50 protein-coding genes (2 of these 50 cut by a window edge) are annotated in these 56,266 nt (G+C 60.0%); 25 read left to right on the forward strand and 25 right to left on the reverse strand.

The window, feature by feature from the left end; translation table 11 throughout:
• Together pepT and AC6I7Z_RS10095 are read left to right on the forward strand one after the other, a co-directional pair.
• Window positions 1–464 carry the final stretch of a peptidase T gene (gene pepT / locus AC6I7Z_RS10090; RefSeq protein ID WP_497814104.1) on the forward strand. The gene continues 769 nt to the left of window position 1, outside the view, so 464 of the gene's 1,233 nt are visible here — the last part of the coding sequence; the start codon falls outside the window, past its left edge; it ends in the stop codon at window positions 462–464.
• Window positions 465–735: 271 nt separating this feature from the next.
• Window positions 736–1,368, forward strand: a complete 633-nt coding sequence (locus AC6I7Z_RS10095; RefSeq protein WP_497814105.1) for a hypothetical protein — start codon at window positions 736–738, stop codon at window positions 1,366–1,368.
• A 146-nt stretch (window positions 1,369–1,514) separates the two neighbouring features.
• Here AC6I7Z_RS10095 and AC6I7Z_RS10100 read toward each other — a convergent pair whose 3' ends face one another.
• A complete protein-coding gene (locus AC6I7Z_RS10100) occupies window positions 1,515–2,294 on the reverse strand; it encodes a transporter substrate-binding domain-containing protein (RefSeq protein ID WP_497814106.1) in 780 nt (259 codons plus the stop codon).
• 17 nt (window positions 2,295–2,311) lie between these two features.
• On the reverse strand, window positions 2,312–3,472 hold the full coding sequence (locus tag AC6I7Z_RS10105; protein WP_497814107.1) for a methionine aminotransferase: 1,161 nt from the start codon (window positions 3,470–3,472) through the stop codon (window positions 2,312–2,314).
• A gap of 129 nt (window positions 3,473–3,601) precedes the next feature.
• Here AC6I7Z_RS10105 and AC6I7Z_RS10110 point away from each other — a divergent pair, with 129 nt between their 5' ends.
• Window positions 3,602–4,441, forward strand: a complete 840-nt coding sequence (locus AC6I7Z_RS10110) for a LysR substrate-binding domain-containing protein (protein WP_497814108.1) — start codon at window positions 3,602–3,604, stop codon at window positions 4,439–4,441.
• On the opposite strand, the gene AC6I7Z_RS10115 is transcribed toward AC6I7Z_RS10110, so the two are convergent.
• The 4 genes from AC6I7Z_RS10115 to AC6I7Z_RS10130 all read right to left on the reverse strand — a co-directional run bounded on the left by AC6I7Z_RS10115 (window position 4,438) and on the right by AC6I7Z_RS10130 (window position 10,673).
• Window positions 4,438–6,099: a methyl-accepting chemotaxis protein gene (locus tag AC6I7Z_RS10115; protein WP_497814109.1), complete on the reverse strand. Its 1,662-nt coding sequence runs from the start codon at window positions 6,097–6,099 to the stop codon at window positions 4,438–4,440. The two genes, AC6I7Z_RS10110 and AC6I7Z_RS10115, sit on opposite strands and share 4 nt — an antisense overlap.
• Window positions 6,100–6,309: 210 nt before the next feature.
• Window positions 6,310–7,827, reverse strand: coding sequence for a carboxylesterase/lipase family protein (locus AC6I7Z_RS10120; protein ID WP_497814110.1), 1,518 nt, complete (start codon window positions 7,825–7,827; stop codon window positions 6,310–6,312).
• Between the two features lie 98 nt (window positions 7,828–7,925).
• The gene (hglS, locus tag AC6I7Z_RS10125) at window positions 7,926–9,269 is read right to left on the reverse strand and encodes a 2-oxoadipate dioxygenase/decarboxylase HglS (RefSeq protein ID WP_497814111.1); all 1,344 of its coding nucleotides are present in this window, start codon (window positions 9,267–9,269) and stop codon (window positions 7,926–7,928) included.
• A gap of 69 nt (window positions 9,270–9,338) precedes the next feature.
• Window positions 9,339–10,673, reverse strand: a complete 1,335-nt coding sequence (locus tag AC6I7Z_RS10130) for an MFS transporter (RefSeq protein WP_497814112.1) — start codon at window positions 10,671–10,673, stop codon at window positions 9,339–9,341.
• Between the two features lie 320 nt (window positions 10,674–10,993).
• On the opposite strand from AC6I7Z_RS10130, the gene AC6I7Z_RS10135 reads away from it, so the two are divergent.
• Entirely contained in the window at window positions 10,994–11,914 is a 921-nt protein-coding gene (locus AC6I7Z_RS10135) for a LysR substrate-binding domain-containing protein (protein ID WP_497814113.1), read from the forward strand.
• On the opposite strand, the gene smrA is transcribed toward AC6I7Z_RS10135, so the two are convergent.
• Window positions 11,911–12,477, reverse strand: a complete 567-nt coding sequence (smrA, locus tag AC6I7Z_RS10140) for a DNA endonuclease SmrA (protein WP_497815424.1) — start codon at window positions 12,475–12,477, stop codon at window positions 11,911–11,913. The two genes, AC6I7Z_RS10135 and smrA, sit on opposite strands and share 4 nt — an antisense overlap.
• 318 nt (window positions 12,478–12,795) lie before the next feature.
• Between smrA and fnr the strand changes: the two genes are divergently transcribed.
• Both fnr and uspE read left to right on the forward strand, forming a co-directional pair.
• Window positions 12,796–13,548: a fumarate/nitrate reduction transcriptional regulator Fnr gene (gene fnr, locus AC6I7Z_RS10145; protein ID WP_033747095.1), complete on the forward strand. Its 753-nt coding sequence runs from the start codon at window positions 12,796–12,798 to the stop codon at window positions 13,546–13,548.
• 174 nt (window positions 13,549–13,722) lie between these two features.
• A complete protein-coding gene (uspE, locus tag AC6I7Z_RS10150; protein ID WP_497814114.1) occupies window positions 13,723–14,685 on the forward strand; it encodes a universal stress protein UspE in 963 nt (320 codons plus the stop codon).
• Window positions 14,686–14,717: 32 nt separating this feature from the next.
• On the opposite strand, the gene pntB is transcribed toward uspE, so the two are convergent.
• Window positions 14,718–16,106, reverse strand: coding sequence for a Re/Si-specific NAD(P)(+) transhydrogenase subunit beta (gene pntB, locus AC6I7Z_RS10155; RefSeq protein ID WP_497814115.1), 1,389 nt, complete (start codon window positions 16,104–16,106; stop codon window positions 14,718–14,720).
• A gap of 3 nt (window positions 16,107–16,109) precedes the next feature.
• Window positions 16,110–17,642, reverse strand: coding sequence for a Re/Si-specific NAD(P)(+) transhydrogenase subunit alpha (pntA, locus tag AC6I7Z_RS10160; RefSeq protein WP_316555347.1), 1,533 nt, complete (start codon window positions 17,640–17,642; stop codon window positions 16,110–16,112).
• A 535-nt stretch (window positions 17,643–18,177) separates the two neighbouring features.
• On the opposite strand from pntA, the gene ydgH reads away from it, so the two are divergent.
• Both ydgH and AC6I7Z_RS10170 read left to right on the forward strand, forming a co-directional pair.
• A complete protein-coding gene (gene ydgH, locus AC6I7Z_RS10165; RefSeq protein WP_497814116.1) occupies window positions 18,178–19,131 on the forward strand; it encodes a DUF1471 family protein YdgH in 954 nt (317 codons plus the stop codon).
• Between the two features lie 203 nt (window positions 19,132–19,334).
• Window positions 19,335–20,726 (forward strand): basic amino acid/polyamine antiporter, encoded by a 1,392-nt coding sequence (locus AC6I7Z_RS10170; protein ID WP_497814117.1) that lies wholly within the window; start codon window positions 19,335–19,337, stop codon window positions 20,724–20,726.
• Here AC6I7Z_RS10170 and AC6I7Z_RS10175 read toward each other — a convergent pair.
• On the reverse strand, window positions 20,723–21,139 hold the full coding sequence (locus AC6I7Z_RS10175) for a hypothetical protein (protein WP_497814118.1): 417 nt from the start codon (window positions 21,137–21,139) through the stop codon (window positions 20,723–20,725). The two genes, AC6I7Z_RS10170 and AC6I7Z_RS10175, sit on opposite strands and share 4 nt — an antisense overlap.
• Window positions 21,140–21,314: 175 nt before the next feature.
• Between AC6I7Z_RS10175 and rstA the strand changes: the two genes are divergently transcribed.
• From rstA to AC6I7Z_RS10205, 6 genes are all read left to right on the forward strand, one after another.
• Window positions 21,315–22,043 (forward strand): two-component system response regulator RstA, encoded by a 729-nt coding sequence (rstA, locus tag AC6I7Z_RS10180; RefSeq protein ID WP_033747984.1) that lies wholly within the window; start codon window positions 21,315–21,317, stop codon window positions 22,041–22,043.
• Window positions 22,040–23,341, forward strand: coding sequence for a two-component system sensor histidine kinase RstB (gene rstB, locus AC6I7Z_RS10185; protein WP_497814119.1), 1,302 nt, complete (start codon window positions 22,040–22,042; stop codon window positions 23,339–23,341). The genes rstA and rstB overlap by 4 nt, the downstream gene beginning before the upstream one ends.
• 20 nt (window positions 23,342–23,361) lie before the next feature.
• The gene (locus AC6I7Z_RS10190) at window positions 23,362–24,849 is read left to right on the forward strand and encodes a carboxypeptidase M32 (RefSeq protein WP_497814120.1); all 1,488 of its coding nucleotides are present in this window, start codon (window positions 23,362–23,364) and stop codon (window positions 24,847–24,849) included.
• 155 nt (window positions 24,850–25,004) lie between these two features.
• Entirely contained in the window at window positions 25,005–25,460 is a 456-nt protein-coding gene (gene asr, locus AC6I7Z_RS10195) for an acid resistance repetitive basic protein Asr (protein ID WP_497815425.1), read from the forward strand.
• Window positions 25,461–25,547: 87 nt separating this feature from the next.
• Window positions 25,548–25,628 (forward strand): small membrane protein YdgU, encoded by an 81-nt coding sequence (gene ydgU / locus AC6I7Z_RS10200; RefSeq protein ID WP_455430548.1) that lies wholly within the window; start codon window positions 25,548–25,550, stop codon window positions 25,626–25,628.
• A gap of 117 nt (window positions 25,629–25,745) precedes the next feature.
• Complete coding sequence (locus AC6I7Z_RS10205) at window positions 25,746–26,555, forward strand: trypsin-like serine peptidase (protein WP_497814121.1); 810 nt, start codon at window positions 25,746–25,748, stop codon at window positions 26,553–26,555.
• Window positions 26,556–26,626: 71 nt separating this feature from the next.
• Here the strand turns inward: AC6I7Z_RS10205 and AC6I7Z_RS10210 are convergent, their stop codons facing one another.
• Window positions 26,627–27,202 carry an Ail/Lom family outer membrane beta-barrel protein gene (locus AC6I7Z_RS10210; protein ID WP_497814122.1) on the reverse strand — a complete coding sequence of 192 codons (576 nt, stop codon included), beginning with the start codon at window positions 27,200–27,202 and terminating at the stop codon, window positions 26,627–26,629.
• Window positions 27,203–27,422: 220 nt separating this feature from the next.
• On the reverse strand, window positions 27,423–31,325 hold the full coding sequence (gene hrpA, locus AC6I7Z_RS10215) for an ATP-dependent RNA helicase HrpA (protein ID WP_497814123.1): 3,903 nt from the start codon (window positions 31,323–31,325) through the stop codon (window positions 27,423–27,425).
• A 255-nt stretch (window positions 31,326–31,580) separates the two neighbouring features.
• Here hrpA and AC6I7Z_RS10220 point away from each other — a divergent pair, with 255 nt between their 5' ends.
• Window positions 31,581–32,180, forward strand: a complete 600-nt coding sequence (locus AC6I7Z_RS10220) for an FMN-dependent NADH-azoreductase (RefSeq protein ID WP_033747071.1) — start codon at window positions 31,581–31,583, stop codon at window positions 32,178–32,180.
• Window positions 32,181–32,237: 57 nt separating this feature from the next.
• On the opposite strand, the gene AC6I7Z_RS10225 is transcribed toward AC6I7Z_RS10220, so the two are convergent.
• Genes AC6I7Z_RS10225 through AC6I7Z_RS10235 form a run of 3 tightly spaced genes read right to left on the reverse strand, consistent with a single transcriptional unit; the run spans window position 32,238 to window position 35,364 of the window.
• On the reverse strand, window positions 32,238–32,567 hold the full coding sequence (locus tag AC6I7Z_RS10225) for a YdbL family probable chaperone protein (RefSeq protein WP_048781388.1): 330 nt from the start codon (window positions 32,565–32,567) through the stop codon (window positions 32,238–32,240).
• Window positions 32,567–32,755 (reverse strand): YnbE family lipoprotein, encoded by a 189-nt coding sequence (locus AC6I7Z_RS10230; RefSeq protein WP_033747068.1) that lies wholly within the window; start codon window positions 32,753–32,755, stop codon window positions 32,567–32,569. The genes AC6I7Z_RS10225 and AC6I7Z_RS10230 overlap by 1 nt, the downstream gene beginning before the upstream one ends.
• Window positions 32,752–35,364, reverse strand: coding sequence for a YdbH family protein (locus AC6I7Z_RS10235; RefSeq protein WP_497814124.1), 2,613 nt, complete (start codon window positions 35,362–35,364; stop codon window positions 32,752–32,754). Before AC6I7Z_RS10235 ends, AC6I7Z_RS10230 begins: the two co-directional genes overlap by 4 nt.
• Before the next feature lie 143 nt (window positions 35,365–35,507).
• On the opposite strand from AC6I7Z_RS10235, the gene AC6I7Z_RS10240 reads away from it, so the two are divergent.
• Window positions 35,508–36,500: a 2-hydroxyacid dehydrogenase gene (locus AC6I7Z_RS10240; RefSeq protein ID WP_497814125.1), complete on the forward strand. Its 993-nt coding sequence runs from the start codon at window positions 35,508–35,510 to the stop codon at window positions 36,498–36,500.
• 25 nt (window positions 36,501–36,525) lie between these two features.
• On the opposite strand, the gene AC6I7Z_RS10245 is transcribed toward AC6I7Z_RS10240, so the two are convergent.
• The 3 genes from AC6I7Z_RS10245 to AC6I7Z_RS10255 all read right to left on the reverse strand — a co-directional run bounded on the left by AC6I7Z_RS10245 (window position 36,526) and on the right by AC6I7Z_RS10255 (window position 39,661).
• Window positions 36,526–36,798 carry a putative hemolysin gene (locus AC6I7Z_RS10245; RefSeq protein ID WP_033790146.1) on the reverse strand — a complete coding sequence of 91 codons (273 nt, stop codon included), beginning with the start codon at window positions 36,796–36,798 and terminating at the stop codon, window positions 36,526–36,528.
• Between the two features lie 500 nt (window positions 36,799–37,298).
• Window positions 37,299–39,425: a Fe(2+) transporter permease subunit FeoB gene (gene feoB, locus AC6I7Z_RS10250; RefSeq protein ID WP_497814126.1), complete on the reverse strand. Its 2,127-nt coding sequence runs from the start codon at window positions 39,423–39,425 to the stop codon at window positions 37,299–37,301.
• Window positions 39,422–39,661, reverse strand: coding sequence for a FeoA domain-containing protein (locus AC6I7Z_RS10255; protein WP_497814127.1), 240 nt, complete (start codon window positions 39,659–39,661; stop codon window positions 39,422–39,424). The genes feoB and AC6I7Z_RS10255 overlap by 4 nt, the downstream gene beginning before the upstream one ends.
• 212 nt (window positions 39,662–39,873) lie before the next feature.
• On the opposite strand from AC6I7Z_RS10255, the gene AC6I7Z_RS10260 reads away from it, so the two are divergent.
• Window positions 39,874–40,056 (forward strand): hypothetical protein, encoded by a 183-nt coding sequence (locus AC6I7Z_RS10260; RefSeq protein WP_152904264.1) that lies wholly within the window; start codon window positions 39,874–39,876, stop codon window positions 40,054–40,056.
• A 12-nt stretch (window positions 40,057–40,068) separates the two neighbouring features.
• Here the strand turns inward: AC6I7Z_RS10260 and AC6I7Z_RS10265 are convergent, their stop codons facing one another.
• Window positions 40,069–41,850, reverse strand: coding sequence for an EAL domain-containing protein (locus AC6I7Z_RS10265; RefSeq protein WP_497814128.1), 1,782 nt, complete (start codon window positions 41,848–41,850; stop codon window positions 40,069–40,071).
• Between the two features lie 331 nt (window positions 41,851–42,181).
• Here AC6I7Z_RS10265 and AC6I7Z_RS10270 point away from each other — a divergent pair, with 331 nt between their 5' ends.
• Window positions 42,182–43,627, forward strand: a complete 1,446-nt coding sequence (locus AC6I7Z_RS10270) for a methyl-accepting chemotaxis protein (RefSeq protein ID WP_497814129.1) — start codon at window positions 42,182–42,184, stop codon at window positions 43,625–43,627.
• 9 nt (window positions 43,628–43,636) lie between these two features.
• On the opposite strand, the gene AC6I7Z_RS10275 is transcribed toward AC6I7Z_RS10270, so the two are convergent.
• Window positions 43,637–43,840 (reverse strand): DUF3606 domain-containing protein, encoded by a 204-nt coding sequence (locus tag AC6I7Z_RS10275; protein ID WP_497814130.1) that lies wholly within the window; start codon window positions 43,838–43,840, stop codon window positions 43,637–43,639.
• Window positions 43,841–44,238: 398 nt separating this feature from the next.
• Here AC6I7Z_RS10275 and AC6I7Z_RS10280 point away from each other — a divergent pair, with 398 nt between their 5' ends.
• Entirely contained in the window at window positions 44,239–44,469 is a 231-nt protein-coding gene (locus AC6I7Z_RS10280) for a transcriptional regulator (protein WP_497814131.1), read from the forward strand.
• Window positions 44,470–44,855: 386 nt separating this feature from the next.
• On the opposite strand, the gene AC6I7Z_RS10285 is transcribed toward AC6I7Z_RS10280, so the two are convergent.
• On the reverse strand, window positions 44,856–45,575 hold the full coding sequence (locus AC6I7Z_RS10285; RefSeq protein WP_497814132.1) for an SDR family NAD(P)-dependent oxidoreductase: 720 nt from the start codon (window positions 45,573–45,575) through the stop codon (window positions 44,856–44,858).
• A 111-nt stretch (window positions 45,576–45,686) separates the two neighbouring features.
• On the opposite strand from AC6I7Z_RS10285, the gene AC6I7Z_RS10290 reads away from it, so the two are divergent.
• Window positions 45,687–46,619: a LysR family transcriptional regulator gene (locus AC6I7Z_RS10290; RefSeq protein WP_497814133.1), complete on the forward strand. Its 933-nt coding sequence runs from the start codon at window positions 45,687–45,689 to the stop codon at window positions 46,617–46,619.
• Between the two features lie 108 nt (window positions 46,620–46,727).
• On the forward strand, window positions 46,728–47,264 hold the full coding sequence (locus tag AC6I7Z_RS10295) for a DUF2058 domain-containing protein (RefSeq protein ID WP_497814134.1): 537 nt from the start codon (window positions 46,728–46,730) through the stop codon (window positions 47,262–47,264).
• 48 nt (window positions 47,265–47,312) lie between these two features.
• Here the strand turns inward: AC6I7Z_RS10295 and AC6I7Z_RS10300 are convergent, their stop codons facing one another.
• On the reverse strand, window positions 47,313–48,011 hold the full coding sequence (locus AC6I7Z_RS10300) for an RluA family pseudouridine synthase (RefSeq protein ID WP_497814135.1): 699 nt from the start codon (window positions 48,009–48,011) through the stop codon (window positions 47,313–47,315).
• Between the two features lie 519 nt (window positions 48,012–48,530).
• Here AC6I7Z_RS10300 and gcvA point away from each other — a divergent pair.
• The 3 genes from gcvA (at window position 48,531) to AC6I7Z_RS10315 (ending at window position 51,249) form a co-directional block, all read left to right on the forward strand.
• Entirely contained in the window at window positions 48,531–49,436 is a 906-nt protein-coding gene (gene gcvA / locus AC6I7Z_RS10305; RefSeq protein WP_497814136.1) for a transcriptional regulator GcvA, read from the forward strand.
• A 74-nt stretch (window positions 49,437–49,510) separates the two neighbouring features.
• The gene (locus tag AC6I7Z_RS10310; protein WP_497814137.1) at window positions 49,511–50,338 is read left to right on the forward strand and encodes an EamA family transporter; all 828 of its coding nucleotides are present in this window, start codon (window positions 49,511–49,513) and stop codon (window positions 50,336–50,338) included.
• Between the two features lie 20 nt (window positions 50,339–50,358).
• Window positions 50,359–51,249 (forward strand): oxidoreductase, encoded by an 891-nt coding sequence (locus AC6I7Z_RS10315; RefSeq protein WP_497814138.1) that lies wholly within the window; start codon window positions 50,359–50,361, stop codon window positions 51,247–51,249.
• Between the two features lie 915 nt (window positions 51,250–52,164).
• On the opposite strand, the gene AC6I7Z_RS10320 is transcribed toward AC6I7Z_RS10315, so the two are convergent.
• The 3 genes from AC6I7Z_RS10320 to AC6I7Z_RS10330 form a co-directional block, all read right to left on the reverse strand.
• Window positions 52,165–53,145 carry a LacI family DNA-binding transcriptional regulator gene (locus AC6I7Z_RS10320; protein WP_497814139.1) on the reverse strand — a complete coding sequence of 327 codons (981 nt, stop codon included), beginning with the start codon at window positions 53,143–53,145 and terminating at the stop codon, window positions 52,165–52,167.
• A gap of 123 nt (window positions 53,146–53,268) precedes the next feature.
• Window positions 53,269–54,324 (reverse strand): sugar phosphate isomerase/epimerase family protein, encoded by a 1,056-nt coding sequence (locus tag AC6I7Z_RS10325; protein WP_497814140.1) that lies wholly within the window; start codon window positions 54,322–54,324, stop codon window positions 53,269–53,271.
• A gap of 22 nt (window positions 54,325–54,346) precedes the next feature.
• Window positions 54,347–55,576 (reverse strand): MFS transporter, encoded by a 1,230-nt coding sequence (locus tag AC6I7Z_RS10330; RefSeq protein ID WP_497814141.1) that lies wholly within the window; start codon window positions 55,574–55,576, stop codon window positions 54,347–54,349.
• Window positions 55,577–55,864: 288 nt separating this feature from the next.
• On the opposite strand from AC6I7Z_RS10330, the gene dgoR reads away from it, so the two are divergent.
• Window positions 55,865–56,266, forward strand: partial view of a D-galactonate utilization transcriptional regulator DgoR gene (gene dgoR, locus AC6I7Z_RS10335; RefSeq protein WP_497814142.1) — the 5' portion only. Its footprint extends 288 nt past the window's final position; the window shows 402 of its 690 coding nt (coding positions 1–402); the start codon lies at window positions 55,865–55,867; its stop codon lies off the right edge, out of view.

Raw genomic sequence — 56,266 nt, forward strand, 5'->3', positions numbered from 1 at the left:
CGGGTCGCGAAGGCTATATCTGGTTTAACGAGCTGCAGGCGGGCGCCAGCCAGGCGACGCTAAAGGCCTCGATCCGCGATTTCGATCTGGCGCAGTTTGCCGCACGCAAAGCGCAGCTGCAGCAGGCCGTGGCGGAGATTGCGCAGCGCTATCCAACCGGCAGCGTCGCCATCAGCATCAGCGACATCTACAGCAATATCAGCAACGCCGTGGGCGAGGATCGCCGCGCCATCGATCTGATCTTTGCCGCCCTGGCGGATCTCGATATTGAGCCAAAGGTCATCCCGATGCGCGGCGGCACCGACGGCGCGGCGCTGTCAGCGAAAGGGTTGCTGACGCCGAACTTCTTCACCGGCGCGCATAACTTTCACTCCCGCTTCGAGTTTCTGCCGATCTCATCCTTTGTGAAGTCTTATCAGGTGGCGGAAAGGCTTTGCTTGCTGGCGGCGCAGAGTGGCGGTTAAGAAGCTAAATGTGTATTAAAAGTAAAATTGCATCCTCTATCCTGGCACTCAGGTTAGAGGGTGCAAAATGCTTTCCATAAAAGCAAATGATTAGCTTGCAAAGAAGAGAAAGATTTTTTTGAACGAAAGCCAAAGCTATGAATATTTAATTCATCGGAAAGGATAAAGCTCTTTTAGGCACTATCCTTGCCCACGACCAAAAAAGCTTAATGATTAAGCAACTAATCAGCAACATAGTAAGTTGATTATACAAACTTAAGGACAATCTTATATGACTGAAACAATATTTAGCATTGCAAAATATGCATTGACGGTTGCTGGCATTGTAATCACCGGGCTTGGGCTATATCAGAAATGGACATTTAAAACAGATCGTTTATTTGAAAAATATTCTAAATTGAGTAACTTCTCGCATGAACTGGCGGAAAAAACAGGTGATGAAACCTTACACAAAATAGCAAAGGAATATGGCTATGCTGCTGTTACACGTGAAATAAAACTTTCGCATGAAGAAAGGCGCGTTTTACTTCAAATGGTTAACCCAATAGCTGGCATTGAGAGTTATCATAAATGCTCTCCTTATTTGAAAATCAACATAATAAATAAATGTTTCACATGGAAAAACAAAAGACATAATAGTAAAATTTATCGCGCATTGATTTACACCACCTTTCTCCCGGTATACTTTACCGGAGCGGCAATGCTTTTCAGCCCAACATTCTACCCACTTTTGCATCACGTTTTGGGGGGAGAATTTATTCAGTCGCTTCCTGCATTGAAAAAAATAGCATTTTTCTTATTTCTTATGATTTATGGTGCTTTTTTCTTTTTTGGAAGTTTAAATAAAATATCTAAAATAGCCATTTCCAGGAATCTAATCAAGGAATCAATATCAAAGAACTGAGTAATTATTCAGAAGCCATACATGAACCTATTTTTTAAATGGCTGGCCGATTGGTATAGCTCTTGTCAATCCACCTTGTAATTACTTGCTTTCACCTGATCACTTTATACTAATAAAAAAGGCGGCCATTCGGCCGCCTCCTTTTGCTATTTCGTCGCGCTGACGTCAATGCCGGGGAAATATTTCGCCGCCAGCTTTGTCACCGTGCCGTCATCCTGAATTTTGGTAATCGCCGCATCCAGCTCCTGCTTCAGCTTCGTATCGCCTTTACGCAGGCCAAAACCGATGCCGGAGCCGAGAATCGCGTCATCTTCAACCGCCTTGCCGGCAAAAGCAAAGCCTTTGCCCTGCGGTTTATCGAGGAAGCCCGACTGGCCGGCGGCGGACATCACCAGGGTGCCGTCCAGACGGCCTGCGACCATATCGTTATAAACCTGATTCTGATCCTGATAGGAGGTCACGGTCACGCCCTGCGGCTCCCAGTGCTTTTTGGCGTAGGTCTCCTGAATCGAGCCCTGCAGCACGCCGATATTCTTGCCTTTCAGCGCTTCAGCGGTCGGCTGCAGCTTCTCGCCCTCTTTCACGATCAGCATGCTTGGAATGCGGTAGATCGGCTTCGTGAAGTCGATGCTTTTTGCCCGCGCCTCGGTGATATTCATCGCCGAGTTAATGGCGTCGAACTTCTTCGCCTGCAGCGCCGGGATCAGGGCGTCGAAGCTGCTCTCTACCCATTGACAGTTAAAATTCCCGGTGGCGCAAATGGCGTTGCCCAGCTCGATATCGAACCCTTCCAGCTCGCCCTGCGCATTGCGGCTCTCAAACGGCGCATACTGCGATTCAAGGCCGTAACGCAGCGTTTCCGCCGCCAGCGCGTGCGCTGAACTCATCATGCCCAGCGCAAGAAACAGCGCATTGATTTTTTTCATTTTGTTTTCCCCTGAGATTAACCCTTCACCCGACAGAGCGCTTCTGCGCCGCGCTGCAGGGTGGCGTCGTCTTTTGCAAAAGAGAGACGAATCACGTTGTTATCGGTGCCGTCCATATAAAACGCCGAAAGCGGGATGGTTGCCACGCCCTGTTCGACGATAAGACGTTTTACCATCTCGCTGTCAGGTTCGTCACTGAAATGTCCGTAGCTGGCCAAAACAAAAAACGAACCGGCGCACGGCAGCAGTTTAAAGGGCGAATCCTGCAGCAGCGTCACCAGGCGATCGCGCTTCTGCTGATAGAACGCCGACAGCGACAGATAGTTCTCGGCGCGCTGCAGATAGTGCGCAAAGCCGATCTGCATCGGCGTATCGGCGGCGTACATCATAAACTGGTGCACCTTGACCAGCTCCTCCATCAGCCCGGCGGGCGCAAGGCAGTAGCCGACGCGCCAGCCGGTCACGTGAAAAGTTTTGCCGAAAGAGGAGACGATAACGCTGCGCTGCGCCAGCTCCGGATGGGTCGCCATGCCGCAGTGGGCGCGGCCGTCGAACAGGATATGCTCGTAGACTTCATCGGAGAGCACCACGATATCGGTGCCGCGCGTCAGCGCTGCCAGCTGCGCCAGATCGGCAGGCGTCAACACCTGCGCGCTCGGGTTGTGCGGCGTGTTGATAATGATCATGCGGGTGCGCGGCGTCAGCGCGGCGCGCAGCGCTTCCCAGTCGATGGCGTAGTCAGGGAATGGCAGCTTGAGGCCAACCGGCGTGCCGCCCTGCAAACGCACCACCGGCGCGTAGCTGTCGAAAGCGGGCTCGAAAAAAATCACCTCGTCGCCCGGGTTCACCAGCGCCGCGATCGCCATAAAGATGCCCTGACTGGCGCTGCCGTTAATCAGCACTTCGGTCGCAGGATCGTAGTGCTGGCCGTAGAGCGCCGCCACCTTGGCCGCCAGCGCCTCTTTCAGCGCGGGCCAGCCGGTCATCGGCGCGTACTGGTTATGCCCTTCGCGCATGGCGCGGCTGACCGCTTCCACCAGCGCCGGATCGCACGGAAAATTGGGCGCGCCCTGCGACAGGTTGATTGCCTGGTGCTGCGCGGAGAGCTGGCCGATGACGCTAAAGATGGTGGTGCCTACGTCGGGCAGTTTCGAGGTGACGTTAACGCTGCTTTTCATCGTGCGGGCTCCTGCGCGGCTGCATAAAAATGTCGATTTCGTTGATATCTATTCAACGACCCGGCGCTTGAGCCGACAAGCGAATTGTTGTCATAATAGCCATGACTAATTTGCATAGCTGGAGTGAGGATGCCGCGTTCTTTGCCGCTTAACGCCATACACGCTTTCCTGGTGACCGCGCGTCATCTCAACCTGACGCGCGCGGCGGGCGAACTCTGTATTACCCAGGGCGCGGTGAGCCGCAAAATCGCCACCCTTGAACACTATCTGGGGTTCGCGCTGTTCGAGCGCCACGCGCGCGGTCTGCGCCTGACCGCGCAGGGCGCGGCGCTGCTGCCGGAGCTGCGTCAGGGTTTCGAGCTGATAGCGGGCGCGACGGACAAGGCGATGCGCCAGCATGGGGTGATCCGGCTCAAGGCGCCGACCTGCGCCATGCGCTGGCTGGTGCCGCGGCTGGTGGCGCTGGAGCAGCAGCGGCCGGAGCTGCACGTCGCGCTGACCACCACGCTGGAACATCACGCGCAGCTGGAGGGGTTCGACGCCGCTATTCTCTACGGCACGCCGCCGCCTGGGGCGATTCATCTGTTTGACGAGGCGATCACGCCGGTGATGGCGGCCGACGCCGCGCCGCCCGCCTCGCCTGAAGCGCTGGCTTCCATGACCTTTCTGCATCCCACCGGCGATACTCGCGACTGGCAGCTGTGGCTCAGCGCCCAGAATACCCGGCTGACGATGACGCGTAATCAACACTTCAGCACCATGGATCTGGCAATCAGCGCGGCGATACAGGGGTTTGGCGTAACGGTGGCGGATATTAATCTGGTGGAGAGCGATCTGGCGAACGGGCGTTTGATTGCGCCGTTCGCCAGCCGGGTGAAAACCGGGGCGGCCTACAGTTTGCTGCAGCGCCCGGTCAGGGAAGCGCCGCCCTACCTCGCGGATCTGGCGGCGTGGCTGTCACGCGCTTAAAAGGTGACCCAGTCGGCGCTTGACGCCGCTTCAGGACGCGGCGTGCCGTCGGCGGCCGGGGTCGGACGGTGGTTGCGTGACGGCGCGCTGGCCAGCGGCTCCTGCGACGAGAGGCGGAAGCGGGAGACGGAGGCCTCCAGCGATTCGGTCTGACGCGCCAGCGCGGCAGCGGCGGCGGAGACCTCCTCCACCAGCGAGGCGTTCTGCTGCGTGACGCTGTCCATTTCGGTGACGGCGACGCCGACCTGCGAAATGCCTTTGCTCTGCTCTTCCGACGCGGCGGCGATCTGCTTCATGATGGCGTCCACGTCCTGCACCGACTTAAGAATGTGATGCATGGTGTTGCCGGTGTTGCCCACCAGCGCCGCGCCCTTATCAACGCGCTGCACCGAATCCTCAATCAGCGCGGCGATCTCTTTCGCCGCGGCGGCGCTACGCTGCGCCAGATTGCGCACCTCGCTGGCGACCACCGCGAAGCCGCGCCCCTGCTCGCCGGCGCGTGCCGCTTCCACCGCCGCGTTCAGCGCCAGGATATTGGTCTGGAAGGCGATACCGTTAATGACGCTGGTGATCTCGGCGATCTTTTTCGAGCTGCCGGAGATGCCGTTCATGGTAGAGACCACTTCGCTCACCAGCTGGCCGCCCTGCTGCGCCGTCGACGAAGCGGTTTCCGCCAGCCTGCTGGCCTGACGGGCGTTGTCGGCGTTGAATTTCACCGTCGCGGTCAGCTGCTCCATGCTGGCGGCGGTCTGCTCCAGCGCCGCCGCCTGCTCTTCGGTACGTGAAGAGAGATCGTTATTGCCTGCCGAAATCTCTGCCGCGCCGCGGGAAATATTTTCGGTGCCGCTGCGAATGGCGCTTACCGCTTCGCGCAGGCTATCCTGCATGGCGCTCAGCAGCGGCACCAGTTTGCCGACGCAGTTGCGGCCGAACGGCGTGACCGGCTGGCTGAGATCGCCGGTGGCGATCACGGCGAAATGCTCACGGATACGGTCCAGCGGCTTAACCAGCATGGTGACCAGATAGCGGTCGGTAAACAGCAGGATCAGCAGGCCGGTGAACACTGCCGCCACCAGCGTGATTTTAGTCAGCACGGTCAGGCGATCGACGTTAACGCGGGTCTGATCGAGCTTAATCGCCGCCGCCTGGTTAAAGGCTTCAGCGCTGGCGCCAAAGGCGCGGCTCAGCGCGGGCGTCACCGTACTGGCGTGCTGACGATAGACCTCGAGCGTCCCCTGGCGCGCCTTCTCCAGCTGTGGCGTCACGCCCTCATCCAGCAGCTTTTGCCAGCTGGCGATGGTCTGGTCAACGATCTGCGGCTCCATCGGGCCCGGCGCCATCTGCTTAAACTGCGCCAGCTGCTGGGTCATATTGTCCAGCGCCTGCTGCACCGGCTTCCAGTCGGCGTCGGCCGGCTCCGTGCCAGCGGCTTTCATCTCCATCACGCGCGACAGACGCGTAATGACGCGGAAATACTGGTCGTTGCCCTTGCTTAAGGTGGTCATCTGCGCGACCAGATGGCGGTCGACATCATTGCCGTTGCTTAGCTCGCCGAGCGAATGGACGCTGAACCAGCCCACTGCGCACCACAGCAGGCAAAACAGGCCGAGAATCCACAGCATAACGGCGCGAATCGTGAAATTTTTTAATATACCCATAGCCAAATCCTTGACGATGAAAACCGAGAGGGGCCCGATAATCTCGGGCATACAGGCGTTATCGGCAGGGATTAAGGAAGGTACAGCCTTTTAGTTAGCAATAAAGTTGCTCAATGCGCCAGCGCGACGCTGAGTTAACCTTATGATTTAACGGAATTTGCGCCAGCAGGCTCAGGGGATAAACCTTGCCGGCGGCTTATTAATTAGCCGTCAAAGCTTCACCATGCTTTTCATCATCAGGCGAAACAGCCTCAGTCGGGCGCGTAAGAAATTGCGCTTTAGCCGCAGCGCCTCTTTTCCGCCGTCGCCGAACGCCAGCGTGACATCCTCGCCGGGATGCCAGGCGGGCCAGCTTATCTCGCCCTCCAGCCGATGGCTGAATGCGCTTGCGTCGCGCGCAAAGGCGAACCAGTAATCCCCCATGCGCTGCGCAAAGGCGCGATCGGCGGCGGTATAGGGCCGTTCGCTGTCGGCGGGCTGCATCGCCGTGAGGGTATTGAGCGCATAGGGCACCTCATTGCCGTGCCAGGCGCCGTGCGGATAGAGATCGCGCGACTGCTCGGAGATATAGTCGAACCAGTAGCGCCAGCCCGGCATGCCGACGTTGTGCTGCGCGCGCATCAGGATCCACGGCATGACGCTGAAGGCCATATCGCGCGCCGCCGCGCGCCCCAGCAGGCGGTCGTCGTGAATATCGTAAAGCCACTTCAGCAGCCGGTAGCTGAACGGCCTGTTGACGCGCAGCTGGCGCATCGCCTCGGCGCTGTCGACATTGAAGTATTCCAGCACGCTCGCTTCGTCGCTGTTGCTGCCCGCCATAAGCGGAATGCGATGCTGGCGCGCCGCCATAAAGGTATTCAGCATCGGCTGGGGCAGCACGGCGTCGCCGGCAATCGGCACCGGCCCGTGCCATAAAGGCGACTCCAGCGGCCAGAAGGCGTCGGCAGGCAACGCACGCAGCTGCTGCGCAGTGGCGTTGGCCAGACCGAAATGCGCCGCGACCTGCTCGCCCTGCTGCAGCGCGGCTTTTCGTGGTTTGTCCGGCAGGCTATAGGCGCTCTGCACGATGGCTTTATGAAACAGCCCCTCCGCCAGCGGCGAACAACAGAGCGAAAGCACGCTGCGCGCGCCGGAGGATTCCCCAAATAATGTGACGTTGTCACGGTCGCCGCCAAAGGCGGGAATGTTGCGCTGCACCCACTGCAGCGCGGCGATCTGATCGAGCAAGGCGAAGTTGTTGACTATGCCGCCGTCGCGATATTCCGCGTCCAGCGCAGGATGGGCGAAAAATCCGAGGTGGCCGAGGCGGTAATTAATCGTCACCACCACGGCGCCGCGCGCCGCCAGCGGCTTGCCGTTATAGGGTGCCAGCCCGCCCGATCCCATCACAAAGCCGCCGCCGTGCAGCCACACCATTACCGGCAGCGGCCGCGCGGGTTCTACGTCGGGGGTCCAGACATTAAGATAGAGGCAGTCTTCGCTGAGCGGACCGGGATCGCCGCCGCCTGCGACGGCGCAGAGCGCGCGATTCTGCCAGCAGGCGGCGCCGAACTCGGTCGCATCGCGCACCTCGTGCCACGGCGTAACGGGCTGCGGTGCGCGCCAGCGCAGCGCGCCTACCGGCGCGGCGGCATATGGAATACCCTTAAAGACAAAGAGATCATCATCCATACTTCCTCTTAGCTCGCCTTCGGCTGTGCTGAGGCGCAGAGGTCGTCTGTTTTTCATTACCTGTTCCCTGATAAAGCGTTAAGGCATTATCTACAGGGCGTTAAGATGTTGTCTATGTCCTTAGTGCATTTGCAGATTATGCTGAATCGACGCCGTCAGGCCTGAGGGAAACCGCACCGGGCCAGCGATTGCTGCTGGCGCGCCTGATAAAGCCGCATTTCATCCTGCACCGGCGCGCCCAGCGCCGCTTCAAAATCGGCCCTGCTGGCGTGACCGGCGGAACGGCCCTGCGCCCGATCGCCCAGATTTGACTGAAAGATGCCCGCCGCGCTGACCGGCAGGAAATCTTCGTACACGATCGGATCGGCGATGATGCGCCCCTGTTCGATCAGCGCCGTCAGCGATTCGCCCGGCTGCGGCGGCTGCGCCTCGCCCTGTTCGCTCAACCGATAGTCAAACCAGGCAAGCTCCTGTTCGCGCAGGCTCTGCTCATCATCGGGAAAGGCGCGAAACACCTCGGCCAGCCGCTGCTGATGCTGCTGGTTGTCGACGCCGGTGCCGGCTGCCGCCAGCAGATGATCGTAGAGCGCGCGGCCTTTCGGCGTCAGCGCCGCGCCGCGCTGCTCGATTTCACCAAAGCGCGCGGTATGGGTGCCGCTTTCGCCCTGCTGGAAAATCACCGGCTCCTCCAGCGCTTTAAAGCTGGTCTGACGCAGCAGGATCGGCACCTCTCGCCGCGGCGGCCCTTCAATCAGCGCCTTAGGATCGATGCCATATTCCGGCATCAGCGCCTGCACCTGGTCGATATCGAGGGTGCGCGGCGTCAGGTGGTTGATATGGCATCCCGGAAAGCAGACCACGTCGGCGACCAGACGGTGCTGCTGGCTTAACGCCTGATAGGTGGCGCTGTCGACGGTGCTCAGCGCGTGCCAGCGGAAAGTCTCCAGCGCCTCTTTAACGAAGGCGTCGGCGTCCGCTTCATCCAGGCCGCCCTGCTGCTGGTGCTGCGCGATCAGCGCCCGGCAGCGCGGCGTGAAAATATCGCGCTGCGCCAGAATCGCCGCCGCTTTTTCCCGCAGCGGGAGATCTTCGATCAGCTCCAGCCGCAGCAGCGAGGTAAAAATGCGAAACGGATTGCGCCGCAGCGCCGCGTCGCTCACCGGCCGAAACGCGGTGGAGTGCACCGGCACGCCCGCCTGCGAGAGATCGTAATAGCCGACCGGCTCCATGCCCATCACCGCGAACATCTGCCGCAGCGTCGCAAGCTCCTGCGCCGTGCCGACGCGAATGGCGCCGTGCCGCTCAAGGTTAAGGCGGTCCAGCTCGTCCGCCGCGGCCAGCCGGGTTTTCAGCGCGGGTCGTGCGGTTAAACAGCTCTCGTTGACGCGCTGCACCAGCGTCATCAGGGTGCCGTACTGCGGCACCTCTTGCTGATACATAGCGGACATCGCCTGCGAGAAGCGCGTACGAATAGCGTCCGCGCTAAGGAAGTGATTCATGGTGCCTGCTCCTGACGTGATCGAGATTGCTGCTACTGTAGAGCAACGCGCTGTCGGCAGGCGAAAAAGTTACGGATTTGTGATCGGCTTAAAGCCGAAGCGGTTTTTCATCACCAGCATCACGGTGGTCAGCAGCGCAGGGATCGCCAGCAGCATAAAAATCAGGCTGAATGACCAGCCAAGCGAAAGCATCTCCGCGCCGACAAAGGCGCTGAGGATGGCGCCGACGCGTCCGACGCCGTGCATCCAGCTGGAGCCCGTGGCGCGCGCATGAGTGGGATAGTAGCTGGCCGACAGCGCGTTCATGCCGGTGTTGGCCCCGTTAAAGCAGAAGCCGCTGAGAAAAGCGATGCCGCTCATCATCCCGACTTCCGCCGGGGAAAAGCCGAGCGCGACGATCGCCAGCCCGCCGCAGAAGTAGATCGCCGCCAGCGCCAGCGTAGCGTTGAAGCGATCCATCAGCCAGCCGGCGAACAGCGAGCCAAGGGTGCCGCCCGCCTGATACATCGCGGTGATAATGGCCGCCTCGGTGACCGACATGCCCAGCGTATTAATCAGCGACGGCAGCCAGCTGCCGATCAGATAGACCAGGAACAGCCCCATAAAATAGCCGCCCCACAGCATCAGACTGCCGAACAGATAGCGGCGCGACACCACGGTAGCGATTGCGCCCTGCGTCGGCAGCGTCGGCTCCTGAGAGTGAAACGCGCTGTCGGGCCGCGTGGCCCCTGGCAGCATCCGCTCAACAATGGCGTGAATGCGCGTCGCCGGCGCGCGGCGGCTTATCAGAAAGCGCACCGACTCCGGCAGGCCACGCACCAGAAACGGCAGAACCGCCAGCGGCAAAATGCCGCCCAGCAGCATTACGGCATGCCAGTTATAGCGTGGCAGCAGCCATGACGCGGCGAAACCGCCGCTGGCGGCGCCGAAGGTAAAGCCGCAGAACACCACGGTGATAAGAAAGGCGCGGCGGCGCTCCGGCGCATACTCCGCCACCAGCGTGCCGACGTTGGGCATCGCCGCGCCCAGGCCCAGACCGGTGAGGAAGCGAAACAGCATCATCTGCTCGATATTGTTCGCCAGCGCGGTGGCGAGCGTCCAGAGCCCGAAGAAAAAGACGCTGAGGATAATCATCATGCGTCGACCATAGCGATCGGCCAGCGGCCCCGCCAGCATCGCGCCAAGCGCCAGCCCGACCAGCGCCGCGCTGATCACCACACCAAGCTGATGGTTGGTCACCCCCCAGCTCGCCTTCAGCGTAGGCGCGATAAAGCCCATCAGTGCGATATCCATGCCGTCAAGGGCCACCACAATAAAGCAGAGCGCGATGAGGCGCTTTTGCCAGCGGCTGAGCGCTGACTGATTGATTAACTGGCGAACGTCCACGGCTTCGACGCTGGTCACTGCGAACTCCTCACTGCGCTCACCCTGAGGCATCAGTTTTGGTAAAAAAAACGGCGCTTATGATAGCCCATCGTTAACGATAAGACGCCTGATTTTTATATGATATTGATAATTATTCAACATTAAAGCGCTAACCTGTTGAATTTATGATGGTGGGATCGGTGCAATTAGTTTGCCCAGCTCGCAGGTCAGCAAATTTTTTTGCTTTATCAATCACTCGCGTAAAAGGCGGTTTTTTGTTAATTTTATTTTGCAACAAAGTTAACAAAACCCAACTTTACTGGTTGCCGACCGGCGGTAAAACTCATTAGGTTTGCAAGATGGACAAAAATATCCTTTTCAATCAGCGCATTCGCTTGCGCCATCTTCATACCTTTGTTGCGGTGGCGCAACAGGGAACCCTGGGACGCGCGGCGGAAACGCTGAGCCTTAGCCAGCCTGCGCTGTCAAAAACCCTTAACGAACTCGAGGAGCTGACGGGCGTTCGCCTGTTTGAACGCGGCCGACTAGGCGCGCAGCTCACGACCATGGGCGAACAGTTTTTAATCCACGCGGTGAAGGTGCTGGATGCGCTTAACCACGCGGGCCAGAGCGTTAATCTGCCGGTCTCGACGCGTCCGGTGGTGATCCGCCTCGGCGCGCTGACCACCGCGGCCATGGGCATGCTGCCGCAAATTCTCGATCGTTTTCACCAGCAGCAGCCCCATGCGACCGTGCAGGTCGCCACGCTGCACAATAACGTGCTGCTCGCCGGGCTGCGCGCGGGCGAATTCGAGATTGGCATCGGCCGTATGGCAGACAGCGATATGATGGCCGGTCTCACCTACGAGCTGCTGTTTCTTGAATCCCTCAAGCTGGTGGTGCGACCGGAACATCCGCTCTTAAGTGACAATGTCACTCTTTCCCGGGCGATGCAGTGGCCGGTGGTGATTTCGCCTGAAGGCACGGCGCCGCGCCGCATCGCGCAGCAGATGCTCGATGAACAGGGCTGCACCCTGCCGGGCACCTGCGTTGAAACCTCGTCAACCTCGCTGGCGCGTCAGCTGGCGCTGCGCTATGACTACGTCTGGTTTGTGCCGTCGGGCGCGATCAAGGAAGATCTGGCGCATAACGCGCTGTGCGCCCTGCCCATCAGCTCATCGGGGCCAGGGGAACCGGTAGGGATTATTACCCGCACCGGCCATCCTCTGAGCCTTAGCGCTGAGATCCTGATGGCGACCATCCGCAAGGCGCCGGACTAACGGCTGCGTTTCGCGTGGCGCTCGCGGTTGTCCAGCCGCGCCTTTTCGGTCTTACGCAGGCCGACATAGAGCGCGCCCGTGCCGCCGTGCTGCGGCTGCGAGGTGCAGAAGGTCTGGACGTCGTCGAACTGACGCAGCCAGCGCGCCAGATAGCTGCGCACGATATTGGCATGGGATTCGTTGTCGCGCCCTTTGCCATGAATGATCAGTAAATTGCGCAACCCCTCTTTGCGCGCCTGCTGCATAAAGCTGAATACCGCCTGGCGGCAGGTCTCCACCGGCTGGCGCAGCAGGTTCAGACTGGCGTCCATCTTGTATTCTCCTTTGCGCAGCTTATCCAGCACCCCCTGCTGGATGCCGTCAGCCTTATACTCCAGCGGCGTAGCAAGGGGAATGATGTCGAGGTAGCCGCGCGTCAGAAAGTTCTCTTCTTCCGCCTCTGCGTCAGGCCGACGCGGCGCTTTGGTTGAGGGCGATTTCAGCCACAGGGTGCTGGCGCTGTCTTTCAATGGAGTGACGTCACCCATGGCATCCCGAAACAGGTCTTCATCGTCCAGGTTCATAGTCATTTCTCACCCCAGGTTATCAAAGAAACAGAGATCACATCCGCCTCTGTAAATGCAATAGTAGCAAACGCCAAAAAAGGTGCGCCAGCGCTGAATCGCACCAGATTGCTGTTGAGAAAATGCGCATCGGGATCAAAAAAGTGGAAAGTTTTCGTGCCAGATCGTAAAAATGTGACGCGCAGGGCTTGCTACAGCGCGGTTCCGCGCCACGCCTGACATCCCTACTCTTTATAAGCCTAAAACTGCTCGGACGAGTTCCCTTCAGCACAAAAAATGTTAAAATTGACACCAGTCAATAATCGTCGAGCGTACATTATGATCACTGAAAAACGCACCATTCGCCGTATTCAGTCAGGTGGCTGTGCCATCCACTGTCAGGACTGCAGCATTAGTCAGCTGTGCATTCCGTTCACCCTGAACGAACATGAGCTGGATCAGCTCGACAATATTATCGAGCGCAAAAAACCGATTCAAAAAGGTCAGACGCTGTTCAAAGCGGGCGATGATTTGAAATCGCTCTACGCTATTCGCTCCGGCACCATCAAGAGCTATACCATCACCGAACAGGGTGATGAGCAGATTACCGGCTTCCACCTGGCGGGCGATCTGGTTGGCTTCGACGCCATTATGAGCGGCAGCCACCCGAGCTTCGCGCAGGCGCTGGAAACGGCGATGGTCTGCGAGATCCCATTCGAAACGCTGGACGATCTGTCAGGCAAAATGCCGGCTCTGCGCCAGCAGATGATGCGTCTGATGAGCGGCGAAATCAAAGGCGACCAGGATATGATCCTGCTGCTGTCGAAGAAAAACGCCGAAGAACGCCTGGCCGCGTTTATCTGGAATCTTTCTCGCCGTTTCGGCCAGCGCGGCTTCTCACAGCGCGAGTTCCGCCTGACGATGACGCGCGGCGACATCGGCAACTACCTCGGCCTGACCGTCGAAACCATTAGCCGCCTGCTGGGACGTTTTCAGAAATCGGGCATGCTGGCGGTGAAAGGCAAATATATCACGATTGAAAACCACGACCTGCTGTCTGAACTGGCCGGTCAGAGCGTTCAGGCTGCTTAATTAATTGGTCGCCTAATGATTAGAGTTGCAGGTATGGGCGCGATGCCTCTGCAACTCTGATTCGCGCCGCCAATTTGTTAGTTTATTGATCCCACAGCAACTTTTCCGCTTCTTCCCGCCCTGAACTTAGGCTATCTTTAAACCAGTTCGCCTTGGTTTAAGGAGTTATTCCCTATGTCCCGCTACCAAAATATGCTGGTCGCTATCGATCCCCAGCAAGACGATCAGCCGGCGCTGCGCCGCGCGGTTTACCTTAATCAGCGTATCGGCGGCAAAATCAAAGCCTATCTGCCGATTTACGACTTCTCGTATGAGATGACCACGTTGCTCTCCCCTGACGAGCGCGCCTCAATGCGGCAAGGCGTGATCAGCCAGCGCACCGAGTGGATCCGCGAGCAGGCGCGCGCCTATCTTGAGGCGGGCGTGGAGATCGAAATCAAGGTGGTCTGGCATAATCGCCCCTATGAGGCGATTATCCAGGAGGTGCTGGCGCACGGGCACGATCTGGTGCTGAAGATGGCGCATCAGCATGACCGGCTGGAAGCGGTGATCTTTACCCCCACCGACTGGCATCTGCTGCGTAAGTGCCCTTGCCCGGTGTGGATGGTGAAAGATCAGCCCTGGCCGGAAGGCGGCAAAGCCGTCGTGGCGGTCAACCTCGCCAGCGAAGAGCCGCACCACGATGAGCTGAATCAGAAGCTGATCCGTGAAACCACGCGGCTGGCGGAGATGGTGAACCACACCGAGGTGCATCTGGTGGGCGCCTATCCCATTACCCCGATCAATATCGCGATTGAACTGCCCGACTTCGATCCCAGCGTCTATAACGACGCCATCCGCGGCCAGCATCTGGTGGCGATGAAGGCGCTGCGTCAGAAGTTTGCTATCCGCGAGGAGTTTACCCACGTCGCCAAAGGGCTGCCTGAAGAGGTGATCCCCGATATCGCCAGCCAGCTCAGCGCCGGGATTGTGGTGCTCGGCACCATCGGCCGCACCGGCCTGTCAGCGGCGTTTCTCGGCAATACGGCGGAACAGGTGATCGACCATCTGCGCTGCGATTTGCTGGCGCTCAAGCCTGACGATTTTACTTCGCCCATCACGCTCGATGATGACGACGAAGAGGATGATGAGGAATAAAAATAAGGGCGGCCAGCTGGCCGCCCTTGTCGTTACAGCGCTTTCAGTATCCCTTCCACGCTCGCTTTAGCATCGCCAAACAGCATTTGCGTGTTCTCTTTAAAGAACAGCGGATTCTGCACGCCGGCATAGCCGGTATTCATCGAACGCTTAAACACGATGACGTTCTGCGCCTTCCACACTTCCAGCACCGGCATGCCCGCAATAGGGCTGCGCGGATCGTCCTGCGCCGCCGGGTTGACGGTGTCGTTGGCGCCGATAACCAATACGGTATCGGTGTCGGCGAAATCGTCGTTGATCTCATCCATCTCCAGCACCACGTCATAAGGCACTTTCGCCTCGGCCAGCAGCACGTTCATATGGCCTGGCAAACGTCCCGCGACCGGGTGAATGCCGAAGCGCACCTTAACGCCGCGCGCGCGCAGCTTCTCGGTGATCTCCGCCACCGGGTACTGCGCCTGCGCCACCGCCATGCCGTAGCCTGGGGTGATAATCACCGATGAAGAGTGCTTCAACAGTTCAGCCGTCTCTTCCACGCTGATTTCACGGTGCTCGCCCGCCTCTTCGCTTTCGCCGCCCGCGCTGCTGTCGGTGCCGAAGCCGCCGGCGATCACGCTGATAAAGGAGCGGTTCATCGCCTTACACATAATGTAAGAGAGGATGGCGCCCGACGACCCCACCAGCGCGCCGGTAACGATCAGCAGGTCGTTGCTCAGCATAAAGCCCGCCGCCGCCGCCGCCCAGCCCGAGTAGGAGTTAAGCATCGACACCACTACCGGCATATCTGCGCCGCCGATAGAGGCCACCAGATGCCAGCCGAAGGCGAGCGCGATCAGCGTCATCAGCAGCAGCGCAAAGACCTGCGCGCCGGTGCTTTGGGTGCGTACAAACCACAGCAGCAGCAGGAAAGAGACCACCAGCGCCAGCAGGTTGAGCTTATGGCGATGCGGCAGCATCAGCGGACGCGACGAAATTTTGCCGCGCAGCTTGCCGAACGCCACCAGCGAGCCGGTAAAGGTCACCGCGCCGATAAAGATGCCGAGGAAGACTTCGGTCAGGTGAATATTTTCCATCACCGCAGGCAGGCCTGGACCATGATCGATAAAGCTGTTGAAGCCCACCAGCACCGCGGCCAGGCCGACGAAGCTGTGCAGGATCGCCACCAGCTCCGGCATCTCCGTCATTTCGACCTTCTGCGCCAGGCGCACGCCGATAGCGCCGCCGATCACCATCGCCAGCAAAATCCAGGCGACATTGCCGCTGTCGGGGCCAAAAATGGTCGCCAGCAGCGCCAGCGCCATCCCGCTGATGCCGAAGAGATTGCCCTGCTTCGAGGTCTCATGCTTTGAGAGCCCCGCCAGGCTGAAAATAAACAGAATCGCGGCAACAATGTATGCTGCAGTTACTAATCCGCCAGACATCGGTTACCCCTTACGAAACATTTTCAGCATGCGCTGGGTGACGGTGAAACCGCCGAAAATATTGATGCTGGCAATCAGCACCGCAATAAACGAAATAAAGGTGACCCAGCCGCCATGCCCCATCTGCAGCACGGCGCCGACCACGATAATGCCGGAGATGGCGTTGGTGACCGACATCAGCGGCGTATGCAGCGCGTGGCTGACGTTCCATACCACGTAGTAGCCGACCACGCAGGCGAGCGCGAACACGGTGAAGTGCGACAGGAACTCCGCCGGCGCGACGTTGGCGAGGCAGGCGAACAGCACGATCGCCAGCGCCAGCAGCAGATACTTGCGCCAGGTCGGCGCCGGTTTGGCCGCCTCCTTAACCACCGGCTGCGCCGCCGCAGGCGCGGCTTTCGGCGCGGCGGAGACCTGAATCGGCGGCGCGGGCCAGGTGACCTCGCCGTCGCGGATCACGGTTACGCCGCGCACCACCACATCGTCGAAATCGATGGCGATTTCGCCGTTCTTCTCTTTGCACAGCAGCTTCATCAGGTTCACCAGGTTGGTGCCGTAAAGCTGCGAGGACTGGGTCGGCAGACGACTGGGAAGATCGGTATAGCCGATGATCTTGACGCCGTTGTCGCTGAGGGTAACGCGATCGGCGACGGTCAGCTCGCAGTTGCCGCCGGTTTGCGCCGCCAGATCGACAATCACGCTGCCCGGCTTCATGCTGGCAACCATCTCGGCGGTAATCAGTTTCGGCGCCGGTTTGCCCGGAATCAGCGCCGTGGTGACGATGATGTCGACCTCTTTCGCCTGCGCGGCGAACAGCGCCATCTCCGCCTTGATAAAGGCTTCCGACATCACTTTCGCATAGCCGTCGCCGCTGCCCGCTTCCTCTTCGAAATCGAGTTCGAGGAATTCGGCGCCCATGCTCTGCACCTGCTCTTTCACTTCCGGGCGGGTATCGAAGGCGCGCACGATGGCACCGAGGCTGCCCGCCGCGCCAATCGCCGCCAGACCGGCGACGCCTGCGCCGATCACCATCACTTTCGCCGGCGGCACTTTGCCCGCCGCGGTGATCTGGCCGGTAAAGAAGCGGCCGAACTCATGGGCGGCTTCGACGATGGCGCGATAGCCGGCGATGTTGGCCATCGAGCTGAGGGCATCCAGCGACTGGGCGCGCGAGATGCGCGGCACGGCATCCATCGCCATCACGGTCACCTGACGCGCCGCCAGCTTCTCCAGCAGCGCCGCGTTCTGCGCCGGCCAGACAAAGCTCACCAGCGTGCTTCCCGCACGGGTCAGCGCGATCTCCTCGTCGTCGGGCGCGTTGACCTTCAGCACGATATCGGACTGCCAGATCTGCTGGCTGTCGCAGAGGGTGGCGCCTGCGGCGACGAAACTCTCGTCATCAAAACTGGCGCGTTTGCCCGCATCATGCTCAACGGCGACGCTAAAACCCAGTTTGATAAGCTGCTCCACGGTTTTCGGCGTCGCCGCCACGCGCGCCTCGTTGGGCAATCGCTCTTTGGGTATTCCAATTAACATATTCATCCCTTTCATCGATTGATGATGGTTTGTCGACTGCATAACGACGCAGCGCCTGAAACAGGGTTCCAGGCGCTTATGTACGAAACGCACTTGTATCAAAGTATTTATAACCTACTGAAAATATGAACAGCGATCTACAATCAGAACCTCTGCCGGTAACATTCATGCGATTATTCAGCGTCAAAAGAGAAAAGCCGCGCTATGCGACTGCAAATTGAAAAGTTTGAAATATATTCTGCTAAGCAGAATCGTGTCATGACGAATATCCGGTTTATAAAAACCTTTATTTAACAATGCATTAACTGTTTCAGCACTAAGCATTACCACCTTTAGTGATAATCAGTATAAAAAATGTCCTTAGCAAATTTGCATGACGCCATGATGAATTTCGCTATCAATTTCCCGTGATTTGTCGCATAAATTGGCTGCGACAGCCTGTTTATAACATGCAATAATCATCGGCTAATCTGTTATACATCAAGAGTCCAGCACGTTTTCGTACTCATTTTGCGTAAGGCGAAGGATCATTTTTATGAAGCTGAAGAACACCATTCTGGCGTCAACCTTGTTATCCCTGCTCGCGGGCAACGCATTCGCCGCACAGGAACTGACGCCGGAAAAAGCGGCTGAGCTGAAACCATTCGAACGTATTAACGTCACCGGCCGCTTCAATGCGATTAACGACGCGGCCGACGCCGTGTCGAAACGTGCGGATGAGCTGGGCGCCGCCTCTTACTACATTCAGGGCATCAACGACAGCAACGGCAACAGCGGCAACTGGCGCGTGACGGCCGACCTCTATAAAGCGGACGCGCCGAAAGCGAACGACACCAAAACCTACCGCGTTATGAACGGCGTGAAAGAGCTGCCGAAAGCGGAAGCCTTCCGTCTGGAGCCGTTCGACACCGTGAGCGTCAGCGGCTTCTTCGCCAGCCAGCCGGACGTTAACGACGCCATCAGCAAAGCGGCGAAAGAGAAAGGCGCCGCCTCGTTCTTTATCGTGCGCCAGGTTGACGCCAACAACGGCGGCAACCAGTACGTGACCGCCTACGTCTATAAGGCCGACGCGAAAGAGCGTAAGGTGCAGAGCCCGAACCTGATCCCGGCGGACTCCGAAGCGGGTAAAGCGGCGCTGGCGGCTGGCGGCGAAGCGGCGAAGCGCGTGGAGATCCCGGGCGTCGCCTCATCGGAAACGCCGAGCAGCAGCGTCGGTCGCTTCTTCGAAACGCAAAGCTCTACCGGCCAGCGCTACACGGTGAAACTCGCCAACGGCAAGTCGATTCAGGAAGTGAACGCCATCACCGCCGCGCAGATGCAGCCGTTTGACACCGTAACCTTTACCGGCCACTTCGGCACGCCGACCGAAATCTCGGAAGAAGTCGCGAAACGCGCCGCGGATAAAGGGGCGAAGTTCTACCACGTGACCCGCCAGTGGCAGAACCAGAGCGGCGGCAACCTCACCGTCACTGCCGATCTCTTCAAGTAATCTCCTTCAGGGCGGCGCCAGCCGCCCTGCTGTTTGCATTATCCCTTCACAATTTTGCATAACCACGCATTGCCATCCCTTTTCGCACTCCGTAGAATCTGCGCCCTGCTTTTAGGTGAATCCGTCATGTAAAAGCCAAACAGCGCGGTTAAATTCGCCGCTCAGAACATAATCCAGCCACTTATGCTAGCGGGAAGGGTATTTTGGAGAAAAAATTAGGTCTCAGCGCGCTTACCGCGCTGGTGCTCAGCTCAATGCTCGGCGCGGGCGTGTTCAGTTTGCCGCAGAATATGGCGGCGGTAGCGGGTCCGGCCGCCCTGCTGATCGGCTGGCTGATCACCGGCGTCGGCATCCTGTTTCTGGCGCTGGCGTTGCTGCTGCTCACCCGGCTGAAACCAGGCCTCGACGGCGGTATCTTTACCTATGCGCGCGCCGGGTTCGGCGAGCTGCTCGGCTTCTGTTCCGCCTGGGGCTACTGGCTGTGCGCGGTGATCGCCAATGTCTCCTATCTGGTAATCGTCTTCTCGGCGCTGAGCTTTTTTACCGACACGCCTGACCGCGTGGTGTTCGGCGACGGCAATACCTGGCAGGCGATGCTGGGCGCGTCGCTGCTGCTGTGGATGGTGCACTTTCTGGTGCTGCGCGGCGTACAGACCGCGGCAGGCATCAATCTGCTGGCGACGCTCGGCAAGCTGGTGCCGCTACTGCTGTTCGTGGTGCTGGCGGTCGCGGCCTTTAATTACGACCAGTTCCATTTCGACTTCTCCGGCCTTACGCTCGGCGTGCCGCTGTGGGAGCAGGTGAAGCAGACCATGCTGATTACCCTGTGGGTATTCATCGGCGTGGAAGGCGCGGTGGTGGTTTCCGCCCGCGCGCGGCATAAAAAAGATGTGGGTCGTGCCACCCTGCTGGCGGTGCTGGCGGCGCTGCTGGTCTATCTGCTGGTGACGCTGCTGTCGCTCGGCATCGTGCCGCGCGCCGAACTGGCGCAGATGCGCAATCCGTCGATGGCGGGCCTGATGACGCGCCTGATGGGCCACTGGGGCGATGCGGTGATCGCCGCCGGCCTGATCGTGTCGGTGTGCGGCGCCTACCTGAGCTGGACGATTATGGCGGCGGAAGTGCCGCTGATCGCCGCGCAGCAGGGCGCCTTCCCGCGCAGCATCGCGCGTCAGAACCGGCGCGGCGCGCCTGCCGCCTCGCTGTGGCTGACCAACGGCAGCGTGCAGATCTGCCTGATCCTGATCGCCCTGACCCACGCCGACTACAACATGCTGCTGACCATCGCCTCAGAGATGATCCTGGTGCCCTATCTGCTGGTGGGACTCTATCTGGTGAAGCTGACGCGCGGCAAAGCGCAGCCGCTGGCGCTGGCCGTCGGCCTCGGCGCCAGCCTTTACGGGCTGTGGCTGCTCTATGCCTCAGGGCCGCTGCATCTGCTGCTGTCGGTGGTGCTCTATGCGCCAGGCCTGCTGCTGTTTCTCTTCGCCCGTCGCGGCGGACGCGGCGACGTCGCGCTGACCCAGCTGGAGCGCGTGGCTATTGGCTTGTTGATGGCGGCGTCGCTGCCTGCGGTGTGGCAGCTGGTGGTTTAGTGCGGCTGACCGGGGATCGCCACGCACAGCAGGTCATCCTGCTGTGTGAGGTTGAGCGGTTTGCGGTATTCCTGATGGATGGCGTCCAGCTGCTGCGCGGAAAGCGGATAAGGCAGCTGGATATCGAAACGGCTAATATGCTGCTGTTCGGCCAGGGTAATGAGGCGAGCGATATTGATTTCGTCGCTGACCTGAGTCGAAATGATTTGCAATGCTAATTCTTTCAGATGTTCGTCGCTCGCCTGTAGACTGCGAGCCGAGGATTTACGCGTCACCATGCCGAAAATCGGCATTACGCCGTAGATGGCGTCGACGAAACTCCAGCGTTTTTTGCAGGAGGCGGAGAGAAAATCACTGTAGTTCAGGCAGATGTGGTCACTGTATATGGCTGAAGCCAGCTCTTTATCAGACACCCTCTCTCTCCCTCTGTTTTTCATTATGGTTCAGAATGTTGCTTAAACGCGCTGTTAATGATGGCACATTTTGCCGTGCGGATACCAGTCGCGCAGGGATATTTCGTGCGGTGGCATAGTGCTCAGGAGCGGGAAAAGCTATGCTGCTCGTCAGGCTTATTTGTCGCAGTGGATTATGAATAAAATCGTTTTTGTAGAAGACGAACCGGAAGTGGGTTCGCTGATTGCGGCCTATCTTGGCCGCCACGATATCGAGGTGATCGTCGAGACCCGCGGCGACCGCGCCGAAGCGGTGATTGCGGCCGAACAGCCTGACCTCGTGATGCTGGATATCATGCTGCCAGGCAAAGACGGCATGACCCTGTGCCGCGATCTGCGCAGCCAGTGGCAAGGCCCGATTGTGCTGCTCACCTCGCTCGACAGCGACATGAACCATATTCTGGCGCTGGAGATGGGCGCGCAGGACTACATTCTGAAAACCACCCCGCCTGCGGTGCTGCTGGCGCGGCTGCGGCTGCATCTGCGCCAGGCGCAGCTCGGCCAAGGCGATGACGCCCCTGCGCCTGCTCCGGCGCAAAAACAGAAGCTGCTGCGCTTCGGCTCGCTCACTATCGACGCGCTGAATCGCGAGGTAACGCTGTTCAGCGAGCAGATCGTGCTCTCCACCGCCGACTTCGATCTGCTGTGGGAGCTGGCCACGCACGCCGGACAGATCCTGAATCGCGACGCGCTGCTGAAAACCCTGCGCGGCGTCAGCTACGACGGACTGGATCGCAGCATCGACGTGGCGATTTCTCGCCTGCGCAAAAAGCTGCACGACAGCGCCACCGAGCCTTTTCGCATCAAAACCATCCGCAACAAGGGCTATCTGTTCGCCCCGCAGGCGTGGGATACCCAGGCATGAGAAAGCTCTTTATCCAGTTCTATCTGCTGCTCTTCGTCTGTTTTCTGGTGATGGCGCTGCTGGTGGGTCTGGTTTACAAATTCACCGCCGAGCGCGCCGGCAGACAGTCGATGAACGATCTGATGGCGAGTTCGCTCTATCTGATCCGTAGCGAGCTGCGTGAAATCCCGCCGCGCGACTGGAACAGAACCATTAAAAGCCTCGATCTCGGCCTGTCGTTCGACCTGCATATCGAGCCGATGAGCAAATATCAGCTCGACGAGCCCGATATGCGCCGGCTGCGCGCCGGCGAGATTGTTGCGCTGGACGACCAGTACACCTTTTTGCAGCATATTCCGCGCAGCCATTACGTGCTCTCCGTCGGCCCGATCCCCTACCTGTTTTACCTGCATCAGATGCGGCTGCTGGATATCGCGCTGCTGGTGTTTATCGGCATGTCGCTGGCGCTGCCGGTGTTTATCTGGATGCGCCCGCACTGGAAAGAGATGCAGCGCCTGGAGATTGCGGCGCAGCGCTTCGGCCGCGGCGAGCTGGATGTGCGCACCCATTTCGACAACACTTCCAGCCTGTTCCGCCTGGGTGTCGCTTTTAACCAGATGGCGGAAAACATCAATACGCTGGTGGCGAGCAAAAAGCAGCTGATCGACGGCATCGCCCACGAGCTGCGCACGCCGCTGGTGCGCCTGCGCTACCGGCTGGAGATGAGCGATAACCTCACCGCGGGCGAGTCCGCCGCCATCAACCGCGATATCGGCCAGCTGGAGAGTCTGATTGAGGAGCTGCTGACCTATGCGCGGCTCGATCGCCCGCGCGTCGATCTCAACCTGACCTCGCTCGATCTGGCGAACTGGCTGCGCGAACACATCAACGACGTGCGCGCCCTTAATCCGCACGTGCAGATCGATCTCGACCTGCCGCAGCGCGAAAATCACGGCGTCTCCGACACCCGCCTGATGGAGCGCGTGCTGGACAACCTCGTCAACAACGCGCTGCGTTACGCCGGTCATCGACTGCGCGTCAGCCTGTGGTTCGACGGCGCGCTCGGCTGTTTGCAGGTAGAAGATGACGGCCCCGGCATTCCGGCCGAGGAGCGCGAACGCGTCTTCGAGCCCTTTGTTCGCCTTGACCCAAGCCGCGACCGCGCCACCGGCGGCTGCGGTCTGGGACTCGCTATCGTTCACTCTATCGCGCAGGCGCTCGGCGGCCACGTCAGCATCGAAGGCAGCCCGCTCGGCGGCGCCAGCGTTCGCTTTTGCTGGCCGGTTGATCTACCTTTGCGTGACCCTTCGGTGCGATAAACCTTCACAAGGAGTTACTGTTGACTACTGCTTATCAACAACTTAGTGCGACTTTTCAGAGACTCTCCCGCTTCGGCCATCTGATGGCGGTCGCGGGCTGGGATATGCAGACCATGATGCCGGCCGGCGGCAGCCAGGCGCGCGGCGAAGCGCTGGCGGAGATGGGCGTGCTGCGCCATGCGATCCTGACCGATCCCCGCGTCGGCGAACTGATTCAGGCAGCCGAGCAGGCTGACCTCAACGACGTCGAGCGCGCCAACCTGCGCGAGATGCAGCGCGCCTGGCAGCAGGCGTCGCTGCTGCCCGCCTCGCTGGTAGAGGCGAAATCGCTGGCCGGTTCGCGCTGCGAGCACGCCTGGCGCGAACAGCGTCCGGAGAACGACTGGCAGGGCTTTGCCGCCAACCTGAAAGAGGTGGTGCGCCTGAGCCGCGAAGAGGCGCAGCTGCGCGCGGAGGCGAACAACACCTCGCGCTATGACGCCCTGCTCGATCTCTACGAGCCGGGCATGACCGGCGCGAAGCTGGACGCCACCTTCGGCGAACTGAAAAGCTGGCTGCCCGATCTGCTGCAGCGCGTGGTGGAAAAACAGGCGCAGGAGCCTGTCGAGCAGCCGCAGGGCCCCTTCGCTATCGCCGCGCAGCGCGAGCTCGGCCTGAGCGTAATGACAACCCTCGGCTTCGATTTCCGCCACGGTCGTCTCGACGTTAGTGCACATCCCTTCTGCGGCGGCGTGCCGGAAGATGTGCGCATCACCACGCGCTACAATCAGGAAGAGTTTCTCAGCGCGCTGATGGGCGTTATCCATGAGACCGGCCATGCGCGCTACGAGCAGGGCCTGCCGCAGCAGTGGCGCAACCAGCCGGTTGGCCTGGCGCGATCGACCGCCATCCACGAGTCGCAAAGCCTGTTTATGGAGATGCAGCTGGGCCGCAGCCGCGAGTTCCTGCAGCGCATTCTGCCGCAGGTGTGCGACAAGCTGGGCGCGCAGTCGGCGTTGAACGCGGAAAATTTCGTACGCCTGACGCAGCGCGTCAAACCCGGCTTTATCCGCGTCGACGCCGATGAGCTGAGCTATCCGGCGCACGTGATTTTACGCTTCGAGATTGAGCGCGCGCTGATCGAAGGCGACATCGAGGTCGACGATATCCCGGCGCTGTGGGATGAGAAGATGATGCAGGCTTTAGGGCTGGATACCCGCGGCAACTACCGCGACGGCTGCATGCAGGATATTCACTGGACCGACGGCGCCTTCGGCTACTTCCCGACCTACACGCTGGGCGCCATGTACGCGGCGCAGCTGTTCCAGGCGGTGAAGAAAGCGCTGCCTGATTTAGGCGAACGGTTGCAGCACGGCGAACTGCAGCCGGTATTCGACTGGCTGCAGCAGAACATCTGGCAGCACGGCAGCCGTTTCCCGACCGAGCAGCTGTTAATCAACGCCACCGGCGAAGCGCTGAACCCGCGCTTTTTCCGCCAGCATCTTGAACAACGCTACCTGAATCGTTAATCTGTGCGGCCTTCGCGGCCGCCCTTTTCCCGCTTTGTACAATCGGTTACACGCCGATACCAAACACCCACGGAAACCCATCCTCGTTTTTTTTATAGTCTTTTCACCGGCCCCGCAGTGGGCTACACATGAAAAAAATGTTCGAGGAATTTGCAATGAAAAAATTGTTTGCACTGGTCATCGCCGCTGCTATGGGTCTCTCTTCTGTTGCTTTCGCTGCTGAAACCACTGCAGCGCCGGCTGCAGCCCCTGCTGCCACCACCACTACCGCTGCGCCGGCTAAAACCACGCACAAAGTCGCGCACAAGAAACACAAAGCCGCTCAGAAAGCGCAGGCTGCTAAAAAGCATCACAAAAAAGCAGTGAAAAAAGACGCTGCGCAGAAAGCGCAGGCCGCTAAAAAGCATCACAAAAAAGCCGCTAAGCCAGAAACTGCGCAGAAAGCCCAGGCTGCGAAAAAACACCACAAAGTAGCGAAAAAAGCCGCTGCGCCGCAGAAAGCTCAGGCTGCTAAAAAGCACCACAAAGTCGCCAAAAAAGCTGCTGCTCCGCAGAAAGCTCAGGCCGCTAAAAAGCACCACAAAGTTGCCAAGAAAGCCGCTGCTAAATAATTAAGGTCGCGCACCCTGCGCCTTAAGAAGCGTTGACTAATAAAAACACCCGGTTCTGCCGGGTGTTTCGTTACTGGAGTTGCGGAAATGGTGCGTCGCTATCGTTTTGAAATTATCCTGCTGGTGATGATCCTCTGCGGCGTCATCGCGGCCTTCTTCTTTATTTAGTCGTTGTAGCGTGCTGATTATTCCAATAAATCTCCCTTTTTTACCGCTCACCGACTATAGTTATTGCGCAAGCGTGATGACAATAACCTCTTCTTAAATCTCGCCATTGAGAGACCTATGCGCCTGGCTATTTTGCTGTTGACTGGATTGTTCTGTTTCACCACTCTGGCCCACGCCGATGATGATGACGATGCGCCGAATCCCGATGAAATCAAAATGCTTTTCTTTGGCAAAGATCACCGCAAGGCGATCGGCGATATCACGGCCGCGCCCTGGGACGCCATTGGCCAGCTGGAAACCGAGAGCGGCAATCTGTGCACCGCCACGCTGATCTCCGCCCATCTGGCGCTGACGGCTGGACACTGCCTGCTGACGCCGCCGGGCAAATTCGACAAGCCGGTGGCGCTGCGCTTTATGGCGAGCGACAGCGGCTGGCGCTATGAGATCCACGATATCGACGCGCGCGTTGAGCCGACGCTGGCGCGCAAGCTGAAAGCGGATGGCGAAGGCTGGATTGTCCCCAGCGACGCCGCGCCGTTCGACTACGGCCTGGTGATCCTGCGCAATCCCCCTTCCGCCATTAACCCGATTCCGCTGTTCGACGGATCGCGCAGCGATCTTACCGCCGCCCTTAAAGAGGCGGGCCGCAAAGTGACCCAGGCGGGCTATCCCGAAGATCACCTGGACACGCTTTACTCCCACAGCGACTGCCTGGTTACCGGCTGGGCGCAGCGCGCCGTGCTGTCGCACCAGTGCGACACGCTGCCGGGCGACAGCGGCTCGCCGCTGCTGCTGAAAAACGAGAACGGCTGGCAGCTGATCGCGGTGCAGAGTTCGGCGCCGGCGGCGAAAGATCGCTATCTGGCCGATAACCGCGCTATCGCGGTCACCTCGTTCCGCGACAGGCTGGAAGCGCTGGCGCAGTAAAGCGAAGCGCAAAAAGAACAGGCGCGCCGGGTTTGCCGGCAGCGCCTTTTTTTTATCGCTGAACGCCAGCTTCAGAAGCTGTAGCCGAGGTTAAGCACAAAGCCGTTAATCGACATCGCTTTATCGGCTACGTCGAGACGCGATCCCTCATAGCCGATATCGATCGCCAGATTTTCGGTGGGATTAATCTGCACGCCTGCGCCATACATCAGCGACGTTTTTTTCTCGCTGAGAGAACTGTCGCCCATATAAACGTAGCTCCCTTCGTAGTTATACCAGCTTTCGCGATAGTCGACTTTATTGTAATTAAGACCGAGCAGGCCATAGAGGCTGATATATTGATTAAAACGCCAGGCGGGGCCGACAGATAACGAATAATATTTTATTTTCGCATCGCCGTCTATTATATCCATTGAGCCGGTGGAAGGCGTATAGTTGCCGCTGCCGCTCATATAGGTCAGCGAGCCAATAAGACTCAACGGCGAATCCCACTCATAGCGATACTTAAGGTTAATCCCGCGGATATTTTTAAAATCCTGCACTTTACTTTGCGCATAGCCGAGCGTCACCGTCTGTTGATCGGCATTCGCGCTGGCGTGTATTCCCATAGCAGCCACAATGAGGCTCAATAAAAAGGACTTTTTCATATTTATCTTCCTTAATTAAATTCAATCATCCGGCGCGTACCTCGCGCCGCCGTCGATTTTATCTAAAAAACAGGGCGCCGGCCGATGTTCGCGCGATATTTCGCGTTTGTTTTAAGCACGCTTGTAAAATAAATTTTAGCGCAGGCGATATAACGCCGTTTCAGGGCAAAAAAAAAGCCGCAGCGTATCAGGCTGCGGCTTGCTGGAACGTCAGGCGATGTTACGCCGCAAACTGCTCCATCGTCTGCAGGATGCGCTTGTCGGACACCGGATAAGGCGTGCCGAGCTGCTGAGCGAAGTAGCTGATGCGCAGCTCCTCGATCATCCAGCGAATATCACGCACCTCTTCATCATCCTGGCGCTGCGGCGGCAGCTTGTTGCGCCACGTCTGCCAGGCCTGTTCGACCGCCTGCACCTTCAGCATGCGCGCGCGATCGCTGTGCGGATCGGCCGGCAGTTTTTCCAGCCGGCGCTCAATGCCGTGCAGATAGCGCAGCGTGTCGCCGAGGCGCTTCCAGCCGTTGCCGGTGACGAAGCCGCGATAGACCAGGCCGCTCATCTGCGCCTTGATATCCGACAGCGCCAGCGCCATGGTCATATCGACGCGCCCTTTCAGCCGCTTGTTGATGTTGAACACGGCGGTGAGGATCTGCTCAACTTGTTTAGCGATCTCCACCACCGTCTCGTTCAGCTCGGCGCGCACCTTCTCATGCAATTGCTCGAAGTTCTGCTGCTGCCAGGCCGGGCCGCCCGCTTCCGCCATCAGCTTATCAACGCCGCAGGCGATGCAGTCGTCGATGAGATCCAGTACCTTGCCGTAGGGGTTGAAATAGAGCCCCAGCTTGGCTTTGTTCGGCAGCTTTTCATGCAGGTATTTTATCGGCGAAGGAATATTGAGCAGCAGCAGGCGACGCTGGCCGCGCCACATCATTTTCTGCTGTTCCTGCTCGCTGTCGAACAGGCGGATCGCCACGCTCTCTTTTTCGTCGACCAGCGCCGGCCAGGCCTTGACCTGATAGCCGCCGCGCTTCTGCTCGTAGCTGCGCGGCAGATCGCCGAAGCTCCAGATATGCAGCCCGTTCTGCTCCAGCCCGTCATCCGCCACCTTCGACAGCGTCTCCTGCACTTTCTCTTTCAGTTCGGCTTTCAGCGCGCTGAGATCCTTGCCCTCTTTCAGCTTGCGGTTATGTTCGTCCACCACGCGGAAGGTCATTTTCAGGTGATCGGGCACCTGTTCCCACTGCCAGTTTTCCCGCTCCAGCGTAACGCCGGTCATGCGGCGGAACTCCTTCGCCAGCGCGTCGAGCAGCGGCAGCTCCATGGCGGTGACGCGGCCGAGAAAGGCGTCGGCGTAGTTGGGCGCAGGCACCAGATTGCGGCGCAGCGGTTTCGGCAGCGACTTGATCAGCGCGATAATCAGCTCGCGGCGCACGCCGGGGATCTGCCACTCGAAGCCCTGATCCTCGATCTGATTCAGCAGCGGCAGCGGAATATGCACCGTGACGCCGTCGGCGTCCGCGCCCGGCTCGAACTGATAGCTGAGCTTCAGCTTGAGATTGCCCTGATGCCAGAAGTTGGGGTAGTCGAGCTGGCTGACCTTGTCCGCGCCCTCTTTGATCAGCATCTGTTTGTCGAAGCTGAGCAGATCGGGGGTTTCGCGGCTCGCCAGCTTCCACCAGCTGTCGAAATGCTTCGCCGATACCACCTGCTGGCCGACGCGCTGGTCATAAAAGTTGAACAGGGTTTCGTCATCCACGAGGATGTCGCGGCGGCGTGATTTATGCTCGAGATCTTCGACTTCGCTGCGCAGCTTCTGGTTGTTGCGGAAGAAGGCGTGGCGCGTCTGCCAGTCGCCCTCCACCAGCGCATGGCGGATAAACAGCTCGCGGCTCAGCGTCGGGTCGATGCTGCCGTAGTTGACCTTACGCGCGGCGACGATCGGCAGGCCGTACAGCGTGACCTTCTCCTGCGCCATCACCGCGCCCTGGCCTTTTTCCCAGTGCGGCTCGCTGTAGCTACGTTTGATCAGGTGCTGCGCCAGCGGCTCGATCCACTCGGGATCGATACGCGCCGCGATGCGTCCCCACAGGCGGCTGGTTTCCACCAGCTCTGCCACCATGGTCCATTTGGGCGGCTTTTTGAACAGCCCGGAGCCGGGGAAGATGGCGAAGCGCGCGTTGCGCGCCCCGGTAAACTCCTGCTTTTCGGCGTCTTTGAGGCCGATATGCGACAGCAGGCCGGTAAGCAGCGCGCAGTGCACCTCGCGGAATCCCGCCGGCTCGCTGTTAACGGGGATCCCGAGTTCACGCACCACCTGGCGCAGCTGGGTATAGATATCCTGCCATTCGCGCACGCGCAGATAGTTGAGAAAATCCCCTTTGCACTGGCGGCGGAACTGGTTGCCCGACAGCGCCTTCTGCTGCTCGCCCAGGTAATTCCACAGGTTGACGAAGGCGAGGAAGTCGGACTCTTTGTCGGCGAAGCGGCGATGTTTCTCATCGGCGGCCTGCTGTTTCTCGACCGGGCGCTCGCGCGGATCCTGAATCGACAGCGCCGAGGCGATAATCATTACTTCGCGCACGCAGCCAAAGCGCTGCGCCTCCAGCACCATGCGGGCCAGGCGCGGATCGACCGGCAGCTGCGCCAGCTGGCGGCCTGAGCTGGTGAGCTTGTAGTGGCCGCTCTCGCTATTGAGCGTCAGCGCGCCCAGCTCCTCCAGCAGGCGCACGCCATCCTGGATATTGCGCTTGTCGGGCGCTTCGACGAAGGGAAAGGCGGCGATATCGCCCAGCCCCAGCGCCGTCATCTGCAGGATCACCGACGCCAGGTTGGTACGCAGGATTTCAGGGTCGGTAAAGGCCGGACGGCTGAGGAAATCATCTTCCGAATAGAGACGAATACAGATGCCGTCGGATACGCGGCCGCAGCGCCCTTTACGCTGGTTGGCCGAGGCCTGGGAAATCGGCTCGATCGGCAGACGCTGCACCTTGGTGCGATAGCTGTAGCGGCTAATGCGCGCGGTGCCGGGATCGATCACATATTTAATGCCGGGCACGGTCAGCGAGGTTTCCGCCACGTTGGTCGCCAGCACGATGCGTCGTCCGCTGTGCGACTGAAAAACCCGGTTCTGCTCGGCGTTCGACAGGCGCGCGTAGAGCGGCAAAATTTCGGTATGCGGCAGGTCGCGCTTCGCCAGCGCGTCGGCGGTGTCGCGAATTTCGCGCTCGCCGCTCATAAAGATGAGAATATCGCCGCGTCCTTCGTCGCCCAGCTCGTCGACCGCATCGAAAATCGCCTGCAGCTGATCGCGCTCGCTGTCGTCCGCCTCTTCCACCACCGGCCGGTAGCGTACTTCCACCGGGAAGGTGCGGCCCGAAACCTCAATCACCGGCGCATTGTGAAAGTGGCGCGAAAAGCGCTGCGGATCGATGGTCGCCGAGGTGATGATGATTTTCAGATCGGGACGGCGCGGCAGCAGCTCGCGCAGGTAGCCGAGCAGGAAATCGATATTCAGGCTGCGCTCGTGCGCCTCATCGATAATGATGGTGTCATACTGCAGCAGCAGGCGATCCTGCTGAATTTCCGCCAGCAGGATGCCGTCGGTCATCAGCTTCACCTGCGTGGTGTCGCTGACCTGATCGTTAAAGCGCACTTTATAGCCGATGCAGCCGCCGAGCGAAGTTTCAAGCTCCTCGGCGATGCGGTTGGCGACGGTGCGCGCCGCCAGACGACGCGGCTGCGTATGGCCGATCAGCCCTTTAACGCCGCGTCCCAGCGCCAGACAGATTTTCGGCAGCTGGGTGGTTTTGCCCGAACCGGTTTCGCCGGCGACAATCACCACCTGATGATCGCGGATCGCCTCGGCGATCTGCTGCTGCTTCTGGCTGACCGGCAGGTTGTCGGGAAAGGTAATTTTCGGCGTCGCGGCGGCACGGGCGGCGACGCGCTGCTCCGCCGCCGCGATCTCCTGGCTGAGTTCGTCGACGACGGCCTGCAGCGCAGCAGGGTTAGCCACTTTACCTGCGCCGCGCAGGCGGCGCTGCAGGCGCTGGCGGTCGCGCAGCATCAGATTGTCGAGTCGCGGCCACAGCGGCGCGAGAGGAGAGGAAACCGATGATGACATAATAATGGAGTACCTTCTCAGACGGAGCCGCTGCACGTCGCAGCGTCCGATAGCCGGGGTAACCGACTGATTCTAAAAATTGTATTGGGCAAAGAGTAACACATTTTATCACGACCAGCTGCGCCTTCCATGCCATGCTTATTCAAGAAATTCGAACATAGCTCTCGAAATATTGCGCTTTTACCGCGTCGCTAATGACCGTAGAGTGTAACCCATTGAGCGGGAAGCCTTCCGCGTAACAAACAGGAAACAGCAATGAGCAAAGTATTAGTTCTGAAATCCAGCATCCTCGCTGGTTACTCACAGTCAAGCCAGCTGGCTGATTTCTACGTTGAAGAGGCGAAAGCCAAAGGCGATCAGGTTACCGTTCGCGACCTGGCTGCGGATCCCATTCCGGTGCTGGATGGCGAGCTGGTCGGCGCGCTGCGTCCGTCAGACGCGCCACTCTCTCCGCGTCAGCAGGAAGCGCTGGATCTCTCCAACGCCCTGATCGACGAACTGCAGGCGCACGACGTGATCGTGATCGCCGCGCCGATGTACAACTTCAACATCCCGACCCAGCTGAAAAACTATTTTGACCTGGTTGCTCGCGCCGGCGTCACCTTCCGCTACACCGAAGCGGGTCCGGAAGGCCTGGTGAAAGGCAAGCGCGCGGTGATTCTCTCCAGCCGCGGCGGCATTCACAAAGATACCCCGAGCGATCTGCTGACGCCGTACGTGAAGCTCTTCCTGGGCTTTATCGGCATCACCGACGTTGAATTCGTTTTCGCCGAAGGCATCGCCTACGGTCCGGAAGTCGCGACCAAAGCCACCGACGACGCGAAAAACGCCATCAAACAGATTGTTTCTGCCTAATCATTATTATTATTCGCTCTGTGTTTCGATTGCCAGGCATGACGCCTGGCTTTTTTTTTATTTCTGCATCCACAGGCCGTTGAGGCCGCGCACGTACTCGCCCTCGCCCGCACGCTCCACCAGTTTTGCGCCGGCAATACGCGCCACCTGATCGGTGGTGAGATTGTTCTGCTGCGCGATACGCTGATATTCCACGCTACGCCCGGCGTTGATGCGCTTTACCAGCGCCTGCGTCTCGCCATCCTGCTGGCGCGCGGCGATATAGCCGCTAAAGGTTTCCCCGACCCGGCCCTGATGGCGCGCCTCATCCAGCGTCAGCGCCAGCGCCGGCTGCGCTGCGCCGATGAGCAGCAGCGCAGCGAGCAGCGGCTTGCGCAACGCGCGCATCAAAACAGATCGCTCTGATTCTTCAGCAGCGCCTCCACGTCTTTGTCTACTTTGATATGAATTTCATGTTCGATCTTCACGTTCATATTGATGGTGATCGGCTCCTTCGGCGCGGCCACCTCGATGCGCGGCACGCAGCCGGTCAGCGGCAGCCCGACTGCCAGCACCAGTAACGCCCTGAGGCTCATGGTTGTTGATCCCTATTGGTCGGCAGAGTGGCGTTCTGTTCCACCCAGGATTGCAAATTATCGCCAAAGCGCAGGCTGCGCCAGAGTTGAAACAGGTTCTGCTGATGGCGGTAGTTGAGATTCACGGTCTGTTTGCGGTTGCTGAAGCGGCTGACGCCCTGTACCTGCGCCTGCATGGCGAGGTTGCCGAGGTTATCGAGATCGAGCGTCGCCCACGAGCGGGAGATCTCCATATAGCGCAGCCAGTCCATCGCCGCGCCCGCAGCGACGTTGCCTGCGGTGATGGCGTCAGCCATATCTTTATCCATACGGAAAGTCAGGGAGCCGCTGTTGGCGATCCAGCCGTTCTGCACCAGCCAGTGCGGATTGTTCACCCACAGCGGCAGCTCGCCGTTGATCCTGCCGGACATGGCGAACTGCTTAGGCTTCAGCGCGGTGACCAGCTTGCTCAGGCTGATATCGCGCAGGCTCAGCGTCGCCGCCTGGTGCTGCGGCAGCCGCAGCGCGGGCAGCGTGACCTTGCCGCCCAGCAGCGCCATGCTGACCGCCTGCAGCGTCAGCGGCTGCGCCTCGCTCCAGGGATAGTAGCCCTGAAGATCGGCGCGGATATTCTGCATCGAGAACTGGTTGGTGATTTCGCCGATGCGCAGCTGTACCGGCCCGCGCACGCCGAGCTGCCACTGCTGATCTTTCAGGCGGAACGGCAGCGAGAAATCGACGCCGTTGATCTGGTTATCCGACGTCCAGAGGCTGCCCTGCGTCACCGTCCAGTGGCCGCCCGCGCTAAATCCCTCTTTCGCCGCGGCGGAAAACGCCACCTGCGCGCGCAGCTCGCCCGCGCGGATTTTCATCTTCAGCTCAGGATTAAGCAGCGGCTGGAACACCGTCAGAGACTGCGTCGGCCACCAGGCCTCGCCGCGCAGGCGCTCGCCGTCCCAGCGGCCGTGAACGCGCAGCGGCCCGATCGCCTGCGCCTGCAGCGCGCCGCGCCAGATAAAGTGGCTGGGATCCTGGCCTTTCGCCTCGAAGCTTAGCGACGAAGCGGGCAGCCGACCGCCAAAGTCGAAGCGCGTTTCTCCCGCGTCAATGCGGAAGCCGCCGTTAAAGGCGGGTCGCTGCGCGTCGCGCTGCCAGTTGACCGGCGCGCTAAGGGTCAGCCGCGGGCGCACCACCTGCGCCATGCCGTACTGCATCCGATCGAAACCGGCATTCAGGCTGTCGAGATGGATAAGGGTGTCGCGCCAGCCGCCCGCGCCCTTAATGGTCCAGGCGGCGTTCAGCGGCAGCATTTGGCCGCTCCCCCAGTAACGCCATTTCCACTCTCCTTTATCGGGCCAGAAGTCGCTGGCGCGCCCGTCGAGGTGCAGCCTGAACTGGCCGAAGCTCGGATCGTGCGCCTTGAGTATCGCCTGCAGTCGGCCGTCGATGCCCTGCGCGGCGAGCCGCACGCCCGCCAGCGGCCAGCGCGCCTCATCCACCTCCAGCGTGGAGAGAATGCGCCCGCGCAGGCGCAGCAGCGCGCCGGGCTGGAATTTGAGCTGCGGGTCGAGCAGCGGCCCGCTGAGATTGCCCGGCAGCGCGGCGTAGAGCTGCATCGCCGCCAGCTTGCTTTCGCCGTTAAGGCGCAGCGGCAGCGCGCTGTTGGTCATGCTCAGCGTTCCCGGGCCGATATTCAGCACCGCGTTGCCTTTGCCGCCGCGCCCCTGGGTCAGCACGTTGAGGCGGCCGGTAATCTGCGTCTGTTCCAGACCCTGCCGCCAGTTGTCGAGCGTAAGATCGAGAAAGCCGGAGAGCGTCTGCTCGCCGGTCGGCCAGCGGTAGCGCCCTTTGACAATGCGGAGCTGCTGCGCGTCGGCCTGCCACGGCAGCGTCAGCAGCGGCTGGCCGTCGCCGGTGGCGTAGAGTGCCAGCTCGCCCTGCTGCTGCCGCCAGTCGAGCGTCAGACGCAGCGGTTCGCCGGCGTATTGCAGCTCGCCCTCCAGCTCACCGTTGACCGGCAGGCCGTTGGCGAACTCGGGCAGTTCGAACCGGCCATGCAGCGTCACGGGCTGCGGCAGCGCGTTATGGCGCAGCGTCAGCTGCTCGACGTTGAGCTGCTGCCCCTGCAGGCTGGCGTCGATATTGAGGTTGTCGCCGCGATAGCGCAGCGTCTGTTTAGCGGGAGTAAGGCTGAGATCGAAACGTCCGGCGTAGGCTTGCCAGGGCGCGATGGTGAGATTGTCGAGCTGGATATCGGCGCCGGGCAACAGCTGCTGCCACGCCGCAAGGCTTTTCGGCGCGCCGGGCTGCTCGCTTTGCGGCAGTTTCTGCAGGCAGTCGCTGTCGAGCGTCACCTGACGCGCGGCGAGCCGCCAGCGCCGGTCGTGCCAGCCAAGCGAAGCCTGATCGACGCTTGCCAGCGCGCACTCGCCCGCCAGGTAGCGCACCTGCGGAAACCAGAGGCCGCCGCTGCGCCAGCGCGGCGATCCTTCCAGCACGATGCGCGTATCCGCCGGCAGCCAGATGCCGGCCAGCCGCGGCAGCCATTGGGTCACGGTGAGCAGCAGCCCCAGCACCAGCAGCGTCAGCGCCAGTAATGCAGCAAGTAGTCGGCGGAGGCTCCGCGGCATGGCAGCACTATTCCTTTTCCTGACAGGATCCTGCCCCTGATGATGGCACGTAATTGGCCAGAGTTGAAGGCGCGCCGCCGACGGCAGCAAAATCCACAATAAAACGTTATGCTGTGTGGATACCCGAATGCAGGAGCGTAACGATGAAAATCGCGGTTTACAGCACGAAGCACTATGACCAGAAGTATCTCGATCATGTTAATGAAGGCTACCGGTTCGATCTGGTCTATTTCGACTTTTTACTGACGGAAGCGACGGCGAAAAACGCCGTCGACTGCGACGCCGTCTGCATTTTCGTCAACGACGACGCCAGCCGTCCGGTGCTGGAGGAGCTAGCGGCGCTGGGCGTGAAGTATATCGCGCTGCGCTGCGCCGGGTTCAACAACGTCGATTTAGCCGCGGCGGAGGAGCTGGGCCTGAAAGTGGTGCGCGTGCCCGCCTATTCGCCGGAAGCGGTGGCGGAACATGCGGTTGGTTTGATGATGACGCTTAACCGCCGCATCCATCGCGCTTATCAGCGCACGCGCGACGCCAACTTTTCCCTCGATGGCCTCACCGGCTTTAATATGCACGGCAAAACCGCGGGCGTGGTCGGCACCGGCAAGATCGGCGTGGCGACGATGCGTATTCTGAAAGGTTTCGGCATGCGCCTGCTGGCGTTCGATCCCTACCCGAGCGCGCAGGCGCTGGAGCTGGGCGCGGAGTATGTCGATTTGAAAACTCTGTTCGCCGAGTCGGACGTGATTACGCTGCACTGCCCGCTAACGCCGGAGAACCATCATCTGCTGAACGCCAGCGCCTTTAGCCAGATGAAAGATGGCGTGATGATTATTAACACCAGCCGCGGCGGACTGATCGACTCCCAGGCAGCGATTGACGCGCTCAAACAGCAGAAAATCGGCTCGCTCGGCATGGACGTGTATGAGAATGAGCGCGATCTTTTCTTTGAAGATAAGTCCAACGACGTGATTCAGGACGATGTGTTCCGTCGGCTGTCGGCCTGTCACAACGTGCTCTTCACCGGCCATCAGGCGTTTCTGACCGCTGAAGCGCTAACGGCGATTTCGGAAACGACGTTGTCAAATCTCAGCCAGCTTGAAAAAGGCGAAGCCTGCCCGAATCAGATCTCGGCGTAGCCCTCGTAAAGCGCCTGCTGCTGAATTAGCGGGCGCAGTTGCCGCCAATCAGCGCCTGTTCGTCGCAGCGGCGGCCGTTTGCCAGCTGGCACATGCCGATGCGCGTGCCGTCCAGCTGGTGAGAAAATGCCAGCGTGCCGCCTGCGCCGGCGCAGTTGCTTTCCGCCAGCGACGACATAATGACGTGCGGCTGAATATGGGCTGCGGTGGCTTGTTGCGGCGGCTCGTTATCGCTGTTGCTGCTGCATGCCGAGAGCAGCAGCGCGGCACCGGCCAGCAGAAAGGTGGCTGCTTTCATCAGTCGGACTCCGGAAATATTAGGGTTAGAGGCCGGTCAAGCATAAGGCAGGCGTCGCAGCCGGTCGATAGGCGACACAGCTTTTTACAAAATTTTCTCTGGCGCTTTGCAAGCAGAATAGTCCTGTTTCGCTTCGCTCACTGTTTCACCTCCTGCGATCGCCGTCGCGCCCCTTTCTCGCCCAATAAACGCTTTTGCGCAGATGCGGCTACAACGCCAGCCAATTAAGTGACAACGTCACCTTTACCGGGTGACATCGCCGCCCGTGTTTATCACTTCGCTTTTGCCAGACGCCAACGCCCTGCGCTAGCTGACTCGCTAATCTGTTGATCTCGCGCAATAAATTATCCATCCCGCCCGGCGCCATTGAGATTTGGTTAAGAAAGGCGCCGTTATAGTGGGCGGTGAGGTACGCCTCACTACAACAAGTACGGCTGTTGATACATTTAGCCGGGTGCTCCGGTAACGCTCCTCGACAGGAGCGTTTTTTATTTAGCCGGTTAATGTCCGCACCCTTTGCACCCGCCGCAGCCGCCCTCTGTTACCGGCTGTAACGCAGGCTGCAGGCTGACGCGCAGCTGACGCAAAAGCGTGACCGCCGCGACAATGGCCGCAACAATGGCCGTCAGGCAGATCAGGCTGAAACCAGGATGCTGGGTAAAGGTGCCGATCTGGTAAACCAGCGTCGCGGCGCTATAGGCCATAACGGTTCCCCAGATCAGGGCGAACCACATCCACCGTCGTCCCGCCTCTTTCGCCAGCGCGCCCATCACCGAGGCGCAGGGCACGTAGAGCAGCACGAAGACCAGATAGCTGTAGGCCGCGAGCGAGCTGCCGAACATTGTCTGCATGACGCCTACTGCGCCCTGGCTCATCTCGCCGTCTCCCTTGCTCGCTTCAACCGGATTAAACAGCGTCTGCGGGCTGAGCGCCTGCTTCAGGTTCTGCCAGGTTTCATCCAGCGCCGAGGCGAAAACCGCCGTCAGGCTCCTCGCTGGCTCGGCGTCCGGCGCATTTTGCGGTTCCGCCAGATAGAGCGCGTTCAGGGTGCCGACCACGCTCTCTTTCGCCATGGCGCCGGTCACCAGCCCCACCGTCGCCTGCCAGTTATCGGGCCGAATCCCCATCGGCGTAAATAACGGCGTCAGGTAGCGGCTGGCGGAGGCCAGCACCGAGTCGTCGACGCGCTGTGCCTGATGGCCGCTGGCCGTCAGGTTGGAAAGCAGGCTTATTGCCACGCAGGCCGCGACGATCACCACGCCTGCGCGGATAACGAAGGCGTGCAGACGAAACCAGGTTTGCAGCAGCAGGCTGCGCATCACCGGCACATGCCACAGCGGCAGCTCCATGATCCCAAAGGAAGATCCGCCCTTCAGCACGGTATGCTTCAGCACCAGCCCGGTCAGAACCGCCGCCGCAATGCCCAGCAGATAGAGCGAAAAGATCACGCTGGCGCCGGCGTTGCCGAAAAAGGCGCCGGAAAAGACGGCGAATATCGCCAGACGCGCGCCGCAGGACATAAAGGGCGCCATCAGCATCGTCACCAGCCTTTCCCGCTCGGTTTCCAGCGTGCGCGCGCCCATCACCGCCGGCACGTTGCAGCCAAAGCCGACGATCAGCGGCACAAAGGATTTCCCCGGCAGCCCCAGCCAGCGCATCAGACGATCGACCACAAACGCGGCGCGCGCCATATAGCCTGACTCTTCCAGCAGCGTCAGAAAGAAGAACATCAGCGCCAGCTGCGGCACCAGCGGCAGGACGGTGGTGATGCCGCCGCCGATGCCCTGCGCCAGAAAGGAGGTGAGCCAGTCGGGAAAGCGAAGCGTGGCGCAGAGCTGCGCGGTGCCGTCGATAAACAGCGCCGTAGAGCCCTTATCGAAGACCGGCTGCAGCGCGCCGCCGATATTGATTGAGAAGTAGAACATCAGGTACATCACCCCTAAAAACAGGGGAAAACCGAGCCAGCGGTGGAGAAAAAGATTATCCAGCGCGCGCGTCAGACGGTGGGCGCGATGCAAAGCGCGATCGCAGGCGGCCTGGCTGATGGCGCTGATGCGCGCCAGCCGCGCTTCATGGTCAACCTCGGCGCGGTTCAGCAGCAGATCCGCAGGCGGCGCGGCGGCGATGCGATCGATCGCTGCCATCAGCGTCGTTACCCCTTCCGCGGTCGAGGCGGACATCAGCACCACCGGACAGCCAAGCTGCGCGGCCAGCTCATCGGCGTCCAGCGCGACGCCGCACGCTCTGGCGACGTCGGCCATATTCAGCACCACGATCATCGGCAGGTTCAGCTCGCGCAGCTGCAAGGTGAGCCACAGGCTCTTCTCCAGGCTCGACGCGTCGACCACGTTGATCAGCACGTCCGCCTGGCCGCTCATCACATAGCTGCAGGTGACGCGCTCGTCGGCCGAGAGCCCGTCTTCGGCCTGCACCGCTTCAAGGGAATAGATGCCAGGCAGATCGATCAGCGTGACGGCAGACTCGCCGGTGGTAAAGGCGCCCTGCTTGCGTTCGACGGTGACGCCGGGCCAGTTGCCGGTGCGCTGCCGCAGCCCGGTCAGCAGATTGAACAGCGTGGTTTTACCGGCGTTAGGATTGCCCGCCAGAACGGCGTTGATACGCTTCATGCCCGCTCGCCTCCGTCAACGGCCTCAAGGCGCAGCATCGCCAGTTCGGCTTTACGTAGCGCATAGCTGCTGTGGCTGAGACGGACTTCCGCCGGATCGCCCAGCGGCGCGAACCTGACGATATCGATTACCGCGCCAGGCACGAAGCCCAGCGATAAAAGTTTACGACGGAAAAGCTCGGACAGGTCGTTCCTGAACCCTGTAATACGCCATTGACTCCCGGGTTTTATCAGCATGATCTCATCTCCGATATTTCTGTGCCGCAACTATGCAATTGCGAACAATTATCGTTATTGATTTAGATCGCATCAGAGGCGAGAAGCAGGGAAAAAGTGGCGCGGTTGAGGTGGAGTTGAAGAAACAGCCCTCTGCGGGCCTGGCCGGTTAAACGCCCGTTAAGGCATAAGGCGGGAGAATAGCCGGCACGGTGGTAAACTGAAATCTCTCAATGCTGAAACCTGTTGCGCTTGTTGTCTGCCTGCTGCTCTCCGGCTGCGCGGTGCCGCGCCATCATCAGGCGAAAAACCTTAACGCCCCGCCTGAGTGCGCCTCCCACGACAGCGAGATCGACTGCACCTGGAACGACGTGCCCGATAATCCGCAGGCTCAGGCGGCCGCAGAGGCGCAATAGCGCAGGCGCGCCTCAGCGACATTTGTTGCGCAGCCGCCAGTCGAGCCACGCATCCAGCTCGCGGTCGGGCAGCGGTTTGGCATAAAAATAGCCCTGCGCCTGGTCGCAGCCATATTCGCTTAGCATGCTGGCCACGTTGCCGCACTCGATGCCCTCCGCCAGCACCACATAGTCCAGCTCTTTCAGCATGGTGATAATGTTGCGCGCGATAATGCGCGACGCCGTGTCGGAGGCGAGGCCGCTGATTAACGAACGGTCCAGCTTAATCACGTCCAGCGGCATACGGCGCAAATAACTGATATTGCTGTAGCCGGTGCCGAAGTCATCCAGCGAGATGCCGAAGCCGCGCAGCTTTAGCATCTCCAGCCCGCGCATCGCGGCCGGACTCTCAATCAGCCGCTCGGTCTCCAGACACTCCACGCCAAGCAGCGCGTTAGGCAGCCTGAATTTCAGCATCTTATCTTCCAGCTCGTCGGCAAACCCCTGCCGGGCGAAATCATGGAGGCTGACGTTAACGGAAACCGGCAGCTGGATGCAGTGATTTCGCAGCCGCGCCAGACGGGCGATGACGCGATCGATCACCCAGGCGTTCAGCCCGGAGAGCAGCTCGGTCTGCTCCGCCAGCGGCACGAAAGCTGCGGGCGACAGCTCGCCCAGCAGCGGATGGCGCCAGCGGATCAGCGCCTCAAGCCCGACCGGCGCGCCGCTCTGCAGGCAGATCTTGGGCTGGTAGGCCAGATAGAGGCCCTCATCGTTTCTTAACGCCGACGCAAGCTCATGCATCAGGTTGAAATCGCGCGTGCGGCGCACATCTTCAGACGCGCTAAAGGTCCGCGTCGCCACTCCGCTGCCGATCGCCTCATGCAGCGCGCTGAGGCCGCGACGCAGTATCTCCTGCGCTGGCGACGCCTCGGCCGTGAAGTCCACTCCGCCGGTAAAGGTATTCAGGGTCACCGACAGCCCCTCGCCCAGATCCGCGCTGATGCCCTCCATGCGATTCGCCACCCAGGCCGCGCTGAGCGAGCTGCTCGCGCCGGTCAGCAGCGCAAACCGGCCGGTGGCCACGGTGTAGAGCAGATCGCCGGGCCTCAGACGCAGGCGCAGCGGCAGAAGCGTGGCGACATCTTTAAGCAATCCCTCGACCGGCCCCATTCCCATCGAGCGCGCCAGCTCGTAGGCGCGCGGCATGTCAATGCAGTCAATCAGGATCAGCCGCCGCGGCTGCGTATCGCCGCCCGCCGTCAGGTAGTGCAGATCGCGGATCAGCCGCTGACGATTAGGCAGCCCGGTCACCGGATCAGTAAAGCCGGCGGCGTGCCAGGCTTCCAGAAAGGAGATCACCAGCGCGCCGAGCAGCGTCAGCGCGCTCAGCTGATCCTGGCTCAGCTGATGCGGCTCGCCGTCGGTTACGCACAGCGTGCCGAGGATATGGCCGGCGCGGCTTTTCAGCGGCACGCCGGCATAAAAGCGAATCCAGGGATCGCCGATGACAAACTTGTGCTTAACGAAGCGGGCATCCAGCCAGGTATCAGAGACCACCATCGGCGCTTCGGAATCAATCACGTAGCGGCAGAGCGAATCCTCCCGCGTCGAGTGCATGAGCGAGAAATTGCGCGCCGCCCGAATGTACTGAAATTCATCGTCGACGATAGAGATAAAACAGCCGGGAATGCCGAGCGCCTGGCTGGCCAGCCGAACAAACTTCTCAAGTACGCCATCGCGACTTTCGTCGGGTTCGCGCAGCGCTTCAAGCGCGCGCAGGCGACTTTCGTCGTCGCCGGAACATGTTTGCATGGTTCCTCCGGCCCGCTCCGGTTCTGGAACGAACAGAAAATAAAACGTTTAAAAGCAGACCGGGAAAAACCGACTAAAGTACAAGGCAAGTTATCTGATTTTGTCTGGTACGAAATCTTAAGCGCATTTCGTCCTTCGAGCACAATAAATTCTCGCGAACAATATCAAATAATCCGAAAAATAAAAAAATTACAAAATGATCGTTTCCTTTTTCCAGATTCACTGCCAAACTGATGATGTCAATAAAATTGCGCACAATTAAGTAGCAAGCTATATAAAAATAATATTTCGCAGTTCTTTACACAGCAATAACAACACCAGGGAACCTAATATGCACTTCCTCAGAAATTTTACGATCCGTCGGGTTGTACAGGCTATTTTGCTGGCTGCGCTGCTGGTCGTGGCGCTGGCAGGCGCTTACGGCTCTGTGGTTATGCGCGACCTGCATCAGCGCGCCGAAGGGAGAGATGTCATCAGCGCGCAGCTTGTTTTTCTGACGCGCGCCGGGAATGCGATGGCCTCAGGCTCCGCAGAGGAAAAAGCAGCGCTGCAGGCTGTGACGCCCGTCGGCGCTGACTGGGCGCGCCTTAGCGCGGCCCTGAACGACACCCCCGCCCACTTTTCCGCCGCGGCAAACGAGCGGCTTAGCTTTCTGCAGCGTCAGGTTGCGTCGGACGAAGCGGCAACCGCCCGCGATCGCCAGCGTCTGGAGAGGGCGTTTCTTGTCGCCGCGCTGATGACGCTGGGGCTGCTGGCCTTCTGCGACCGCTTCCTGGTCACCCATCTGGTGAAGCCGCTTGGCGTGTTGCGCGAGCATTTCAGAAGCATCGCCGCCGGCGATCTCGCGCGCGAACCGCAGGAGTTTGGCCGCAACTGCGTCGGACAGCTGGTTCCGCTGGTGCGGCTGATGCAGCAAAGCCTGCTCACGACGGTGCAGGCGGTACGTGACAATAGCGGCGTGCTGCGCCGGGAAGCGGCGGATATCGCCGCCGGTAATAGCGACCTCTCCGACCGCACCACCCGCCAGGCGGCAGCGCTCGAACAGACCGCCGCCAGCATGGAGGAGCTGACCGCCACGGTGAAGAATAACGCGCTGAGCGCCCAGGAAGCGCGCGAGCTGGCGAGCGCCACCGCCCAGACCACCCGGCAGGGCGAGGCGCTGGTTCACTCGGTCTCTACGCTGATGCGCGATATCGCTGAAGAGGCGGAGAAAATTCGTCAGTTTACCGCCACGGTCAACAGCATCGCTTTTCAGACCAATATTCTGGCGCTCAACGCGGCCGTTGAGGCAGCGCGCGCGGGCGAACAAGGTCGCGGCTTCGCCGTGGTCGCCTCCGAGGTGCGCACTCTCGCCCAGCGCAGCGCCGCTGCAGCCAAAGAGATTGAGGAGTTAATCGGCGGCGCGGTAACGCGCGTGCAGGAAGGCGCGGCGGCAGCCGGCCGTGCCGGGGAAACCATGGGCAGCGTCACGCAGCGCGTCTCGGCGGTCAACGATCTTATCGGTCAAATCGCGCAGGCCTCAGAGGAACAGAGCAGAGGCATTTCTCAGGTCACGCTGGCTATCGCCGATCTGGATCGCGTCACCCAGCAGAACGCGTCGCTGGTTCAGCAGGTCACCGCCTCCGCAGGCAGCCTGAACGGACGCACGGAAACCCTCGCCGCCGTTATCAGCCATTTTAAAACGCCGGTCGACGTGGCGGATGACAAAGGTCGTCACGCGGGATTTAGCAACGTTAATGCCTCTGCCGCGCCGCAGGCGGCAGGCGCCGCTGCCTGACGGAGGGTTTCAGGAGCAGGGGCGGCGCGAAGGCGGATTCTCTTTCAGCCAGAGGCGCACCTTTTCTGCATCCGGGCCCGCTTCCTTTACGGCCCGGATAAGCCGGTCCTGAGTAATGTGCAGCGTCAGCATCCAGAAAGTGATTTGCCACTGTTCGCTGACTTCCACGCAGGAAAGATCGGCAGGAACGCGACGAACGATTGGGTCTCTCATAGTGGTGTCCTTATTACCGGCAAAGCATAAGCGCCGGCAGAATATTCGGCCTGCAAAGCCACACATCCTGAATGTCTGGCGCAGGATATAAAGCGGATTTATCCCTAAACGATGCTTAAGCGACATTATGAGAGGGTTCTGAGAGGCGCAGCCCGTATTAAATTCGCCCGCGCAGGTTCGAATACATTAAAAACAGACCGGGCGTGGTGAATTAGCCGCTGCGCTAATCACATTTCTCGGTTGATTTAGCGCAAGCGCGTTAAAAGCGCGTGACGGCATTATCCTACCGCGACGGAAGCAGGCTTTTTTACGGCTGTTCCGTTACCCATTTTCGATTGTTTTATGTTGACCAAACAACGCCCTGCTGGAGCAGAGCTGGCGACATAAGAGAGAAAATTATGACGAATAAATCCTTTAAGCCAGGCGTAATTGTCCAGTCCGATGTCCGTACTCTGCGCATCGCCGCCGGTCTGACGCAGGAACGGGCCGCCGAACGGTTCGATCTCAGCCTGCGCGGCTGGCAGCTTAAGGAAGCCGCATCCAAACCCGGATTGCTCAGCCAGGGAGAATATGAGTTTCTGCTGCTGCTGGCTGGCCGACATCCCCATTTCACTCTTGCGCCGCGCTAGCACCTCAGCTTATAGATAGTCGCGCCGCCTTTTTATGCGCCTTGTTGATTATCTGATTGAAATAAAAAACAAACCAGCAAGAAATAATCTATTTCTCGTTGATCATGCTGGCAGAACTTTAATTGAAGCCGGCCCAATGCATGCCGATAATTTATCGGTTTTATGGCTCTTCAAACTGCTCGGTTAACCTGTGTGGAATGAGAAATAGATGTTCAGAAATGACCGATCAAGAAAAGTCCTTTTTTGCCCGCTCGATTACCCTTCCGCCTGAAGAGGCGGAAAAGGGGCGCAGCTCGACCGCGATGTTAAAACTCGCCTGATACGCCGATTTACCCAAAAAAACCCCGCTATGGCGAGGTTGTTTATCAGACGCGGCGAAGCGCGGGTTACCAGGGCACGCTCTTGCCAAAGCGATCCAGGAAGGCCAGGCCGGGCTGACCGCGTCGGCTTTCAATGACGCTGACGATATCGGGGATGGTCTCTTCCAGGCTGTAGGCGCCCTCCTCTCCGCCCAGCTCGGTGCGGATCCAGCCCGGCGCCAGCAGCAGCAGTGCGCGAGCGGGCGCGAGCCTCGCCTGCCGCGCGGCGTAGCTGCGCATATACTGATTCAGCGCGGCCTTGGTGCCGCGATAAACCTCTCTGCCGCCCTGCTGATTGTTGCCGATGCTGCCCTGCCCGGAAGACATCACGCCGATCAGCCCGTCCGCATCCACCCGATCCTGCAGCGCCTCTATCACCCGCAGCGGCGCCAGCGCGTTGGTGATCATCAGCTGCGCGAACTCGTCGGTGCTGACCTCTGCAATGGTCTGGTTCTGATCCCGGTTGGCGATGCCGGCATTGACGAACAGCGCGCTGAAGCGCTGATGCCGCAGACGATGACGCAAAGCGGCCAGCTGCGCCTCATGGGTGATATCGAGCTGTTCCATGAGCAGCGCCTGCCCATAGCGCAGCGCCAAACTCGCCAGCGCAGGCGCGGCCGCGCGAACCGTGGCGGTGACGCGCCAGCCGCGACGGAGCAGCTCTTCAGCCATGGCCAGTCCGATGCCGCGCGAGGCGCCGATCAGTAAAAAATGGGGCGATGAGTTCTCTTCGCTATTGAGTGTCATGGCGATCTCCACGCAAATTCAGGGATCTCCACCCTAATCGGCAGCAGACCATTACACCAGACGCGCTACGTGCAACAATAGCTTGCATCGCACGCAACCGACCCTATTCCTATGCCTGATATCGATCTGAATCTGCTGACCGCGCTGGATGCCCTGCTGACCGAGCGCAGCGTGACCGGCGCGGCGCGGCGGATGGGCCTCAGCGTCTCCGCCATGAGCCGCGCCCTGACCCGCCTACGGGCGGCGACCGGCGACCCGCTGCTGGTGCAGGCCGGCCGTCAGATGGTGCCGACGCCCTACGCCGCAGAGCTGGCCGGGCGCGTCGCCCATATCGCCCGCAGCGCGCAGACGATCCTGCAGCCGCCTGCCGATCGGCTCAACCTCGCCAGCATTGAGCGCAGCTTTCTTATTCGCGCCAATCAAAACTTTGTCGATCTCGCCGCCGCCGCGCTGGCGGCGGAGCTGCAGCAAACCGCGCCGCTGATGCGGCTGGTGTTCGTCGCTAAAGGTGACAAAGCGCCGCACGCCTTGCGCAGCGGTGAAATCGACCTGGAGATAGGCGTGCTCGGCACCGACGCGCCTGAGCTGAAGCTGCGAACGCTCTTTAGCGACCGCTTTGTCGGCATCTGCCGCCGCGACCATCCGCTATTGCAGGCGCCAGGCGTGACGGCGGAACGCTACGCCAGCTATCCTCACGTTGTCGTTTCGCGCCACAATAAACAGTGGGGGCCGGTAGATGCCGCGCTCGCCGCGCTGGGTTGGCAGCGGCGCGTCAGCGTGGTGGTTCCCGCCTTTGCCAGCGCGTTCCCGCTGGTGCGCGCCTCCGATATGCTCGGTCTGGTGACGCTCTCCTCGCTCAACGGCGTCGCCTCCGGCATGGCGGCAGGCGACGTGGTCTGTTTTGAGCTGCCCGTCGTCACGCCCGCCATTAGCATCACCGCTATCTGGCATCCCCGACTCCAGGCGGACCCGCTGCACCGCTGGCTGCGGGAGACGCTTATTGCGGTGTGTCGGCGGGAACAGGCGACCTGGCGCTATCGCTAGCGCCGCGGCAGGCTGGCGCGCGCGGGACGAGATGGACGAGCGGCCCTCGGCGGCCACCCGATTTACAGGTATAATCAGAAAAATTTTTCAACGGGCTTAGAAACAACAATGACGAAACTTACCTTACAAGAGCAGATGCTCAAAGCTGGCCTGGTCAGCAGCAAGAAAATGGACAAGGTGCAGAGAACCGCCAAAAAATCGCGCGTTCAGGCGCGCGAGGCGAGACAGGCGGTAGAAGAGAATAAAAAGGCCCAGCAGGAGCGCGATAAGCTGCTTAACGAACAGCAAAAACAGGCGGTGTTGTCGCGCGAGTATAAGGCGCAGATCAAGCAGCTGATTGAGATGAACCGCATCGTTATTTCGCGCGGCAATATTGGCTTTAACTTCACCGACAACAATCTGATCAAAAAAATTGAGGTAGACAAGGCGACCCAGGCGCAGCTGATTAGCGGCCGACTCGCCATTGCGCGCCTGGCGGCGGAGAACGGCGAAAGCGAGTACGCCATTATCCCCGCCAGCGTCGCCGATAAGATCGCGCAGCGCGACGCCAACTGCATCGTATTAAACAGCGCGCTCAGTCAGGAAGAGCAGGATGAAGATGATCCCTACGCCGACTTTAAGGTGCCTGACGATCTGATGTGGTAATGCCCGCCCTGACGCGCGCTGTCGAGGCTAACCTCCGCTGAAACGCGGTTAAAACGGACTGGCATGGCGCGCGGCTATCCGCTCTCCGCTCACCGGATGGGTAAAATGCAGCTCGCTGGCGTGCAGCATCAGCCGCGGCGCGCGGTCGGCGCCCGGCAGCAGACGCCCGCCATAAAGATCGCAGCCTAAAATAGCATGCCCCAGCAGCTGGCAGTGAATGCGCAGCTGATGGGTGCGCCCGGTCTCCGGCGTCAGCGCGACGCGCGTCAACGGCAGCGCCACGCCGCCTTCTCCCGCCTGATAAAAGCGTTCGACGACGCGATAGCGCGATCGCGCGGGCTTGCCGCTCGCGGCGCAAATCGCCATCAGCGGGAAGCGCGCCGGATCTCTGGCGATCGCCGCCTCGATCATCCCCTCATCCTCCGTCACGTGTCCGCACAGCAGCGCGCTGTAGCCCTTGCTCACCGTGCGCTGGCTGAACTGCTGGCAGAGCGCGGCGTTAACGGCTTTATTGCGCGCAATCACCATCAGCCCTGACGTGCCGAAATCGAGCCGATGCACCAGCGTACAGCCGGGAAAACGCGCCGCCAGCCGGTAGTGCACCGAATCGAGGTTAAGCGGATTTTTCCCCGAAAGGCTGAGCAGCCCGGCGGGTTTATTGATCAGCAGCAGATGGTCGTCCTGATAGAGCGTCTCTATCTGTTCCAGACACGGCGGAGCGATAAAGGTATCGACAATAGATGACATCAGGCGGTCCGTTGAGAGATGAGCGCGGATAGTAGCGAATTTTGCCCGCGCTGGCGACGCTGGCGCGCAGTGGTGGGTTCAGAGCTTCTGCGCCTGCACCTGAGGCTGCGCTGCTGTCTCGCGCTTAACCCGGCTGGCGCAGAAAATCGCCACCAGGAAATAGCGCTGGTAACCAATAGCAGGCAACCGGCGTCCAGTCGCCGTTATAGATTGTTAATATGTGAAGGAACCTATGTTATAGCGTGATCCATGACAAGCCTGCGCCACCGACAACTGGTCAGATCTCGCTGAATTTATCAACAGATATCGCTTATCAAACGGCATGTTGCGGAGAAAAATAGGGCTGACGGCGGTTTCGCTGGTGGAAGATCGAGGTGCAACCCGGGGATTTCTGGATGTTTCTGGTTATTTCAGTTTAATGACGAAAAGCCTTTTGCTGCGACAATGCCGTCGCGCTGTCTTTTCATCGGCGTTCGCCTTAATGTGTCATGAGTATTAGCTCATAAACAGGATGCCATGATGCGTGATTTGCCTCCGACCGCGACGCTGCGCGCGTTTGAAGTCGCGACGCGCCATACCACCTTTACCTCGGCCGCCGCAGAGCTGTGCGTTACGCAAAGCGCGGTCAGCCACCAGCTGAAGCATCTGGAAGCCGTCTGGGGCGTGCAGCTCTTTCAGCGCGGCAAAACCCTGAGCCTGACGCCCGCAGGCGCCGCCCTCGCGCCCCTGGTGCGCGAGTTTTTCAGCAAGCTGGATACCACGCTTGCCGATCTGCGCGAGCAAAAGGGGCGCGTGCGGCTGCGCGTCAGCACCACCTACTCTTTCGCCCTGAAGTGGCTGCTGCCGCGCCTGCCTGATTTAGCGCGCCTGCACCCGGAGATTCTGGTGACGCTGGAAAGCACCGACAGCGCCATCAACTTCGCCAGCACCGATTCAGACGTGGCCATTCGCTTCGGCCAGGGAAATTACCCGGCGCTGCACACGGAGTTTATGTTCCGCGAGCAGCTCTTTCCGGTCGCCAGTCCTGCGCTGCTGCAGCGCTTCGGCGTTCCGGAAGAGCCGGCCGAGCTGCTGCGCTACCCGCTGCTGACGCGCGACGGCGCCGATCTGGTGCCGAAATGGGACGTCTGGTTCAGGCTGAATGACATCCCGATCGATGTGCTGCACGAGAGCGTGCGCTTCGCCGACACCAATATGACGATTGAGGCCGCGCTGCTGGGCCAGGGCATCGCGCTGGCGCGCAGCGGACACGTTGAAAAAGAGCTGGCGGAAGGCTCGCTGGTGCGGCTGTTCGTTATCCCTTTCCCCTCGCCCGCTGCCTATTACTTCGTCTGCCCGAAAGGGATTGAAGCCGAGCCGCATATCCTGACCTTTCGCCGCTGGCTGCTGGAGCACTCTCGCGAGGCGCAACGCAGCTACGCCTGAGGTATGAGCCATTGCTCATGCAGCAATGACGAGGCTTCGCTTTTCATTCAGGCATGGGCTGATAGCATCAGCCTATGTCCAGTCACCTTATTTTACTGACCCTGTTTGCTGCCCTGCTGCATGCGGGCTGGAACGCCCTGCTGCGCGGCGGCGACGATCGCCTCTGGTCGATGAGCATCATGTGCCTGACCATCGCCGCGGTTTGCGGCCTTGTCGCGCCCTTTATGCCGATGCCGGCGCGCGCCAGCTGGCCCTGGGCGCTGCTATCGGCGCTGCTGCATGTCGGCTATAACCTCTGCCTGGTGCGCAGCTACCGCAGCGGCGATCTGGGGCAGAGCTACCCGATTGCGCGCGGCTCGTCGCCGCTGATGGTGACCTGCGCGGCGGCCATGGTTGTCGGGGAGAAGATTGAACCGCACGCTCTGGTCGGCGTTGCGCTGATTTCCGGCGGCATCCTGCTGCTGGCGATAAGCGGCGGCAAAGGGCGGATGCCCAACCTGCGCTATCCGCTGGCGACCGGCGCGTTTATCGCCGCCTACAGCGTGGTGGACGGTATCGGCGTGCGCCTCTCCGGCAGCGCGCTCTCCTATACGCTGTGGATGAGCGCCTGCTGGGGCGTGCTGATGCCGGCGCTCTATATCGCGCTGCGCGACGCGAATAGCCTGCTGCGCTGGCGCCCGGATCTGCCGGTCGCGGCGGCGGGCGGGCTGGTGTCGCTGCTGGCCTACGGCATTATTATTAACGTGATGGCCCTGGCGCCGATGGGCGCGGTTTCCGCGCTGCGCGAGACCAGCGTACTGTTTGCCGCCGTGCTGGGCTATCTGTTCCTCGGCGAGACCTTAACGATCGGGAAAATGCTGGCGTGCGCGGTGATTGCCGCAGGCACCTTTATGATGAATTAATCCAGTGAGGAGAGCTTACCATGTCACATCGCTTCACCACTGCGCTGCTGGGCCCGGGCGCGATTGGCACCACCATCGCCGCCGCGCTGCATGAAGCGGGCCGCACGCCGCTTTTGTACGGGCGCAGCGCGCATCCGCAGCTTGTCCTGCGTCACGATCGGGGCGAAATCGTGGTGCCCGGCCCCGTCTTGACCGATCCGGCCGCTATCGAGCGCCCGTTCGATCTGCTCTTCGTGGCGGTAAAAACGACCCAGGTCGCCGACTGCGCCGACTGGCTGGCGAAGCTGTGCAACAAAAACAGCGTGGTGTGCGCGCTGCAAAACGGCGTGGAGCAGCAGGCGCAGCTCGAACCCTGGGTAAACGGCGCCGCCGTGCTGCCTGCGGTGGTCTGGTTTCCGGCGCAGCGCGAGCCGGACGCCTCGGTCTGGCTGCGCGCCGCGCCGCGCCTGACGCTGCCGGATCGCCCTGAGGCTCAGCGGGTGGTGGAGGCGCTGAGCGGCACGCGCTGCGAGGTGGCGCTCTCGGCGGACTTCGTCTCGATCGCCTGGCGCAAACTGCTGCAGAACGCAGTGGCGGGTCTGATGGTGCTGGCTAACCGTCGCGCCGGCATGTTTGCGCGCGCCGATATCACCGCGCTGGCGCTGGAATACCTGCGCGAGTGCCTGAGCGTCGCGCGGGCGCAGGGCGCGACCCTGAGCGATAAGGTGCCGCAGGAGATCCTCGACGTGTTTCATCAGGCGCCAGCGGACTTAGGCACCTCGATACTTGCGGACCGGCAGGCGAATCGCCCGCTGGAGTGGCAGATCCGCAACGGCGTGATACAGCGTTATGGCCGCGCGCACGGTATCGCTACGCCCATCAGCGATGTGCTGGTGCCGCTGCTGGCGGCGGGCAGCGAGGGGCCGGGTTAAGCTGAAGGTCACTGCCCGCGCAAGCGGGCCTGTGTCTGATCCGCGATGAATGGCGTTAGCCGTCGGCGGGCTTCTGGGTTGAAAGCGCTGCCCGGCGCGGGCTGCAACCCCATAAAGCGCGAAGCGTCAAACAGGCTGCGATGTTGTTTTCCTGGGGCCGCCGCATTATTTTAAAGAGAATCAATTTTTATAAAAAATCAATACCTTGTTTTTTTGATCGCGGCCTGTTATTTAATAACTACCTAAATGAATAAGCACGCCGGAATAAAGCAAAGCAGATCAAATAACAAATAATCACCTTAAATAAAGGCTATTCCGCTTGAGAATAACTGCCAGCTCCGGTTGATTTAGATCAAACACCCTGGCTATCGCTGAATAATTGTTTAGCGAAATAAAATAAATATATTAATCTGTAGGGCGTATGAGTTATGCATTTCCCTGGTGTTAGCCATTATGGCTATCCCGCTTCAGCCTGCCGGTCGCCAACGACCCACGAAGCGGGATTTTTTTTGCCCAGCATCTGCTATTAGCGCCCGCTTATTACGCTTATTAGCCTTTCACCGCCGCAGTAAAACCTTTTTCACCCGTCGCGAGTTTCACAAAAGGCAGATCGTAAAGCGCATCCTTATCGCTTATGAACAATATGCTGCCGCCACGCGACGCTCCCGCTTTATAGGGCGGAATGAGCGACGCCCTTATTCTTTCTGCTAATTAAAATAAAAAATTGTTAATTACCCTGCCATTCTGGCGCGGAAAGATTAAAGCGGACGTAAACAGCATGCGTTGATATTTTCAGTTCTGACCAATGACTGGCTTTTATTAAATAAAGGTTGTCAAAAGAGAATGCTATCCGCTAAGCAGGTAAAGCATTAACAGGCTATTCATCAATTCACATAGACGGCGCACAATTTTGCTTCAGGCGCTGGCGCGCAAAATCAGTCGCCACGCCATCATTACCCGTTCCGTGGGCGCCTGCGGATTGGCTATTTTTTTCTGCAGCAGGTCAAAGGCCGTGCGGCCAATCGCGCGCGACGGCTGAGCGACGGTGGTGAGCGCCGGCGAAACGATTTCAGCGAGTTCGGTGCCGTCAAAGCCGGCCACGGCGATATCCTGCGGTATGCGCAGACCTGCGGATTCGATGGCGGACATCGCGCCGGCCGCCAGCGTATCCGATACGGCAAACACCGCGTCGGGCCGGGTGTCGCGCCTCAGCAGCGCCTGCATCGCCTGTTTGCCGGCGCTAAAACTCAGATCGCTGGCGTAGCCGATCGCCTGCCAGCGCAAATCGCGGCTCTCCAGCTCCTGCTGATAGCCCTGCTGGCGCAGCTGGGCATATTTGTAGCTGAGATCGTGGTTAATCAGGGCGATCTGGCGACGGCCGCCGTCGGCCAGGTGGGCGACCAGCTGGCGCGCCGCGTCGGTATCGTTGATCCCTACGCAGGAGATATCGCCGGCGTCAGCATACTCCGCGCACTGCACCCAGGGCATATCGCCGATAAGCTGCGTCAGCTCCGGCAGCCGGGTGAAGGCATCCATGGTAATCACCCCCTCCACCATTTTCCCCGCCAGCAGCTGCAGGCTGGAGCGTGAGCGATTAATATCGGCGCCGGAGTTGCACAGCAGAATGCGATAGCCGTTCTGCTCCGCCTGCTCCTCGATCCCCTTGACGATTTCCGCGCAAAACGGGTTGGAAATATCGGAAACCAGCACCAGCACCATCGAGCTGCGCGCGGTGCGAAGCTGGCGCGCCAGCAGGTTAGGTTGATAGTTGCTGGCTTCTATCGCCTTCAGCACCTTATCCCGGTTGATTTCCTTGACGCTGTCGCTGTTGTTAATGACGCGAGAGACGGTGGCAACAGAGACGCCGGCCAGCCTGGCGATTTTTTGAATGGACATGATGGGATGACTTCCTGGGTCAGTTTCTCGTCTGCTGGCTATCATAATCCCCTGCGAGACAAGACGTTAGTCCAATTCGGACGCTGTCGCCGCCGGCAGGTCAGAGAGCGGCGTCGCCGCCGGTCAATTCTCCAGCCCAAGCGCGGCGCGCAGGCTGGCGCTGCTCTGCCGGGCGGCGAAGTCATCAAAGGCGTGCTCCGCCACCGGAATAATATGGCGGCGAATAAACTCCGCGCCCTCGCGCGCGCCGGTCTCCGCCTCTTTCAGGCAGCACTCCCACTCCAGCACCGCCCAGCCATCATAGTTGTACTGCGCCAGCCTGCTGAAAATGCCCTTGAAGTCGATCTGGCCGTCGCCCGGCGAGCGAAAGCGTCCGGCGCGGTCGATCCATTTCTGGTAGCCGCCGTAGACGCCGCTGCGGCCGTTCGGCAGGTACTCGGCATCTTTAACGTGAAAGGCTTTAATGCGCGCGTGATAGATATCAATAAACTGCAGGTAATCGATGTGCTGCAGGTGCAGATGGCTGGGGTCAAAGAGAATATTGCAGCGCGGATGATGATCAACTTGCTCCAGGAAGCGCTCAAAGGTCACGCCGTCATGCAGATCTTCGCCGGGATGCAGTTCATAACAGAGGTCGACGCCGTGGCGATCGTAGAGGTCGAGCAGCGGCCGCCAGCGGCGCGCCAGCTCGGCGAACGCCTCCTCGAACAGCTGCGGATTGTGCGGCGGCCAGGGATAGATATAGGGCCAGGCGAGCGAACCGGAAAAGGTCGCATGGGCGCGCAGCCCGAGGTTTTGCGACGCGGCCGCCGCCAGCGCCACCTGCTCTGTCGCCCAGGCGGTGCGCGCCTCGCGCTTGCCGCGCACGCCTGCCGGCGCGAAGTTATCGAAGGCGGCGTCGTGCGCCGGATGCACCGCGACCAGCTGTCCCTCCAGGTGCGTTGAGAGTTCGCTGATGCATAGCCCATTTTCCTGCAGCAATCCGCGCACCTCGTCGCAGTAGGTCTGGCTGCTGGCGGCGCGCTGCAGATCGAATATCGCAGGATGGTTGCAGGGGATCTGCAGGGCTTTATAGCCGAGCGACGCCGCCCACTGCGCCAGCCCCGCCAGCGAATTAAAGGGTGCCTGCTGGCCGATAAACTGCGAAAGAAAAATGCCCGGACCTTTCAACGTTTTCAAAAACCACCTCCCGTAAAACCGCTCAGTCGCGATACTTAAATGTGAACAGAAACAGCACGGCGATCGCCGCGGCGGCAATCGCCGGGATCCACCAGAACAGCGCCCAGCTGGCGGCGGAAACCTGACCGGCTACCAGATGGTTATAGAGCGCGCCGGAGATTTGCGACCCCAGCAGCATGCCGATGCCGTAGGTGAACATCACAATCATGCTCTGCGCCTGACCCTTTACTTTCTCGCCCGCGATGCGATCGGTATAGATAAAGCCGACCACAAAGAAAAAGTCGTAACAGACGCCGTGCAGCAAGATGCCCAGCCAGATCAGCGCGCGCCCCTCTTCTCCCATGCCCATAGCGAACAGCGCATAGCGTACAAACCAGGCGGCCATGCCCACCAGCAGCATGATTTTCACGCCGAGACGACGGAACAGCAGCGGGATGACCAGCATAAAAAAGATTTCCGACATCTGGCCAAACGACATCAGGGTACTGACGTTTTTCACTCCGGCGTCGGCCAGCCAGGAGGCGGTAAAGGCGTAATAGGTGCCGAGCGGCACAGAGATCAGGGTGGCGCAGAGCGAAAAGATAAAAAAGTGGCGAATCTTCAGCAGCGCGAAGGCGTCGGCGCAGAAGAGATCGCGCAGGTGGAAAGGCGCGCCTTTCGCCGGCGCAGGCGTGTGCGGCAGCGTCAGGCTGTAGATCGCCAGCGCCACCGAGCTGATGGCCGCCAGCGTAAAGATGGCGACGCTTGAGGCGATGCCGAGAACGCCGATAAAAATCCCCGCCACGATCCAGCCGATGGTGCCGAATACCCGCACCACCGGGAAACTCTTCTCGCTGCTCGCCAGGCTGTGGAAGGCGATATTATTGGTCAGCGCCAGCGTGGGCATGTAGCACAGGGTGTAGCCGAACAGTAAGGCGATCAGCAACCCACCGTTTTCCGCCACCACCGCCTGCGGCACAAACCACAGGATCACCGCGCCGGCCAGATGCATCACCGCCAGCACCTTCTGGGACGGGAAGAAGCGGTCTACCAGCATGCCCAGCACAAAGGGCGACAGTATCGACGCAATCGGCCCGGCGGAGAAGGCATCGCCAATCAGCAGCGACATATTGTGCTGCGTCATCACCAGCCCGAGCGTTACCGACCAGCTGCCCCAGATAAAGAACTGCAAAAACATCATCAGCGACAGCCGCGGCACCAGCATGCGCTGCGTCGCTACGGCGCGATCGTTACCTTGCGTATAAGAAACCATAGCCGCCTCGCAGTGAAAAGTAATCGATTACAATGAATGCCCGCTAAAAAAGTAATCGATTACAAAATATCTTTCTCTCTTATTGATCACATTTTGCGCAGCGCGCTGGCGACAAGCCCCGTATCGGGATGACTGTTTTGTGATCCACATTGTAGTACAACTATCATTTATCGTACTACAATGCCGCCATACTGATAGCGGCTTACGTCCGCGTTGTACTTCAAACATGAGGCAAAACTGAGCGCTCAGGGTAAAGTAGAAGCAAACAGGCAGGCACAAGGAGCTTCTATGACCCTCAACAAAACCGACCGTATTGTGATTACGCTGGGCCAGCAGATCGTCAGCGGCAAATATCTGCCCGGCGCGCCGCTGCCGGCCGAGACCGAGCTGTGCGACGAGTTCGCCACCTCGCGCAATATCATTCGCGAGGTGTTCCGTTCGCTGACGGCGAAGCGGCTGATTGAAATAAAGCGTTACTACGGCGCCTTCGTCACGCCGCGCAATCAGTGGAACTACCTGGACTCGGACGTACTGCAGTGGGTGCTGGAAAACGACGACGACCCGCGCCTGATCGCAGCCATGAGCGAAGTGCGCAATCTGGTGGAGCCAGCCATCGCCCGCTGGGCGGCGGAGCGCGCGACGTCGCAGGATCTGGCGCAGATTGAAGCGGCGCTCAACGACATGATCGCC

The sequence above is a fragment of the Pantoea sp. X-Soil-MYKO-1289 genome, assembly GCF_059730625.1.

Bases quoted from the DNA above. Each gene is read 5' to 3' on its own strand.
- AC6I7Z_RS10285 (WP_497814132.1), bottom strand. From the start codon at position 45,575: ATGACACTCAATAGCGAAGAGAACTCATCGCCCCATTTTTTACTGATC.
- AC6I7Z_RS10255 (WP_497814127.1), bottom strand. From the start codon at position 39,661: ATGCTGATAAAACCCGGGAGTCAATGGCGTATTACAGGGTTCAGGAAC.
- AC6I7Z_RS10290 (WP_497814133.1), top strand. From the start codon at position 45,687: ATGCCTGATATCGATCTGAATCTGCTGACCGCGCTGGATGCCCTGCTG.
- AC6I7Z_RS10300 (WP_497814135.1), bottom strand. From the start codon at position 48,011: ATGTCATCTATTGTCGATACCTTTATCGCTCCGCCGTGTCTGGAACAG.
- pntB (WP_497814115.1), bottom strand. From the start codon at position 16,106: ATGTCTGGCGGATTAGTAACTGCAGCATACATTGTTGCCGCGATTCTG.
- uspE (WP_497814114.1), top strand. From the start codon at position 13,723: ATGTCCCGCTACCAAAATATGCTGGTCGCTATCGATCCCCAGCAAGAC.
- AC6I7Z_RS10260 (WP_152904264.1), top strand. From the start codon at position 39,874: ATGCTGAAACCTGTTGCGCTTGTTGTCTGCCTGCTGCTCTCCGGCTGC.
- rstB (WP_497814119.1), top strand. From the start codon at position 22,040: ATGAGAAAGCTCTTTATCCAGTTCTATCTGCTGCTCTTCGTCTGTTTT.
- AC6I7Z_RS10315 (WP_497814138.1), top strand. From the start codon at position 50,359: ATGTCACATCGCTTCACCACTGCGCTGCTGGGCCCGGGCGCGATTGGC.
- AC6I7Z_RS10235 (WP_497814124.1), bottom strand. From the start codon at position 35,364: ATGCCGCGGAGCCTCCGCCGACTACTTGCTGCATTACTGGCGCTGACG.
- fnr (WP_033747095.1), top strand. From the start codon at position 12,796: ATGATCACTGAAAAACGCACCATTCGCCGTATTCAGTCAGGTGGCTGT.
- AC6I7Z_RS10210 (WP_497814122.1), bottom strand. From the start codon at position 27,202: ATGAAAAAGTCCTTTTTATTGAGCCTCATTGTGGCTGCTATGGGAATA.
- ydgU (WP_455430548.1), top strand. From the start codon at position 25,548: ATGGTGCGTCGCTATCGTTTTGAAATTATCCTGCTGGTGATGATCCTC.
- AC6I7Z_RS10120 (WP_497814110.1), bottom strand. From the start codon at position 7,827: ATGAAAAACAGACGACCTCTGCGCCTCAGCACAGCCGAAGGCGAGCTA.
- pntA (WP_316555347.1), bottom strand. From the start codon at position 17,642: ATGTTAATTGGAATACCCAAAGAGCGATTGCCCAACGAGGCGCGCGTG.
- AC6I7Z_RS10205 (WP_497814121.1), top strand. From the start codon at position 25,746: ATGCGCCTGGCTATTTTGCTGTTGACTGGATTGTTCTGTTTCACCACT.
- AC6I7Z_RS10115 (WP_497814109.1), bottom strand. From the start codon at position 6,099: ATGGGTATATTAAAAAATTTCACGATTCGCGCCGTTATGCTGTGGATT.
- AC6I7Z_RS10280 (WP_497814131.1), top strand. From the start codon at position 44,239: ATGACGAATAAATCCTTTAAGCCAGGCGTAATTGTCCAGTCCGATGTC.
- AC6I7Z_RS10275 (WP_497814130.1), bottom strand. From the start codon at position 43,840: ATGAGAGACCCAATCGTTCGTCGCGTTCCTGCCGATCTTTCCTGCGTG.
- ydgH (WP_497814116.1), top strand. From the start codon at position 18,178: ATGAAGCTGAAGAACACCATTCTGGCGTCAACCTTGTTATCCCTGCTC.
- AC6I7Z_RS10220 (WP_033747071.1), top strand. From the start codon at position 31,581: ATGAGCAAAGTATTAGTTCTGAAATCCAGCATCCTCGCTGGTTACTCA.
- feoB (WP_497814126.1), bottom strand. From the start codon at position 39,425: ATGAAGCGTATCAACGCCGTTCTGGCGGGCAATCCTAACGCCGGTAAA.
- gcvA (WP_497814136.1), top strand. From the start codon at position 48,531: ATGCGTGATTTGCCTCCGACCGCGACGCTGCGCGCGTTTGAAGTCGCG.
- AC6I7Z_RS10230 (WP_033747068.1), bottom strand. From the start codon at position 32,755: ATGAGCCTCAGGGCGTTACTGGTGCTGGCAGTCGGGCTGCCGCTGACC.
- hrpA (WP_497814123.1), bottom strand. From the start codon at position 31,325: ATGTCATCATCGGTTTCCTCTCCTCTCGCGCCGCTGTGGCCGCGACTC.
- AC6I7Z_RS10320 (WP_497814139.1), bottom strand. From the start codon at position 53,145: ATGTCCATTCAAAAAATCGCCAGGCTGGCCGGCGTCTCTGTTGCCACC.
- smrA (WP_497815424.1), bottom strand. From the start codon at position 12,477: ATGAACCTGGACGATGAAGACCTGTTTCGGGATGCCATGGGTGACGTC.
- AC6I7Z_RS10100 (WP_497814106.1), bottom strand. From the start codon at position 2,294: ATGAAAAAAATCAATGCGCTGTTTCTTGCGCTGGGCATGATGAGTTCA.
- AC6I7Z_RS10270 (WP_497814129.1), top strand. From the start codon at position 42,182: ATGCACTTCCTCAGAAATTTTACGATCCGTCGGGTTGTACAGGCTATT.
- AC6I7Z_RS10310 (WP_497814137.1), top strand. From the start codon at position 49,511: ATGTCCAGTCACCTTATTTTACTGACCCTGTTTGCTGCCCTGCTGCAT.
- AC6I7Z_RS10110 (WP_497814108.1), top strand. From the start codon at position 3,602: ATGCCGCGTTCTTTGCCGCTTAACGCCATACACGCTTTCCTGGTGACC.
- AC6I7Z_RS10330 (WP_497814141.1), bottom strand. From the start codon at position 55,576: ATGGTTTCTTATACGCAAGGTAACGATCGCGCCGTAGCGACGCAGCGC.
- AC6I7Z_RS10245 (WP_033790146.1), bottom strand. From the start codon at position 36,798: ATGAAAGCAGCCACCTTTCTGCTGGCCGGTGCCGCGCTGCTGCTCTCG.
- AC6I7Z_RS10265 (WP_497814128.1), bottom strand. From the start codon at position 41,850: ATGCAAACATGTTCCGGCGACGACGAAAGTCGCCTGCGCGCGCTTGAA.
- AC6I7Z_RS10095 (WP_497814105.1), top strand. From the start codon at position 736: ATGACTGAAACAATATTTAGCATTGCAAAATATGCATTGACGGTTGCT.
- hglS (WP_497814111.1), bottom strand. From the start codon at position 9,269: ATGAATCACTTCCTTAGCGCGGACGCTATTCGTACGCGCTTCTCGCAG.
- rstA (WP_033747984.1), top strand. From the start codon at position 21,315: ATGAATAAAATCGTTTTTGTAGAAGACGAACCGGAAGTGGGTTCGCTG.
- AC6I7Z_RS10105 (WP_497814107.1), bottom strand. From the start codon at position 3,472: ATGAAAAGCAGCGTTAACGTCACCTCGAAACTGCCCGACGTAGGCACC.
- AC6I7Z_RS10240 (WP_497814125.1), top strand. From the start codon at position 35,508: ATGAAAATCGCGGTTTACAGCACGAAGCACTATGACCAGAAGTATCTC.
- asr (WP_497815425.1), top strand. From the start codon at position 25,005: ATGAAAAAATTGTTTGCACTGGTCATCGCCGCTGCTATGGGTCTCTCT.
- AC6I7Z_RS10135 (WP_497814113.1), top strand. From the start codon at position 10,994: ATGGACAAAAATATCCTTTTCAATCAGCGCATTCGCTTGCGCCATCTT.
- AC6I7Z_RS10225 (WP_048781388.1), bottom strand. From the start codon at position 32,567: ATGCGCGCGTTGCGCAAGCCGCTGCTCGCTGCGCTGCTGCTCATCGGC.
- AC6I7Z_RS10295 (WP_497814134.1), top strand. From the start codon at position 46,728: ATGACGAAACTTACCTTACAAGAGCAGATGCTCAAAGCTGGCCTGGTC.